This is a genomic window from Clostridium aminobutyricum (genome assembly GCF_017255415.1).
Taxonomy (GTDB): domain Bacteria; phylum Bacillota; class Clostridia; order Peptostreptococcales; family Anaerovoracaceae; genus Aminipila; species Aminipila aminobutyrica.
Genome location: NZ_JAFJZZ010000002.1, coordinates 230507 through 288177, shown reverse-complemented (window position 1 = coordinate 288177; position 57671 = coordinate 230507). Strand labels below are relative to the sequence as shown.

General features: G+C 41.0%; 54 protein-coding genes (1 of these 54 cut by a window edge). 45 read left to right on the top strand and 9 right to left on the bottom strand.

Going from position 1 to position 57671, the window contains the following annotated elements:
- The 6 genes from JYB65_RS07590 to JYB65_RS07565 form a co-directional block, all read left to right on the top strand.
- On the top strand, positions 1–850 hold the 3' portion of the coding sequence (locus JYB65_RS07590; protein ID WP_206582051.1) for an ABC transporter permease. The gene continues 320 nt to the left of window position 1, outside the view; only the last 850 of its 1170 coding nucleotides appear in the window; its start codon lies off the left edge, out of view; it ends in the stop codon at positions 848–850.
- A complete protein-coding gene (locus JYB65_RS07585) occupies positions 843–2021 on the top strand; it encodes an ABC transporter permease (protein ID WP_206582050.1) in 1179 nt (392 codons plus the stop codon). The genes JYB65_RS07590 and JYB65_RS07585 overlap by 8 nt, the downstream gene beginning before the upstream one ends.
- A 305-nt stretch (positions 2022–2326) precedes the next feature.
- Positions 2327–2611 carry a DUF6110 family protein gene (locus JYB65_RS07580; RefSeq protein ID WP_206582049.1) on the top strand — a complete coding sequence of 95 codons (285 nt, stop codon included), beginning with the start codon at positions 2327–2329 and terminating at the stop codon, positions 2609–2611.
- A 47-nt stretch (positions 2612–2658) separates the two neighbouring features.
- Positions 2659–4734, top strand: a complete 2076-nt coding sequence (locus JYB65_RS07575) for a heavy metal translocating P-type ATPase (RefSeq protein WP_206582048.1) — start codon at positions 2659–2661, stop codon at positions 4732–4734.
- A 278-nt stretch (positions 4735–5012) separates the two neighbouring features.
- A complete protein-coding gene (locus JYB65_RS07570) occupies positions 5013–6146 on the top strand; it encodes a GGDEF domain-containing protein (protein WP_206582047.1) in 1134 nt (377 codons plus the stop codon).
- A 518-nt stretch (positions 6147–6664) separates the two neighbouring features.
- Entirely contained in the window at positions 6665–8683 is a 2019-nt protein-coding gene (locus JYB65_RS07565; protein WP_206582046.1) for a methyl-accepting chemotaxis protein, read from the top strand.
- Positions 8684–8763: 80 nt separating this feature from the next.
- Here JYB65_RS07565 and lysA read toward each other — a convergent pair whose 3' ends face one another.
- On the bottom strand, positions 8764–10059 hold the full coding sequence (gene lysA, locus JYB65_RS07560) for a diaminopimelate decarboxylase (RefSeq protein WP_206582045.1): 1296 nt from the start codon (positions 10057–10059) through the stop codon (positions 8764–8766).
- 357 nt (positions 10060–10416) lie between these two features.
- Between lysA and JYB65_RS07555 the strand changes: the two genes are divergently transcribed.
- From JYB65_RS07555 to JYB65_RS07535, 5 genes are all read left to right on the top strand, one after another.
- Complete coding sequence (locus JYB65_RS07555) at positions 10417–11622, top strand: M20 metallopeptidase family protein (RefSeq protein ID WP_206582044.1); 1206 nt, start codon at positions 10417–10419, stop codon at positions 11620–11622.
- Between the two features lie 204 nt (positions 11623–11826).
- The gene (locus JYB65_RS07550; protein ID WP_206582043.1) at positions 11827–13833 is read left to right on the top strand and encodes a methyl-accepting chemotaxis protein; all 2007 of its coding nucleotides are present in this window, start codon (positions 11827–11829) and stop codon (positions 13831–13833) included.
- 354 nt (positions 13834–14187) lie between these two features.
- Positions 14188–16191 carry a methyl-accepting chemotaxis protein gene (locus JYB65_RS07545; protein ID WP_206582042.1) on the top strand — a complete coding sequence of 668 codons (2004 nt, stop codon included), beginning with the start codon at positions 14188–14190 and terminating at the stop codon, positions 16189–16191.
- 96 nt (positions 16192–16287) lie between these two features.
- Positions 16288–17256, top strand: coding sequence for a molybdopterin-binding protein (locus tag JYB65_RS07540; protein ID WP_206582041.1), 969 nt, complete (start codon positions 16288–16290; stop codon positions 17254–17256).
- A gap of 40 nt (positions 17257–17296) precedes the next feature.
- The gene (locus JYB65_RS07535; RefSeq protein WP_206582040.1) at positions 17297–17848 is read left to right on the top strand and encodes a flavodoxin family protein; all 552 of its coding nucleotides are present in this window, start codon (positions 17297–17299) and stop codon (positions 17846–17848) included.
- 130 nt (positions 17849–17978) lie between these two features.
- Here JYB65_RS07535 and JYB65_RS07530 read toward each other — a convergent pair whose 3' ends face one another.
- The 3 genes from JYB65_RS07530 to JYB65_RS07520 all read right to left on the bottom strand — a co-directional run bounded on the left by JYB65_RS07530 (position 17979) and on the right by JYB65_RS07520 (position 21875).
- Positions 17979–20300 (bottom strand): heavy metal translocating P-type ATPase, encoded by a 2322-nt coding sequence (locus JYB65_RS07530; protein ID WP_206582039.1) that lies wholly within the window; start codon positions 20298–20300, stop codon positions 17979–17981.
- A gap of 54 nt (positions 20301–20354) precedes the next feature.
- A complete protein-coding gene (locus tag JYB65_RS07525; RefSeq protein ID WP_206582038.1) occupies positions 20355–20729 on the bottom strand; it encodes an ArsR/SmtB family transcription factor in 375 nt (124 codons plus the stop codon).
- Between the two features lie 243 nt (positions 20730–20972).
- Positions 20973–21875, bottom strand: coding sequence for a LysR family transcriptional regulator (locus tag JYB65_RS07520; protein WP_206582037.1), 903 nt, complete (start codon positions 21873–21875; stop codon positions 20973–20975).
- Positions 21876–22143: 268 nt separating this feature from the next.
- Here JYB65_RS07520 and rsxC point away from each other — a divergent pair, with 268 nt between their 5' ends.
- Genes rsxC through JYB65_RS07490 form a run of 6 tightly spaced genes read left to right on the top strand, consistent with a single transcriptional unit; the run spans position 22144 to position 27096 of the window.
- Entirely contained in the window at positions 22144–23460 is a 1317-nt protein-coding gene (gene rsxC / locus JYB65_RS07515; protein ID WP_206582036.1) for an electron transport complex subunit RsxC, read from the top strand.
- Entirely contained in the window at positions 23460–24416 is a 957-nt protein-coding gene (locus tag JYB65_RS07510; protein ID WP_206582035.1) for an RnfABCDGE type electron transport complex subunit D, read from the top strand. Before rsxC ends, JYB65_RS07510 begins: the two co-directional genes overlap by 1 nt.
- Positions 24406–24969, top strand: coding sequence for an RnfABCDGE type electron transport complex subunit G (locus JYB65_RS07505; RefSeq protein ID WP_206582034.1), 564 nt, complete (start codon positions 24406–24408; stop codon positions 24967–24969). The genes JYB65_RS07510 and JYB65_RS07505 overlap by 11 nt, the downstream gene beginning before the upstream one ends.
- The gene (gene rsxE, locus JYB65_RS07500; RefSeq protein WP_206582033.1) at positions 24969–25640 is read left to right on the top strand and encodes an electron transport complex subunit RsxE; all 672 of its coding nucleotides are present in this window, start codon (positions 24969–24971) and stop codon (positions 25638–25640) included. Before JYB65_RS07505 ends, rsxE begins: the two co-directional genes overlap by 1 nt.
- A complete protein-coding gene (locus tag JYB65_RS07495) occupies positions 25640–26230 on the top strand; it encodes an electron transport complex protein RnfA (RefSeq protein ID WP_206582032.1) in 591 nt (196 codons plus the stop codon). Before rsxE ends, JYB65_RS07495 begins: the two co-directional genes overlap by 1 nt.
- A 17-nt stretch (positions 26231–26247) precedes the next feature.
- Positions 26248–27096 carry an RnfABCDGE type electron transport complex subunit B gene (locus tag JYB65_RS07490; protein WP_206582031.1) on the top strand — a complete coding sequence of 283 codons (849 nt, stop codon included), beginning with the start codon at positions 26248–26250 and terminating at the stop codon, positions 27094–27096.
- A gap of 133 nt (positions 27097–27229) precedes the next feature.
- Here the strand turns inward: JYB65_RS07490 and JYB65_RS07485 are convergent, their stop codons facing one another.
- Both JYB65_RS07485 and JYB65_RS07480 read right to left on the bottom strand, forming a co-directional pair.
- Entirely contained in the window at positions 27230–27757 is a 528-nt protein-coding gene (locus JYB65_RS07485) for a Gx transporter family protein (protein ID WP_206582030.1), read from the bottom strand.
- Positions 27741–28103, bottom strand: coding sequence for a NusG domain II-containing protein (locus tag JYB65_RS07480; protein WP_206582029.1), 363 nt, complete (start codon positions 28101–28103; stop codon positions 27741–27743). The genes JYB65_RS07485 and JYB65_RS07480 overlap by 17 nt, the downstream gene beginning before the upstream one ends.
- Positions 28104–28133: 30 nt before the next feature.
- Between JYB65_RS07480 and JYB65_RS07475 the strand changes: the two genes are divergently transcribed.
- Complete coding sequence (locus tag JYB65_RS07475) at positions 28134–29150, top strand: FAD:protein FMN transferase (protein ID WP_206582028.1); 1017 nt, start codon at positions 28134–28136, stop codon at positions 29148–29150.
- 91 nt (positions 29151–29241) lie between these two features.
- On the opposite strand, the gene JYB65_RS07470 is transcribed toward JYB65_RS07475, so the two are convergent.
- The gene (locus JYB65_RS07470; RefSeq protein ID WP_206582027.1) at positions 29242–29628 is read right to left on the bottom strand and encodes a transcriptional regulator GutM; all 387 of its coding nucleotides are present in this window, start codon (positions 29626–29628) and stop codon (positions 29242–29244) included.
- 703 nt (positions 29629–30331) lie between these two features.
- Between JYB65_RS07470 and JYB65_RS07465 the strand changes: the two genes are divergently transcribed.
- From JYB65_RS07465 to JYB65_RS07405, 13 genes are all read left to right on the top strand, one after another.
- Positions 30332–31801 (top strand): sodium:solute symporter family protein, encoded by a 1470-nt coding sequence (locus JYB65_RS07465; protein ID WP_206582026.1) that lies wholly within the window; start codon positions 30332–30334, stop codon positions 31799–31801.
- Between the two features lie 406 nt (positions 31802–32207).
- Positions 32208–32582: a GntR family transcriptional regulator gene (locus JYB65_RS07460; RefSeq protein ID WP_206582025.1), complete on the top strand. Its 375-nt coding sequence runs from the start codon at positions 32208–32210 to the stop codon at positions 32580–32582.
- Positions 32583–32586: 4 nt separating this feature from the next.
- Positions 32587–33441, top strand: a complete 855-nt coding sequence (locus JYB65_RS07455) for an ABC transporter ATP-binding protein (RefSeq protein ID WP_206582024.1) — start codon at positions 32587–32589, stop codon at positions 33439–33441.
- 4 nt (positions 33442–33445) lie between these two features.
- Complete coding sequence (locus JYB65_RS07450) at positions 33446–34093, top strand: ABC-2 transporter permease (protein ID WP_206582023.1); 648 nt, start codon at positions 33446–33448, stop codon at positions 34091–34093.
- A 292-nt stretch (positions 34094–34385) separates the two neighbouring features.
- Positions 34386–35912 (top strand): BCCT family transporter, encoded by a 1527-nt coding sequence (locus JYB65_RS07445; RefSeq protein ID WP_206582022.1) that lies wholly within the window; start codon positions 34386–34388, stop codon positions 35910–35912.
- Positions 35913–36030: 118 nt separating this feature from the next.
- Positions 36031–36993: an agmatinase gene (gene speB / locus JYB65_RS07440; protein WP_245156621.1), complete on the top strand. Its 963-nt coding sequence runs from the start codon at positions 36031–36033 to the stop codon at positions 36991–36993.
- A 274-nt stretch (positions 36994–37267) separates the two neighbouring features.
- A complete protein-coding gene (locus JYB65_RS07435; protein WP_206582021.1) occupies positions 37268–38695 on the top strand; it encodes a sigma-54 interaction domain-containing protein in 1428 nt (475 codons plus the stop codon).
- 75 nt (positions 38696–38770) lie between these two features.
- Positions 38771–38917, top strand: coding sequence for a hypothetical protein (locus tag JYB65_RS07430; RefSeq protein ID WP_206582020.1), 147 nt, complete (start codon positions 38771–38773; stop codon positions 38915–38917).
- Positions 38918–39041: 124 nt separating this feature from the next.
- A complete protein-coding gene (locus JYB65_RS07425) occupies positions 39042–40469 on the top strand; it encodes an amino acid permease (RefSeq protein ID WP_206582019.1) in 1428 nt (475 codons plus the stop codon).
- A gap of 10 nt (positions 40470–40479) precedes the next feature.
- Positions 40480–41394, top strand: a complete 915-nt coding sequence (locus JYB65_RS07420; RefSeq protein WP_245156620.1) for a ribonuclease Z — start codon at positions 40480–40482, stop codon at positions 41392–41394.
- Between the two features lie 164 nt (positions 41395–41558).
- Positions 41559–42956, top strand: a complete 1398-nt coding sequence (locus tag JYB65_RS07415; RefSeq protein WP_206582018.1) for a Na+/H+ antiporter NhaC family protein — start codon at positions 41559–41561, stop codon at positions 42954–42956.
- A 103-nt stretch (positions 42957–43059) separates the two neighbouring features.
- Positions 43060–43479, top strand: a complete 420-nt coding sequence (locus JYB65_RS07410; protein WP_206582017.1) for a hypothetical protein — start codon at positions 43060–43062, stop codon at positions 43477–43479.
- Positions 43480–43727: 248 nt separating this feature from the next.
- Positions 43728–43907, top strand: coding sequence for a DUF1540 domain-containing protein (locus tag JYB65_RS07405; RefSeq protein ID WP_206582016.1), 180 nt, complete (start codon positions 43728–43730; stop codon positions 43905–43907).
- A 49-nt stretch (positions 43908–43956) separates the two neighbouring features.
- On the opposite strand, the gene JYB65_RS07400 is transcribed toward JYB65_RS07405, so the two are convergent.
- Positions 43957–45048 carry a patatin-like phospholipase family protein gene (locus JYB65_RS07400; protein ID WP_206582015.1) on the bottom strand — a complete coding sequence of 364 codons (1092 nt, stop codon included), beginning with the start codon at positions 45046–45048 and terminating at the stop codon, positions 43957–43959.
- A gap of 611 nt (positions 45049–45659) precedes the next feature.
- Here JYB65_RS07400 and JYB65_RS07395 point away from each other — a divergent pair.
- The 8 genes from JYB65_RS07395 (at position 45660) to JYB65_RS07360 (ending at position 53436) form a co-directional block, all read left to right on the top strand.
- Positions 45660–46652: an ABC transporter substrate-binding protein gene (locus JYB65_RS07395; RefSeq protein ID WP_206582014.1), complete on the top strand. Its 993-nt coding sequence runs from the start codon at positions 45660–45662 to the stop codon at positions 46650–46652.
- 51 nt (positions 46653–46703) lie between these two features.
- Positions 46704–47603, top strand: a complete 900-nt coding sequence (locus tag JYB65_RS07390; protein ID WP_206582013.1) for an ABC transporter permease — start codon at positions 46704–46706, stop codon at positions 47601–47603.
- A gap of 4 nt (positions 47604–47607) precedes the next feature.
- Entirely contained in the window at positions 47608–48381 is a 774-nt protein-coding gene (locus JYB65_RS07385) for an ABC transporter ATP-binding protein (protein WP_206582012.1), read from the top strand.
- Between the two features lie 138 nt (positions 48382–48519).
- Positions 48520–48783: a GlsB/YeaQ/YmgE family stress response membrane protein gene (locus JYB65_RS07380; protein WP_206582011.1), complete on the top strand. Its 264-nt coding sequence runs from the start codon at positions 48520–48522 to the stop codon at positions 48781–48783.
- Between the two features lie 165 nt (positions 48784–48948).
- Complete coding sequence (locus tag JYB65_RS07375) at positions 48949–50490, top strand: putative DNA modification/repair radical SAM protein (RefSeq protein WP_206582218.1); 1542 nt, start codon at positions 48949–48951, stop codon at positions 50488–50490.
- On the top strand, positions 50474–51202 hold the full coding sequence (locus JYB65_RS07370) for a TIGR03915 family putative DNA repair protein (RefSeq protein WP_206582010.1): 729 nt from the start codon (positions 50474–50476) through the stop codon (positions 51200–51202). Before JYB65_RS07375 ends, JYB65_RS07370 begins: the two co-directional genes overlap by 17 nt.
- 200 nt (positions 51203–51402) lie before the next feature.
- Positions 51403–52158: an NAD-dependent protein deacylase gene (locus JYB65_RS07365; protein WP_206582009.1), complete on the top strand. Its 756-nt coding sequence runs from the start codon at positions 51403–51405 to the stop codon at positions 52156–52158.
- 297 nt (positions 52159–52455) lie between these two features.
- Positions 52456–53436, top strand: a complete 981-nt coding sequence (locus JYB65_RS07360) for a copper amine oxidase N-terminal domain-containing protein (protein ID WP_206582008.1) — start codon at positions 52456–52458, stop codon at positions 53434–53436.
- A gap of 262 nt (positions 53437–53698) precedes the next feature.
- Here JYB65_RS07360 and JYB65_RS07355 read toward each other — a convergent pair whose 3' ends face one another.
- Positions 53699–54112 (bottom strand): helix-turn-helix domain-containing protein, encoded by a 414-nt coding sequence (locus JYB65_RS07355; RefSeq protein ID WP_206582007.1) that lies wholly within the window; start codon positions 54110–54112, stop codon positions 53699–53701.
- Positions 54113–54276: 164 nt separating this feature from the next.
- Here JYB65_RS07355 and JYB65_RS07350 point away from each other — a divergent pair, with 164 nt between their 5' ends.
- The 6 genes from JYB65_RS07350 (at position 54277) to JYB65_RS07325 (ending at position 57524) form a co-directional block, all read left to right on the top strand.
- Entirely contained in the window at positions 54277–54528 is a 252-nt protein-coding gene (locus JYB65_RS07350; RefSeq protein ID WP_245156632.1) for a DUF739 family protein, read from the top strand.
- Positions 54525–54950 carry a hypothetical protein gene (locus tag JYB65_RS07345; protein ID WP_206582005.1) on the top strand — a complete coding sequence of 142 codons (426 nt, stop codon included), beginning with the start codon at positions 54525–54527 and terminating at the stop codon, positions 54948–54950. Before JYB65_RS07350 ends, JYB65_RS07345 begins: the two co-directional genes overlap by 4 nt.
- Before the next feature lie 149 nt (positions 54951–55099).
- Positions 55100–55543, top strand: a complete 444-nt coding sequence (locus JYB65_RS07340) for a phage tail terminator family protein (RefSeq protein WP_206582004.1) — start codon at positions 55100–55102, stop codon at positions 55541–55543.
- 1 nt (position 55544) lies between these two features.
- Entirely contained in the window at positions 55545–56633 is a 1089-nt protein-coding gene (locus JYB65_RS07335; RefSeq protein WP_206582003.1) for a phage tail sheath C-terminal domain-containing protein, read from the top strand.
- Between the two features lie 11 nt (positions 56634–56644).
- Positions 56645–57067: a phage tail tube protein gene (locus JYB65_RS07330; RefSeq protein WP_206582002.1), complete on the top strand. Its 423-nt coding sequence runs from the start codon at positions 56645–56647 to the stop codon at positions 57065–57067.
- A 76-nt stretch (positions 57068–57143) separates the two neighbouring features.
- Positions 57144–57524 carry a hypothetical protein gene (locus tag JYB65_RS07325; RefSeq protein WP_206582001.1) on the top strand — a complete coding sequence of 127 codons (381 nt, stop codon included), beginning with the start codon at positions 57144–57146 and terminating at the stop codon, positions 57522–57524.
- Positions 57525–57671: the final 147 nt, after the last annotated feature.

Here is a 57671-nt window from a genome sequence, read left to right as displayed (position 1 = left end):
CTTTTATCAGGATATGCGTGCCGGCAAAGCTCCTAACATTCTTACCGTATACGACGGCTCTGCCCTTTCGGTGGTCACTACCTCCAAAACAGCCATGTCAGAAATTCTACTGACGACAAAAGCGGCTTATATGATGAGTATTTTTGAGGGCAAGCTATCCGCTGTTCCGGAACAAGTGATGAATTTGGTCACTCCTATAAACGTAAATTATAAATTCCTTTACAACTCTACAAAGAGTTTTCGAAATTATCTCCTGATCGGGATGCTCGCCTCCGTTATACAAGTGGGGATTGCCATGCAAGGAGCCGAGAGAGGATATGAGAATCAGACGAAGCCCGGAACATACTTAAATCAGCTTAAGGTAATAGGAGGGTGGTCAGTGATGAGTGCACTCTCGATCATACTATGTTTAGGTGTTCAGTATTTATTTTTTGATATGCCATATAGAAGCACCATTGTGGGAGGCCTTTTAATGACCTTCTTGTTTGCGATGTGTATTTTAAATATTGGCTATATCGTTGGCAATATTGTTCCGGATCGAGTTTTTGCCATCCAGATTTCCGCTATTTTAGTGCTGCCGGCGAGTATAGTGGGCGGATACACCTATCCGATAGAAGGAATGCCTCATGCTTTTCAAGCATTAGCAAAGCTAATACCTTACTATTATTATGGAAACGACATCCGAAGCCTTTGCTTAAAGGAATTGGGAATTCACCATATAGCGGGAACCCTTCAATTTTTTTCGGTATTTATTCTAGCAGAACTGATCCTTATTCTGGCCATTATGTTATTTAAGAACTGGTGGAGAGCAACCTACAAAAATGGAGTGGGGGTGACTCCAATTGTTTGAGAAATTTAAGAGTATGACGCTTGCTGAAAAAAAGGAAAAATTCATGCAGATCAAACCTTATTTGATTGTATTAGTGATCCCGATAGCCTTTACGCTTCTGCTGGGAGAGATGTTCAGTCCCATATTTGTGGAAAACATTCCGATTGCCATGTATGATATGGATCAGTCCGCAGCTTCTCGAAAGGTAGTAGCGCAATTCTATGATTCACCGGTTTTAAGTATAACAGAAGATTTTTCTTCTGTAGAAGAGATAAAAGAAAAGCTGCTTCTAGGTGAAATTCACGGAGCGATCTTGCTTCCGAAGGATTTCGGAAAAGACTTAAATGGGAAAAAAGGTGCAAAGGCAGTAGTTTTTATGGACAATACAAACTTCATGTATGGAAACAATGTGATGAGTGCTGTCAATACTATTTTTGAGACGGTAAATGCCGGCGTGCAGATGAAATATTTGGAGGGGAGCTCATTGGTGCCTTACCAAGCAGAACAGAGTGTATATACATTGAATCTCGTGGATAGAGTACTATATAATCCGCAAGTCGGTTATTTTTACTATTTGTTTCCTGGTCTTCTTTCTATATTTGTTCAGCAGGCTTTTTTAGCAGCGAGTGTTCCGATTTTAGTAGAAGAAAAAAACAGACTTCGCTACCTGCCTATGGAGCTCAGCCGGGAAGTGATAAAGGTCAAGATGGATTTAACGATCCGCCGCTTTTTGCTGATAACAGGATTCAGTATCATAAGCACGCTGGCGTGCATAAAAATTGCGATGGCGATAACGGGTTTTCCTATGAGAGGCAATATCCTCGTGCTGATTTTGTTTCAGATCGTATTTTTAGGGGCCGTAACGGGAATGGCACTGGTCATTGCTTCCTTGTTTGAGCAAGTAGCACATGCTGTTCAATTTACCATGTTTTTAACGATACCGACGTTTCTCGCCTGCGGGTTTGCATGGCCTGAATATATGATGGCACCGGGATTTGCAGCTGTGATGAAAGCCGTATGGCCGTTATATTATTACATAATACCGGTGAAAGATATCATGCTGAAGGGGGCAGATTTGGCACTTCTAATGCCTTATCTGACAGGAGGTATTATCTTTGCAGCGTTCTGGATTCCGATCGGGTTACTTCTTTTCGGAAGGAAAATAAAGCTTATCCGAATGCTTCATCAATAAAACAGCAAGTCCCAAGCGTTTTGCCAGAATTCAAGATCCGGTAAGGGAGCAGGCATTCGAAATAGGACCAAAGCAATTGAGACTACGATAAAAGGCTTGACAAAACTAGAATATAGTGGTAAAATTTTGCAAAAGTTAGCAAGAGCTAACTTTTGCAGTGACGATTGGTGCATGTTTACCAATTTATTTTTTGCCAATCGGTTAGCGTAAGCTGACGAGATGAAGAAGAAAAAATGAATAAGATATTCAATGGATAAAAGAGCGCTGTAAACAGCACAATAAATGATAGTAGGAGGATATAGAAGATGTTGGATTGTTTTAAAGAATTAGATTTAAAAAAAGCGGGTATTTTTGCAACAGGAGTTATGTTTGGAACTGCCGGAATAAAGATCCTTTTTAGCAAGGATGCGAAAAAATTATATACAAGTTGTGCCGCAGCAACATTGAGAGCAAAAAAATGCGTACTGGAAACTGTGACTGCTATTCAAGAAAATGCAGAGGATATCGTTGCAGAAGCGAAAGCGATCAATGAAGAAAGGGAAGCGCAGGAATTGCAGGAAAATAAAGTAGAAGGGGCTACAGAACAATAGCTGAGACACTCACAGCATGATCTGAGGGTGCTTAAAACGGAGGAATTATGAAGTTTATCATAAAGCATCAAATCAAAGGGAGATTCCGGATTCACCTTCTGCAAAATAAAATGTCCTATGAGGAGGCCGATATCCTTTCCTATTATTTAAACGGTATAAAGACGGTAACTTCAGTAAAAGTATACGAGAGGACGGTGGATGTCGCTATTCATTTTGTCGGAGACAGCGGGATACTGCTGGAAGCTCTGGCCGCGTTCCGATATGAAGATGTTAAAATGCCCGAAGGATCACTTGAGACATCAGGAAGAGAATTGAACGCATTTTATCAAGATAAGTTGATGGATAAGATTATCAATCACATAGTGATCAAAGCCTTTCTTCCGTATCAGGTCCGCATTCTGTATACCGGAGTCAAATCAGCCGGTTACATCTGGAAGGGAATTCGGAGTCTGGCGCGTATGAAATTGGAAGTATCGGCACTGGATGCGGCGGCCATCACGGTATCGATTTTAAGAAGGGATACTCATACGGCAGGTTCCATTATGTTTTTGCTTGGAATAGGAGAAATATTAGAGGAATGGACTCACAAAAAAACCGTCAATGATCTCGCGAGAAGTATGTCACTGAATGTGAGTAAAGTATGGCTTATAAAAGAGGAACGGGAGCGACTGGTATCCGTGTCCGATATTGTTCCCGGTGATCGGGTTGTAGTACATGCAGGGAACGTGATTCCTTTTGACGGTCTTGTTGAAGCCGGAATAGGTACTGTTAATCAGGCCTCTCTTACAGGAGAGTCTGTCCCGGTAGAAAAAGAAGCAGGGGGATATGTGTATGCAGGTACAATCGTAGAAGAAGGTCAATTTACGATAATCGTTAAGGAAACGTTCGGCTCCACAAGGTACAAACGGATTGTGACGATGATAGAAGAAACGGAAAAACTGAAATCGGCATTGGAGGGAAAGGCGGAACATTTAGCGGATAGATTAGTATCTTATACACTTTTAGGAACCGTGCTGACCTATTTAATCACGGGGAATATGACAAAAGCCTTATCGGTATTGATGGTCGACTTTTCCTGTGCATTAAAGCTTTGCATGCCGATTGCGGTGTTGTCTGCCATTAAAGAAGCCAGAGTATATGATATAACGGTTAAAGGGGGCAAATCATTAGAAGCTGTAGCTCAGGCAACCACCATTGTTTTTGACAAGACAGGGACCCTTACAAAGGCAAAACCTACAGTCGCAGAGGTGGTTACGTTCGGCGACCGGGATAAGGATGAAATGCTCCGAGTAGCAGCCTGTTTAGAGGAACACTTCCCGCATCCTATGGCAAGAGCCGTAGTGAAAGCGGCAAAGGATAAGGAGCTAACGCATGATGAAATGCATTCCAAAGTAGATTACATCGTTGCCCATGGCATTTCCTCCTACATTGAAGATAAAAAAGTAATTATCGGAAGTTACCATTTTGTTTTTGATGATGAAAAATGCAAAACCCAAGCTTCGGAACAAGACAAGTTCCAGCAATTGCCGGAAGAGTATTCCCACTTATATCTGGCGATTGAAAATGAATTGGCCGCTGTCATATGCATTGAAGATCCGTTAAGAAAAGAGGCGGAAGCCGTTATCAATTCTTTAAGGAAGCTGGGGATCAATAAGGTTGTCATGATGACCGGCGATAATGAGAAGACCGCAAAAGCCATCGCCGATAAAATCGGTGTAGATGAGTATTATTCCGAGGTTCTGCCGGAGGATAAGGCAAAATACATCGAACGGGAAAAGGCGTCAGGAAACAAGGTTGTCATGATCGGCGACGGAATTAATGATTCTCCTGCGTTATCCGCTGCAGATGCGGGAATTGCCATCAGTGACGGAGCTGAAATCGCCAGGGAAATTGCAGATGTTATAATCGGTGCCGATAATTTGTACGATATAGTTACGTTGAAGCTGATCAGCAATTGTTTGATGAAGAGGATCGGAGAGAACTACCGCTTTATTGTAGGATTTAATACGGGGTTGCTGCTCTTAGGTATAAGCGGTTTCATCCCGCCTTCCACTTCTGCGTTATTGCATAATGCATCGACTTTGGGAATCAGCTTACACAGTATGCAAAAATTATTAGCGTAGCTTTCTAAAAAACCCGGTGCTCCGTACCTCGGATTCCGAAGTCACCGTAAACGAATAAAAAAATATATGAAAAAATAAAATCCCATCGGCAGAGCGTATCTGAAGATGGGATTTTATAATGCTTAGCCAATTATAATCTTTCCTTCCGGATAGAAAGTGCAAAAAAATGCAGCACAACAAAACAAGGAAAATAGGCATATACTTTTTAATGGCAATCATGTAATATATAAGAATTAAACAATGGAATTAGATGACAAATCTACGCTGGGAGTTTATATATGGAAGAATTTTTATATGCTCAAATAAATATTGTAGGTTTCATCATATTAGCTATTCTCCTTACCAACCAGAAGAAATCGGTTGGAATCACAATCCAGCAAGAACTGTTTAACACCTTGATTATTGCTGCCATGTATATTCTTGTATTAGATTCCGGCATGTGGCTGATAGATGGAAAAACCTTTTCCTTCGCAAGGGAGCTGAATTTTTTGATTTCCACAGCCTACTATTTTTTGTGTGGGTTTATTTCTTTTATTTGGCTGCTCTATTCCGATTGCAAATTGAACAATACCATTCGGCATTTGCGTAATCGGTTGCTGGTCTATTTCGTTCCTTTATTGATTGATATTGTCGTAATCGCCTACAATTTAGGGAGCGGTCTGATTTTTTCTATCGACGCCCATAATGTCTATCACAGAGGGGAATGGGTTATTATTCCTGTCATTCTTTCCTTTTCCTATCTCATCTGTTCCTTTGTACTGTCTGTGCACAAAGGGTACAGCAGTAAAATAGCCGGTGACAAAAGGCAGGCTTACCTCATGGCTTTTTTTGCCCTTCCTCCTGTTATAGGGATCATGGTGCAATCGATATTTTCTGAAGTTTCTCTGATTTGGATTAGCACGGTTATTTCTCTTTTAATGATATTCGTTAATATTCAGAACCAACAAATCAATACGGACTCGCTGACCGGCTTAAATAATCGGCTTCAATTTGATAAATATTTGTACTTTAAAACAAGGGATACGGATTATAAAGATGTCATTGCGCTGATTATGATAGATGTGGATAAATTTAAGCAAATTAATGATTCATACGGGCACCTGGCCGGAGATAAGGCGTTGATTTGCGTTGCAGACATCCTAAAAAAATCTTGTAAAAATAAAAATGTATTTCTGTCCCGATACGGCGGAGATGAATTTGCTGTCGTCTATCAAACAAGACAATTGTCTAACGTACAAAAATTAATAGAATTACTCCATCAAAATACCCATACCTTTAATCGGACCAATTCCGAAGTATTTTCAGTTTCCTTAAGCATCGGATATGCTGTATGGGAACGCAACTCCTCAATAGATAGGCTGATCGCTCAGGCAGACCATAATATGTATCAAGCAAAGCGTCGAAAAGCATAACGCGGAGCACCAAACAAAAGACATATTGATTACAACAAAATGAGAATAAGAAGCAAACAAATACAATTTATTAAGAGAAAATAAGTTTAAAGTTCATGAAGTTTTAACAAAGAACTACATAAGGCCGATAGACATGCTGTTGAGGAAAAATAGGAAGAAATAGATTAGATAGGAATAGCTGTAAATTAACAAAAATGAACGAAAATTCTGCATATTCAATGGGATATTGTTCGTAAAAAGAAAAAGGCAATAGAATTACGGCGTAAAAAATTGAAATTAAAACGTTGGCAGACATTCTCGGCAGGGTCAAAACTAGTAAATTATGGCAACAAAATTGTTAATATTATGTCGAAATCTGCTAGACAAATTTAATGGAATAAAGTAGAATATGGACAAAAGCATACGGTTGTATATCTAAGATTCTCATATGACATGGTGACAATGTATATTTGAGGAACATTCTTCCAGTAGTGATTATTTAGAGGCTAATGTGTTTGTTGAGAAAGGAAAAGAAGGTTATGAGAAGGAGTATTTTATTTAAGATTCTGGTGGGTGTAATCATTCCAGTAATTTTATGCCTATGTATCTTGCTGTTTACGTTGTTTAGCTTTGTAAAGGTGGACATACAGACAACAACAAAAGATGAATTGACGGCAAATTCAAAGCAGGCGGCGTATCAGGTGGAGAACTTCTTTACCGAATACATAATGATAACCAAAGCGGTGGCGGCACAGCCAAAATTTGAAAACTTCTTTAATGCAACGACCCCAGGTACTCCTATCTTACAGGCTCCTGGATTTGAAGATATGAAAGGAAGCTTAATAAGAGCGGCAGAGCTTGATTCCGATAATATACTTGCTTGCTGGATTGCGGACTTTGACTCCAGTCAGCTTACTCAATCCGACGATTATACGTCCGGCCCGGATTGGGATGTAACCACAAGGGGATGGTATAAGACCATCACAGCAGAAAATAGAACGATCTTGACTCCACCTTATGTGGATACTGCTTCCGGTGAAATGATTGTCAGTGCAATTTCCCCGGTGTATGATCCTGCGACAAGCCAAATGGTTGGTGTAGTCGGAATGGATTTAAAGATCACCAGACTTGCAAAGATCATGGCAGATTACAAACTGGGTGATACCGGATTCTTTATATTTATTGCCGGTGACGGTTCAGTCGTTTATGATAAAAACGAAGACAACATCTTGAAAAATGTTGCAGAGATCGGCCTGTCAAGTACAGCGACGGATGCCTACACCAATCAAAAAGAAGGATATCTGGAATTTACATCACAATATAAGGACCAAACAATTAATTCTTATGGGTACTACAGCCTAATTGGTGATACGGGTTGGAGTGTATTATCTGCCTTACCTGAAAAAGAATTTTATGAAGGTTTCAGTCATTTAACAACGCTGGCTGTCATTATTGCACTTATCAGTATTGCTATTTTGACCGCGGTAATCGTAGTAATTTCAATAGGAATTATCAGACCGCTTAAGCGATTGGCACATGCAGCGAATCAGATCGCTGATGGAGATCTAGAGGTTGAAGTCGATACAAAATACTTGGATGAAACCGGTCAGGTTGCACAAGGCCTTGGCAGAACAGTGGTAAGACTAAAAGACTATATTAAATACATCAATGAGATTTCCTTCGTATTGGATGAAATTGCAGAAGGTAATATCGTATTTGAATTACAGCAGGATTATACCGGTGAATTTGCAAAGATTAAGGTAGCCTTGCTTAAGATTCAAAATACATTCTCACAGACATTATCGGAGATTGCAGTAGCAGCAGATCAGGTGGCTACCGGTTCCGATCAATTGGCAAGCGGTGCACAGGAATTATCACAGGGTGCAATGCAGCAGGCAAGTTCTGTTGAAGAATTGTCCGCAACCATTACTGAAATTTCTCATGATATTGCGAAGAATGCGGATAATGCAAAATTGGCAAATCAAATTTCCGTTGAATCTGCAACGGAGGTAGAGCGCGGAAATCAGCAGATGAAGCACATGATCGCCGCTATGGAAGAAATCAAGACAGCTTCTAATCAAATCAGCAATATTATTAAAGCGATTGATGACATTGCATTCCAGACCAATATCCTTGCGTTGAATGCAGCAGTAGAAGCGGCCAGAGCAGGGGCAGCAGGGAAAGGCTTTGCCGTAGTAGCAGATGAAGTTCGAAACCTTGCAGGAAAGAGTGCGGAAGCAGCAAAGAATACAACGGACTTAATTGAAACGGCTATTGCAGCAGTTGAAAATGGAACAAAGATTGTAGGGGAAACCGCACAATCCTTGAGCAAGATCGTAGAAAGTGCGAAACAGTCCAATGTTGTTATCAATGAGATTTCTGATGCAACAGGAAATCAATCTGCATCGATCACTCAAGTAACCGTAGGGGTTGACCAAATTTCTTCGGTTGTTCAGACGAACTCAGCAACTGCAGAAGAAACAGCAGCAGCAAGTGAAGAGCTTTCAAGCCAGGCCAACTTGCTCAAGGAGTTAATCGGACAATTCAAATTAAAGTAAGTAAATTTATACCCAATAAAAAAAGGCGCTTCCATAGGAAGCGCCTTTTGCTTGGCATCATTCAGATAAAGGGAACAACGCTATTTCAAAGATTCCGGAACAAGTTCATTTTGAAGCATATGTTCATAGGACTGTCTTTTTACGATTAGTTCATCACAACCTTCTTTCACGAGAACAACAGCCGGAATCGCATTCTTATTGTAATTGGAGGCCATGGAAAAACCATAAGCACCGGTGGAGAAAATGGCAAAGATATCTCCGCTTGCCGGCTCTGCTATGTCGATATCTCTGATTAGTATATCGCCGGATTCACAGCACTTACCGCAAATCGTCACCTTATCGTTTTTAGGCTGGTCGGCCTTGTTCGCTACGATACCGGCATATACCGCTTGATATAAAGCGGGACGAATGTTGTCCGTCATTCCCCCATCGATGGACACATATTTACGAACTCCTTCGATATCTTTAATACTGCCGATGGTATACAGGCTTAACCCGGCTTCTGCTACGATGCTTCTGCCCGGTTCAATTACTACAGCAGGTCGTTTAATTCCTAAATGAGAAAAGAATTCTTCAATTCGATGCATCATAGGATCTAAAAAATATTCAAACGGTTTTCTTTCTTCACTGGTGTAGGTCACGCCAAATCCGCCGCCGATATTGAGCTCGGTCACATCGTAGTGAAAGCGCTCTTTCACAGAATTGATTAAGAATAGCACGATTTCCAAGGCCTGCAAATGTGAAGTGTTGTCAAAAAGCTGAGAGCCCACATGGAAGTGGAATCCTAAAAAATCCACATATTCGGATTGAATAGCGGCTTCTACCGCAGGAAAGATCACATGCTCATCAAGCGGGATTCCAAATTTGGAGTCTTTCTTGCCCGTAACGATATAATCATGGGAGTCGGATTTTACGCCCGGTGTGATCCTATATAAAACCTGAACCTTTTTCCCCTTTTCTTTGCATATGGATTCAATTAATGATAATTCCTGCAATCCGTCGATAATAATTCTGCCGATGCCGTAATCGATGGCCATCGCCAATTCATCGGCTTGTTTGTTATTTCCGTTGAATTCTATTTTTTCCGGTGGGAATTTTGCTTGTATAGCGGTATATAATTCTCCTCCGGACACAACGTCGATACACATTCCTTCTCTAGCCGCCAATTTACACATGGCGATTGTGCAAAAAGCTTTTGCCGCATAAGCTACGCGGGTATTCTCATATCGCTCTATGAAACATTTTTTTAATTCATTAAATCGGTTTACTATATCGGTTTCGGAAAATACATATAAGGGTGTGCCGTATTTTTGGGCCAATTCGACCGTATCACACCCGTCAAAATATAAGATTCCATTCTTTACTTCGTTAATCATGTTGTTTTCTCCATTCTTGATTTCTTCTTTTCTTTAGTATTTTTTAGAATTTGTAATGATATCCCTAAAATGTGTGAACATTTTCTTTTTACTCAATATAATTGTAGTAATGTCCTTTGATTGTTGGATGTTTTATGAACCTAGATTCATATATAAAGCAAAAATTATGCCAATTAGTATAAAAAAGAACTATTTCGCTGCAAATCGGTAAAATAAGAGACTCTAGTTGAAAGTATTTTAAAGCTTCAAGAAGAATTTGTCAAATAGGTACGAAGTTCGGGAAATTTAGTTCTGATTTCGGGAAGAAATTTTTAATATGCCAGGAAGACATAAGGCATAATTGAAAGGAAAGATAAAATGACTCCTATAGAAAGAAAAATAGAAGAAATCCTTGAGGAAATCATCTGCATCAGAAGGGATTTTCATACGAATCCAGAATTATCGGAGTATGAAGTAAGAACCGCACAAAAAATCAGTGAATACCTGACTGCGTGGGAAATCCCTCATCAAACCGGCGTGGCGGGCAATGGCATTGTGGCGTTGCTGCAAGGAAAAAAAGTGCAGGATGAAGCAAAACGTTTCCAAACGATAGGAATACGGGCAGACATGGATGCGCTGCCGATACAGGAAGCGGTAGATGTTCCGTTTCGATCCGTCAAATCCGGAGTGATGCACGCCTGCGGACATGATATCCATACAGCGATTCTTTTAGGGACAGCCCGGATTTTTAAAGAATTGGAAGAAGATTTAACGGGAAATGTGAAATTCTTCTTTCAACCATCTGAGGAAACCGTCGGCGGTGCAGAACGAATGATTCAAGAAGGCTGTATGGAGAACCCAAAAGTCGATGTCGTAATCGGACTGCATGTGGCGCCCGAAATACCGGTTGGCTGTATTGAATTTTGCAAAGGGAAGATGAATGCCGCTTCTACGGAATTCAAAATTTGGGTAGAGGGTATCGAATGCCACGGAGCACATCCGGAGACAGGAATAGATCCGATTGTTGCGGCTTCTCATATCGTATGCGCGCTGCAAAGTATTGTAAGCAGAAATACTTCTCCGACCCAGCCTACCGTGATTACCGTTGCACAATTTCATGCAGGAAAGAAGAACAATATCATCCCGAAAGAAGCGGTTTTATCCGGGATTATCCGAACCTTAAATATGAAAAGCAGAACCTTTTTGAAAAAAAGAGTAGAAGAACTGGCGGTTCTATGTGCCGAATCTTTCGGAGCGAAAGCTCGTGTTCAATTTACAGATAGTTACCCCGTGTTGATTAATGATGAAGAAATTGAATCAATTCTGGAAAAGGCGGCGAGACAATTTTTGCCGAAAAATAAAATTTTGCATTGCTCTGAACCAAGCATGGGCGCCGATGATTTTTCCTATTTCTCTAGAGTTGCAAAGACTGTTTATTTTAATATAGGGACACTGTCCGAAGGAGAGTCGGTTCCTCAGAGAGTTCACAGTGCGCATTTTAACCCGGATGAACAATGCATTGAAGTGGGGATGACAATGGAAATACTGGGAACATTGGAACTTCTTAGCCAGAAAAAGAAATAGAGTTAAAAATTCAATATTATTTCCAATAAGGAAAGTATTGTAAAAATAATCTAAAACTTTAAAATATTCTGTCAAATAATAGACTCCTTTGAAGCTTTATGGTAAAATATGTGTCATATATTAAAGCCCAACTATTTCATGCTAATTCTATATTAGAACTTTTATGGCAGTTTTAATGGGATTACTAAAGAAAGGAAGACACTTATGAGAAAGAGTATTTTATGGAAAATCCTAGTAGGAATAATAGTCCCGGTAGTCTTGTGCTTGTGCATCTTACTGGCCACGCTATTTAACTTGATTAAATCGGATATAGAGATAACAACGCAAGATCAATTGACTGCCAATTCACAGAAAGCAGCCTATCAGGTGGAAAATTTCTTTACCCAGTATACCCAAATCGCAGAAGCTGTAGCATCACAACCAGACTTTGAAAGCTTCTTTAAGAATACAACCAAGGGCATTTACATATTAGAGGCTCCCGGCTATGCTGACATAAAGGTAGGTATGGATAATGCAGCGGCTCTTGATACAGATACTATACTGGCATGTTGGGTGGCTGATTTTGATTCCAGCCAGCTTACGCAGTCGGATAATTTTACAGCTAAGCCGGAATGGGATGTTACCTCAAGGCCTTGGTATATTAAGATGGTTAAGGAAAATGGTACGATTTTGACAGCCCCATACATTGACACGGCATCGGGTGGATTGGTAGTAACTGCGGCAGCACCGGTGTATGATAGCACTACCAATCAAATGATAGGTGCTGTAGGGCTTGACATCACGTTAGAAAAGCTAAATTCTATCATGGCCTCTTACAAATTGGGGAAAACAGGATCTTTTATCTTTCTTTCGGATGATGGTTCTGTTGTTTACGATAAGAATAACGACAACATTATGAAGAACGTGTACGAGGTAGGACTTTCGAGTGAAGCGACTGAGGCCTATAACAGCAGTAAAGAAGGATATTTGGAATACACGCGCGATAATGCTAAATTGTATGGGTATTATAACTTAATCGGAAATACTGGTTGGAGTGTATTGTCTTCCTTGCCGGAAAAAGAGTTTTATGAAGACTATAATGGTCTAAAGAAATTGGCAACTAGTATTTCTGCAGTAATACTAGCTCTGTTAATAGTCGTAATCGTATTTATTTCTAAGGGAATTATCAAGCCGCTTCAAAAATTAGCCCATACAGCAAATCAAATCGCGGATGGAGATTTAGATGTTAAACTTGATACAAAACATATGGATGAAACAGGGCAAGTTGCACAAGGTCTTGGCAGAACAGTGGTAAGACTAAAAGACTATATTAAATATATAAATGAGATTTCTTTCGTATTGGATGAAATTGCAGAAGGTAATATCGTATTCGAATTGCAGCATGATTATACAGGTGAATTCGCAAAGATTCAGGTAGCCTTGCTGAAGATTCAAAATACATTCTCACAGACATTATCAGAGATTGCAGTAGCAGCAGATCAGGTAGCTACCGGTTCCGATCAATTGGCAAGCGGTGCACAGGGATTATCACAGGGTGCAATGCAGCAGGCAAGCTCTGTTGAAGAATTATCAGCAGCTATTGCTGAAATTTCTCATGATATTGCGAAGAATGCGGATAATGCAAAATTAGCAAATCAAATTTCCGTTGAATCTGCAGCCGAGGTAGAGCACGGAAATCAGCAGATGAAGCATATGATTGCCGCTATGGAAGAAATTAAGACCGCTTCTAATCAAATCAGCAATATTATTAAAGCAATTGATGACATTGCATTCCAGACTAATATCCTGGCGTTGAATGCAGCGGTAGAAGCGGCTAGAGCAGGGACAGCAGGGAAAGGCTTTGCCGTAGTAGCAGATGAAGTGCGAAATCTTGCAGGAAAGAGTGCGGAAGCCGCAAAGAATACAACGGACTTAATTGAAACGGCTATTGCAGCAGTTGAAAACGGAACAAAGATTGTGGGAGAGACTGCACAATCCTTGAGCAAGATCGTAGAAAGTGCAAAACAGTCCAATGCTGTTATCAATGAGATTTCTGATGCAACAGGAAATCAATCGGAATCTATTACTCAAGTAACCGTAGGGGTTGACCAAATTTCTTTTGTTGTTCAGACGAACTCAGCAACTGCAGAAGAAACAGCAGCAGCAAGTGAAGAGCTTTCAAGCCAGGCCAACTTGCTCAAGGAGCTAATCGGACACTTCAAATTAAAGTAAGTAAATTATACCAATAAACAAAGGCGCTTCCATGGAAGCGCCTTTGTTTCATCACGTCCCTCTTTCATGAGCACAACAGCTAAATAAATCCCAGCGAATGGGTACGAAGTTTTGAAATATCCTGTAAGAATGCTAGACACAATTGGAATTATATAGTAAAATGAAACACAATTATTCCTATAAAATTTTCTCATATTATCCTGAAAATAAGTTGATTTATACGAGAGGATTCTTTCTATAAATGTAAAAATTATACGAATACGCTAGGTAGATAATAACTTACAAAATTAGTATGAAGTTAGTGTAAAACATGTAAGAAATTAGTGTATGGCTTATAATGAAAGGAAAATACTTATGAGAAAGAGTATCTTATTGAAAATTTTAGTAGGAGTAATTACCCCTGTAGTTCTATGCCTGTGCATATTGCTGGTTACGCTGTTTAGCCTTATTAAATCGGACATAGAAAGTACTACAAAAAATGAACTGACTGCAAATTCAAAGCAGGCAGCGTTTCAAGTTGAAAACTTTTTTACCCAATATACAAAAGCAACTGAAACGGCGGCCGCCATTCCTATTTTTGAGGAGTTTTTTCAAACTCTTCAGCTGGGAACACCTATACAGCAGGCTTCCGGGTATGCGCAGATCGATGTGATCATGCGAAATATCGCGGCATTCGATTCGGAAAACAGCGTTGCCTGGGTTTCTGATTTTGATTCCAGCCAATATGCACGATCGGATGGATTAATTTCATCTCCGGATTGGGTCATTACCACAAGAGATTGGTATAAGCAAATCGTGGAGGAGAATAAGACAATCGTGACAGCACCATATCTTGATTCCGCTACAGGCCTCATGGGTGTAAGTATTATCTCGCCGGTGTATGATAGTCTGAGCGGCCAGATGATCGGTATTTTCGGTTTGGATATACAGCTCACGCAGCTGGGAAAAATTATGGCGGACTATAAACTGGGGGATACCGGATTCTTTTTATTCATTGCCGATGACGGCTCCATTGTTTATGATAAGGATCACGAAAACGTCATGAAGAACCTGACGGAAATCGGATTGTCAAGTACGGCAACCGATGCCTACGCCAGTCAGAAAGAAGGGTACATAGAATATTCCAGAGGCGAAGAACATATCTATGGATACTATAGTTTGATCGGAACAACCGGTTGGAGCATATTATCTTCCCTGCCGGAAAAGGAATTTTATGAAGGCTATAACCATTTAGCGACGTTGGCAGTAATCATTGCTATGATCAGTATAGCGGTTTTATCTGCAGTGATTGTGCTTATTTCAACCGGAATCATCAAACCGCTTAAGAGGTTAGCCCATGCAGCGAATCAGATCGCGGATGGTGATCTAAACGTAAAAGTCGATACCAGGTATATGGATGAAACTGGTCAGGTTGCCCAGGGCCTTGACAGAACGGTATTAAGGCTAAAAGACTATATGAAATACATAGATGAGGTTTCCTACGTATTGGATGAAATGGCCGAAGGCAATATCATCTTTGAGTTGAAACAGGACTATGTAGGGGAATTTGCAAAGATTAAGGTGGCACTGCTTAAAATTCAGAGTACCTTTACGCAGACCTTATCAGAGATTGCAGTGGCGGCAGATCAGGTGGCTAACGGTTCCGATCAATTGGCGAGCGGTGCACAGGAGATGTCACAAGGCGCGATGCAGCAGGCAAGCTCCATTGAAGAACTGTCTGCAACCATCACTGAAATCTCACATGATATTTCAAAAAATGCAGCTAATGCAAAACTGGCTGATCAGATTTCTGCTGAATCTGAAACGGAAGTGGATCACGGAAATCAGCAGATGAAACATATGATTGCAGCAATGGAAGAAATTAAGAATTCTTCTAAACAGATCAGCAATATTATAAAAGCAATCGATGACATCGCATTCCAAACGAACATTCTTGCATTGAATGCAGCGGTAGAAGCTGCCAGAGCAGGAGCAGCGGGCAAGGGCTTCGCAGTAGTAGCAGATGAAGTTCGGAACCTCGCCGGAAAGAGTGCGGAAGCCGCTAAAAATACAACCGGTTTGATCGAAACGGCAATAGCAGCCGTTGAAAATGGAACAACGATCGTGGATGAAACGGCACAATCGCTAAACAGAATTGTAGAAAGTGCAAGACAATCCAAAACGGTTATTAGTGAGATATCGGATGCAACAGGAAATCAATCCGCCTCCATTACTCAAGTAACGATCGGAGTCGAGCAAATCTCCTCCGTTGTACAGACAAACTCCGCAACCGCGGAAGAAACGGCAGCAGCAAGCGAAGAGCTGTCAAGTCAGGCCAACTTATTGAAGGAGTTAATTGGGCAGTTTAGATTAAAATAAGTAAAGCATTATACCGATAAAAAAGGCGCTTCTACGGAAGTGCCTTTTCAGGCGGATTTAGTATAATTAAGTACATTAACGTTAAAGGAGAATAGGATGAAACTTTTTAAAATAGATACCATACAGGAAGTAAAAGAAAAACTGGATTTTTATTTTGGACAAGCTTCCGGAAGCTGCGGTGAATCAGGTGGAACAGAAGAACTCCCCTTGTTTCAAGCAATGAATCGATACTTGGCAGAGGAGATTGCCGTGGAGGAAAATCTTTCTTTCGGGCGAAAAGGGTATGACAAAGGGCATCGGATAACTGCTAAAGAGATCGGCGTGCTCGCCGCTTTAGGGCATTCAACCGTGCAAGTCTATATTCAACCGATCATATCCATTATAACGGCAGGAGAGGAAGTTGTCAGTATATTTGAGGAACCGGGACCTAAACAGGTTCGGGATATCAATTCTTACCTATTGATGGCGCTGCTTGAAAAGACAGGGGCAAAGGTCGGGGGTATTTCTTTAGTACGAAATGTTCATGATGAACTTAAAAAGACCATGAAGGATGCACTCGATAGAAGCGATATGGTGATTATATGCGGTAAAATAACGGAAGACAAGAAAACCATATCATCGATCATAAACTCACTTGGAGAGCCTGGAGTGATTACACGCGCAATTGCCATGGAACCTGTAAAAGAGTGTATAATCGGTGTGATGAAGGATGAACATTGCTGCTGTTGCAGTCGATCTAAATTAGCTGTTGGCATATCTGGGAACCCGATGGAGGCCATATTGTCTTATCAGACCATCATCGATTATTTTATTAAAAAGTACTATTTTAAATCGGTAGATGCGGAGAAAGCAATTACTGCCAAAATAGCCAAAAATATATCGAGTAAAAAGGGAAAAGAAACCTTTTGCTTCATCACATTAAAACAAGAAGGTTCAGACTGGATTGCGGAACCGATCGATACAACGCTAAGTGGCGTGGAGCAGCTTTTTACTGCAGACGGTTACGTGAATCTAAGGGATACGTCGATTGAAACCGGAGAATCGGTGAAGGTGTTCCAACTGTAAGGATAAGAACAAAAGCAAAATAGGAAAGGTTGAATCCAAAATGAAAAAGAGAATTTTAGTTTTAACGGGAAGTCCTCGCAAAGGTGGAAACACTGAATTACTGGCAGAGGCCTTTATTAAAGGTGCAGAGGCTGCCGGGCATACCGTTATGAAATATGAAACAGCCGTGAAACATATTGGCGGATGCGAAGCCTGTAACAGCTGTTACACCCAAGAGGGCCAAGCCTGTGTATTTAAAGATGACTTTAACATGCTGGCTCCTATGATGGAGAACTGTGATGTTATTGTAATCGCAACACCCCTGTACTGGTTTACGTTCCCCGCACAACTGAAAGCCGCTCTGGACAAAATGTATTCCTTGCTTATCGGCGGCATACAGAGCAATATCAAAGAAAGTATGTTGCTTGCGTGCGCAGGAGGCGCAGAGGAATCGGATTTTGATGGATTGGTGAAAACCTATGAACTGATCGCAGCCTACCAAAATTGGACAGACTTAGCGCATTTACTTGTTCCATCCGTTCATGAAAAAGGGGATATTTTGAATACGCATGCACTTAAAAAAGCCGAGGAGCTTGGATTATCATTAAAATAAGCAAGATTGCATTAAGTGAATACGTATCGCCATTTAATTTGTTTTACTTGAAAAGACCGATAGTCCATACTATCGGTCTTTTTTTTAGGCTAGCTTTTGTCTTGGATTGAGGTAGCAGATATTTTGCTATTTAATTTGATAACGATTTTGAGTATAAAATCCGAATGGAATTTAATACACAAAGCATGGCAACTCCGGAGTCTGCGAATACGGCCATCCACATGGAGGCTAACCCCAAAAGGCCGAGAACCATGACGAGTCCTTTGATCAGTAATGCGAAAACTACATTTTGCATGGCGATGCGAGTCGTTATTTTTGCAATCGCTATCGACTCCGGAACGGCTTCCATGCTGGACGTCATGAACACAATGTCAGCAGCTTCAATGGCGGCATCTGCGCCGCTTCCCATTGCAGCACCCACATCAGCACCGGCTAAAACCGGTGTATCGTTGATCCCGTCTCCGACAAACATAACTGCGCCGTGAGCAGCTCTGATTTCTTTAAGGATACGAAGCTTCTCATCCGGCAAAAGCTTTGCATAAACTTCTTCAATGCCTGTTTTGGCAGCGACCAGATCGGCACTTTCTTTCGAATCACCGGTCAGCATCACAGTCTTGATACCTAACTTCTTAAGCTTGGATATTGCCGAGGCCGAGTCTGATTTAATCGTATCAGAAATGGTCAGTGCTCCGATGAATTCGTGGTTCAGTGCAATTAAGATCTCACTTCCGCCTGCCGTAGGAGGAAACCCTTCGATATCTACGCCGTTTTCGGTTAGAAGCTTTCTATTCCCGCATAGAACTTCTCCAGCCGATAAAGTTGCTTTCAGCCCTTTTCCGGCAGTCTCTTCTACAGAAGACGGACGCTCTAAAGAAATTTGCTGACTGTTCGCCGCATTGACAATGCTCACGGCTATCGGATGTGTGGAATTTAACTCACAGCTTGCTGCAAGGAACAACAAATAATTTTCTACTGCTTTATTTGTCAGCCCTCTCGTATCAGAGACGTTCCCTGTCTGTGTTGGGGAGATCGCGTCTAAAATCTGCTGAGGAGGTGTTGTAAACAATGTTCCGGTACAGGTCATTTTCTGAACGGTAAATTCTCCTTTGGTCAGCGTTCCGGTTTTATCCATGACGATTGCTTTCACATTCTTTATGGCCTCCAGAGACAATCCACCCTTAAAAAGAATTCCTTTTTTGGAGCCTGCCCCTATACCGGAAAAGAAGGCGAGGGGGACACTGAGCACCAAGGCGCAAGGGCAACTGATAACGAGGAAAGTCAAGGCCGTATAAATCCAATAATGCCAATCTCCCGTGATCAAAGAAGGGAGGATGGCCGTCAATGCCGCCAAAACCACCACAAAAGGAGTGTATATTCTGGCAAACCGGGTAATAAAACGATCGATTTTAGGTTTGCTCGCAGCTGCATTTTCTACCGAATCCAGGATTTGCGTGACCATGGATTCTTCTAAAGACTTTTCTACTTTTATCTTTAAGGCTCCGGAAGTATTGATACAACCTGAAATAACTCTTTCTCCTGCAAATGCTCTGACCGGGACCGGCTCTCCTGTTATAGGTGCCGTGTCGATACGACTTTCTCCCTCTATAACAATGCCGTCCAAGGGAATGCGGTCGCCAGGCCGAACTAAAATGATATCTCCTTTTTTCGCTTTTTCAGCCGGAATGGTTTGAACATCGGAATTCACCATCAGATTGACGACCTCTGGGCGCAGATCAATTGCAGCCATGATTTGACCTCTGCTTTTTTCAACTGCCCGTTCTTCAAAATACTCGCCTATTCGGAAAAATAGCATAACTCCCACCGCTTCCGGATATTGCTGTATGGCAAAAGCTCCCAAGGTGGCAATGCTCATCAAGAAGTTTTCATCAAAAACCTGACCTCTTGCAATATTTTTACCGGCAGTCAGAAGAATGCTTCCTCCAAGGATAAGATAAGCGACGACGAACAGAATCAGAGAAACTATACTGTAATCGGACTCTATAAAAATTCCAAAAACAAATAAGAGGGTCCCCGATAAAATAGTGTGAAGTTCAGAAACTTTAAAAGGAGTCTTCTCGTGTTTTTCAGAATGATGGTGAATTGAATGCATGGAATCATGCGGCTCTGTTTCAGCATGATGATGCTCATGCTCGCCGCTGCATTTTTCTTCTTCAGAATGGTGATGATCCCCGTGATCACAGCCGCAGCTTTCTTCTTCTGCCGCCGCCGGTTTTCGAACTCGCTCCTTAATGATAACATCGGGTTCAATAGCGGAAGCGATTTTTTGTATTTGAGCCAAATAATCGTCTGGATTTTCTGCAGTAATTCTTAACTGCTTGGTGGTGAAGGTTAGAGTTACTTCGTCAACACCGGACAGCTCAGATACTTTTTTCTCAATTTTTGCGGCGCAATTTGCGCAGCATAGATTCTCAAGAAGATAAACTTTATTCATAACTAGCCTCCAATCGTTTAACTATAAGGTATCTGTAAGGGATAACGTTTGTTTTCATTTTGGGCAATTAATATGGAAAGTCCGATCCACGATATCGTGAACCAGAGACGCTTCTTCCGTTTTTGCTAACGTATAATAAGTTTCCTTACCGACCCGGCGGCTTACGATAAGACCGGACTGCTTAAGCAAACGCAAGTGGTGTGAAACGGCAGGAGAACTCATGTCAATCGCTGCGGCAATATTAAGGACACAGTCTTCACTATGGCAGAGCAACCATAAAATTTTCAAACGAGTACTGTCGCTGATTAGCTGGAACGTACTGGCAACTTTTTCAAAGGTCAATTGATCCGGCCTATTTTCAATAAAATTTAATGTATTTGTTTTGTGGTGATGAGGCAGTACAATAATTGCTTGCTTTTTTTCTGTCATAAATGTCTCCTTATATATCCATTATTTATTCATATTTATATAGTACCCATTGATTAAACGATTAAACAATTAAATAATCATTTAATTGTTTTGATTATATTTGTGATTTGTTTTCTTGTCAATCGTATAAATAAAAATATGCTCCTTCTTGCAGTAGATAGTTTTTATTTAAACTGTCTACGCAAGGGAGCATATTACATGACGTCGAAGACTCTATTATATTCAATAAGTTGTATAGAACTCCTAATCCCAGAACGATTCAACTTTTGGCTGGTTTCCCGTTTCAATCGTTGAAGCATATGTAATAAATGCTTTCATGGCATTGGAGATATAGGCATTTTTTCGCCAGAGTATATTCACGTTTGCGTTGATAGGCTCTGCGAGCGGAACATGACAAATGTTTGCACTGGAATCAAAACTTTCCTGATACGTGATAGTGACTCCATAATTATTCTCAACAATGTATTTTATAGTTGAAATTTGGCTTGCTTCCATGATAATATTTAAGGGTCTGTTTTTAAAATGTGCTGTAATAGACGTATAATGGTAGGAACCTTTCGGGAAAATGACAAAAGGTTGTTCGGAAATCATTTCCTTTGTGGCAAAATCTACCTGTGACAACGGATTTTTTGGACTGACGGCAAGTCCGAATTTGGTTCGGAAAAGCAGTCTGGAATCGCATTGCGGATAAGTGGCATCATCCATTGCGCCGATCAAGAAATCCAAGCCGCCCTCGTTTAATTTCTTTAATCCCGCAATCGTACCGATTTCAAACATTTGAAGGCGAATATTCGGGTGTGAAAGTTCAAAGCTTGGGAAAAACTTTTTAAACATAAAGGTCCCCAAAACAGCAGGAATTCCAACTTTTAAGACAATATGGGTTTTATCGCCGATATCGAGCGCCTCTTTATGAAAATTATCATATGCCTCGACAAATTCTTTTGCTTTCATCAGGAACGCAGCCCCGTCATCCGTAAGGGATATGCGATTGTTTACTCGATTAAACAATTGATAGCCAAGCTCATTTTCAAGCTCCTTTATGGCAGCAGTAATCGAAGGCTGAGAAACATGCACCGCCTCAGAGGCTTTTGTTATATTATTGTATTTACATACTTCTTGAAAGTATCTTAAATGGTTAATGTTCATTCATTTCCCTCTCCAACATTATTCTAGAAAGTTTTGCCATAACTTTTATCACTATATCATAGTTTACTTGCAATTTCAATAGTTTAACCAACATCTATAAAAAAAAACTATAATTTTATAGATGTTTTTTATTGGAGAATCAAAGCGAATTGTGATACCCTAGTAGACGCAGAGTAGAGTAAAATGTTAAAAAGTGTTGTTGCGGCAATGCGTGTTTGTTGCGCCTAAACAACACTAGTTAAATTTGTAGGAAGGAAGGAAGAGTAATATGGCTCAACAGAAAAAGCATTTACAGAGCATCCATGTACAGCACAGCAAGCATACATCTGGATGCGAGACTGAAGTAATGCCTATTCCTGATTTTGTTTATATTTCTATGTCCCAACACATTGGTGCACCATGCAAACCACTGGTTGCCAAAGGCGATTACGTTAAAGTTGGCCAGCCTTTAGGTGATACGGATGCATTTGTAAGCGCTCCCATTCACGCAAGTGTTTCAGGTACTGTGGTAGGTATAGAAAGTATTCGTTCTGCTTCTGGCGGCGATGATATCATTGTTGTGATTGAAGCAGATAAAAAACAGGAATTATGGGAAGGAATTCAGGTTCCTCAGATCAACAGCAGAGAGGAATTTGTAAAAGCGGTGAGAGATAGCGGTCTTGTTGGATTAGGAGGCGCAGCATTCCCTACACACATTAAGTACAACCCAAAGAACTTAAATGAAGTAGATACACTTATTGTAAATGGAGCTGAGTGCGAACCGTTTATCACCTCCGACCATAGACTTATGCTTGAGGATACTCAGGATATTATCGACGGTATGATGCTGGTTATGAAATATCTTGAACTTAAGAAGGGTTATATTGGCGTAGAAGATAATAAGCCGGATGCAATCGAAGCATTAAGAAAAGTGATTGCAGAAAAAGGAAATCCAGATATTGAGGTTGTTCCTTTACAATCCCGATACCCTCAGGGAGCAGAAAGAGTTATGGTGTATGAAATTACTGGCAAAACGTTGGATGCCGGTGTTCTTCCTGCCGACCTTGGAATTATACTTTCAAATATTACGTCTGTTGCATTTCTTGGACAATATTTCAAGAGCGGCATTCCACTTGTGAGCAAGAGAATGACTGTTGACGGAAACGCAGTAGCACGTCCAACTAATATAAAATGTCCTATCGGAACAAAAATTGCGGATGTAATGGCGTTCTGCGGTGGATATAAAGAAGAACCGAAGAAGATCTTGATGGGTGGTCCTATGATGGGCAGAGCCATCTTCACAGATCAGCTTCCGGTTATAAAAAATAACAATGCGATTCTTGCTTTCTCAGGAAAACAATCCTTGGTGGAAGAAGAAACTGCTTGTATCAACTGTGGCAGATGTCACAAGGCCTGTCCATTTAACTTAATCCCGACAGCACTTTCTGCAGCGATGGAAAGAAAAGATGCAGAAGCATTAGATCGACTCAAAGTGATGCAGTGTATGGAGTGCGGAAGTTGTGCATACATTTGCCCAGCTAGAAGACCTTTAGGATTTAACAATAAACTTGGAAAAGCAGTGTTAAAGGAGGCGGCGAGTAAATAATGGAAAATAGAGCCTATGACAATTTAATCGTATCATCGGCACCTCATCTTGTCAGCGAGGTTAATACTTCAAGAATCATGGCTACCGTAATTTTAGCGTTAGCGCCATCTTTCCTTGTAAGTGCATTTGTATTTGGATTCAGAGTTGTTACGCTGACTCTTGTTTGTGTCGTTGCTTGCGTAGCTTTCGAGTATCTTTTCAATAAGATTACCAAGAGAAAGCAAACTATCGGAGATTTGAGTGCGGTTTTGACAGGCGTGCTTTTAGCATTTAATGTGCCTTCAAACCTCTCTTACATAATTGCAATTATTGGATGTTTTGTAGCAATCGTTATCGTTAAGGGCCTATTTGGCGGACTTGGTCAGAACGTTGCAAACCCAGCTATTACAGCTAGAATCGTTCTTTTACTATCTTTTACAACTGAAATGACTTCCTGGCCATTACCAAGAACTACATTGGTTACGGACGCAGTAACAGGACCTACTCCGCTTGGAATTTTAAAAGAAGGCGGCGGCGTTCTTCCATCTGACACAGATATCCTTCTAGGATTTATCGGTGGTTCCATGGGTGAAGTCAGCGCGATTGCTTTATTAATCGGCGGACTATTCCTCATTTGGAGAGGAATCATTTCTCCAATCATTCCGGCTGCCTTTATTGGTACAGTAGCTGTCTTAGCAATTGCTGCTGGACAAGATCCAATTTTCCATATTGTTGCCGGAGGCGTCATGATCGGTGCTTTCTTTATGGCAACAGACTATGCGACTTCCCCTATTCTCCCATTAGGAAAAATCATTTTTGGTATCGGTTGTGGTGTATTTACCATGATCATCCGATTATTCGGTTCCTATCCGGAAGGGGTATCGTTTGCTATTCTGCTTATGAATATTTTAACTCCACATATTGATAGCTTCTGTGAAAGAAGATTGTATGGAGGTGAAAAGAAAAATGCAAAATAATTCAACGTTTAATGAACAAATTAAACCTTCATTGGTATTGGTACTGCTTTGTCTTGTTGCAGCCATTGCGCTATCACAGATCTACACCATCACCAAACCCATTATTGAAAAAAATGCAGCAAAAGCTGCAGATGAAGCCAGAGCGGTTGTTCTTGCAGAAGGAGACGCTTTCACTCCGTATGACGGAGAATTGGTAGATGGCGTTACAGAATATTATAGTGCCAATAATGGTGCAGGCGTTGCTGTTACGGCGACAGCAAAAAGCTATGGTGGTTTGATGACAGTGATGGTTGGAATCGATGCAAACGGTAAGATCACCGGCGTGGAAGTAACCAATCATTCCGATACACCGGGCCTTGGTACAAAGGCAATGACAGTAGATTATTTAAGTCAGTATATCGGAAAGACTACAGGCGAAATAGTGACTGAAGACAGCATTAAGAACAATAAAAATTTAGATGCTATCACCGGTGCGACAATTTCCTCAAATGGTGTGTACCATTCTGTTCAGGAAGCCCTAAAGCAGTTTGACGCTGCGGGAGGTGTAAAATAATGAGTAAATTAGGAATTATAACAAAGGGTATTATTAAAGAAAACCCTACATTGGTTCTATTACTTGGTACTTGTCCGACTCTTGCAGTAACGACCAGTGTATTAAACGGACTTGGCATGGGTATTGCCGCTATGGCCGTTTTGATCTGCTCCAATGTAGCAATCTCCATGTTGAAAAACATTATTCCGGATAAGGTTAGAATCCCTTGCTATGTTGTAGTAATCGCCGGATTCGTAACCTGCGTACAGTTCTTGGTCAAGGCATATGCATTGGAATTGGATAAGGCGTTAGGAATATTTATTCCGTTGATCGTAGTAAACTGCGTTATCTTGGGAAGAGCAGAAATGTTCGCAAACAAGAATTCGGTTATCGATTCCGCTTTAGACGGAGTTGGTATGGGTATCGGTTTCACTTGTGCCTTTGGTTTAATGGGCTTCATCAGAGAAGTACTTGGATCAGGTACTGTATTTAATATCCCAATTTTTGGTGATGGGTTCACTCCGATGGCAATCTTCATGCTGGCGCCTGGCGGATTCTTCGCATACAGCATCTTGGTGGCAGGAATCAACTTTATCTCCAAAGGTAAAGCGATTAAGAAGAAGGAATTCGGATGTGCAGGTTGCGCGATGTGCGGAACTTGCCAATCAGCAAATAAAGGAGGTTGTGAATAATGAAAGAAATTATTATGATCATGATGTCCGTTGCTCTTGTAAACAACTTTGTATTGTCACAGTTCTTAGGAATTTGCCCTTTCTTAGGGGTATCCAAGAAGCTTGACTCTGCTGTGGGTATGGGTATTGCGGTAACTTTCGTTATGGTTCTTGCAACAGCCTGCACTTGGCCGGTTCAGATACTTTTATTGGATAAGTTCGGCATCGGATATTTACAGACAGTAACATTTATCCTTATCATTGCCGCATTAGTACAGTTCCTGGAAATGTTTTTAAAGAAGTTTATACCAGCTCTTTATAAAGGACTTGGCGTATACCTTCCGCTTATCACAACAAACTGTGCGGTTCTTGGTGTAACTATCATGAATATTGATGATGGTTTCAACTTCATCGAAGCTATTGCAAATTCATTTGCGGCTGGAGTTGGTTTCTTACTTGCAATGGTACTATTCTGTGGAATGAGACTAAAGATGGAAGTTGCGAATACTCCGAAAGCATTTCAGGGTGTTCCGCTTACACTGATCGGCGCCTCCATTCTATCCCTTTCATTCATGGGATTCAGTGGTGTCGTTGAAGGCATATTCGGTTAGAAAGGGGGAGGAATAATATGATACCAGTAATACTATTAGTAGTAATGGGCCTGATTTTAGGTATTCTTTTAACCATTGCGGCAAGAATATTTTTCGTTCCCGTTGATGAGACCATAGCTCAGATTCGTGAAGTGCTTCCGGGTGCCAATTGCGGTGCCTGCGGATTTGCAGGATGCGATGACTATGCAGCAGCGTTAGGCGACGATCATTCCCTAAGCCCAAGTTTATGTCCTGTAGGCGGACCTGAGGTTGCAGCAACTGTTGCAGGCATTCTTGGTGTGGAAGCCGGTTCCATGGAACCTATAGTTGCTTTTGTAAAGTGTCAGGGAAATATTAATAATACAAAACTGATCATGGATTATCAAGGCGTGCAGACTTGTGCCTCCGCTAAGAGCTTCTTTGGCGGCAATAAGGCTTGCTCCCATGCTTGTATGGGACTTGGTGATTGTGTGAATGTTTGTGAATTTAACGCAATCAAGATCTGTGATGGCATCGCGGTAGTGGATCGAGATAACTGCGTTGGCTGTGGTATGTGCGAAAAGGCATGCCCGAACGATGTTATCATGCTGGGTGAAAAAAGAAAGCTTGTTTATGTGGCTTGCAACTCTACAGATCCGGGGGCAAAAACAAGAAAAATTTGTTCCGTTGGTTGTATTGGTTGTAAGAAGTGTCAAAAGGTTTGTAAGTTTGATGCGATCACTGTTGAAAATAATCTTGCAAAGATTGATCTTGATAAATGCAAGAACTGCGGTCTTTGCGTAAAAGAATGTCCTACTAACGCAATCGTAAACTTAAGAGTGAAGAAAGCGGTAGCGAAGCCGGTTGAAGCAGCACCTCAAGTACAGGCTGCTGCAGTAGCAGAATAAGAAAGCGAAAAAGTTAGACATATTAAAGCTGACGCAATATGCGTCAGCTTTTTTAAATGAACTTGCTCAATTTGTAGATCAAAGCAGCGGTAAACGCATGCAAGGAACCCGCGAATTTTCGATTGGCAGAGTTCTACTGCATAAACCGTCTTAAACGGCGAAGTATAAAATGGGAGATGATCCCTATTAGAATCCCTGTTATCATACCCGAGAAGAGCAGAACCGGAAAATAGAAAAATATTTTTAAATTGGATATCATGGCAGCGGCTATTAATAATTGTCCGACGTTATGAGTGACTCCACCTGCCATGCTTACACCAACGATACTAAACCGGTTTGTCTTTTTAAGAAGCAGCATGACGGCAAAGCTTAACAGCGCCCCTGCGAGAGAATACATGGCACCGAAAAGCCCATTAAACAGAAGCCCGGCTACCAAAATTCGTATGACATTAATGGATAGTGCATACGAACGCCCCAATGTATACAAGGCGATGATGACGACTAGATTGGCAATACCCAGCTTGATGCCCGGTATACCGAAAGAAAAAGGCAAGATGGCCTCGATGTAGGAAAAAATTAAACCTAGAGAGGCTAGTATCGCACTGGTGGCGAGCTTGCGAGTCCTTTCTGCAGCCGCAGAGTGTTTAGTTGGATATGGCATCGTATTCACTCTCCTTCCCTTCAATTTGAACAACAACCCGGTTGGGAAGACAAATGATGCTTTGTGAACTATTGGATATAGCACCGGCGTGAACGCAAATCTGATTCTTACAATCAGAAGAGTCCATGGAAACGGAGCCGTTTTTTATAACGACCACGTTGGTATGGATACCGTTTTTGACCGTGACGGTTTTATTCTTGTTCAACGCATACGACCCATATTCTTTTCCATCTACGGTTATGAGTACGGTGCTGCCTTGATGCGAGCCGAAACCGGCTACATAGGAAGCGCATAAACCCAGTATTATGAATACTATTGCTAGTATGATATCAGCTTTTTTAATCATAGAAAAATCCCAAACTATAAAGAGGTATATATGAAAAACCACAAATTAAAAGTCATAGCCTTATTGCTATGCACGGCTTTAATTATAACACAAACCGCTTGTGGAGAAAAGCAAATGGAGCCTGTTTCTGATACAGGATTTTATTTGAACACGTCTTGCACTATTAGCATTTACGATAAAAGCACCGATGAAGCAAAAGATTTAATCAGCAAGTCTTTCGCTCTGTGCGAAGAATATGAAGGCATACTGAGTAAAACGATAGAAGGCAGTGACATCTATAAAATCAATCATGCGAAGGGCGAGCCGGTTGAGGTACAGGAAGAGACGCTGGAAGTTATAAAAAAGAGCATTGATTATGGAGCTCTTTCCGAAGGTAAATTCGATATAACGGTAGGTAAACTATCCGGTCTATGGAATTTCACCGGAGAGAATCCGAGGGTGCCTGCCGCTGCGGATATTGATACCGCAAAGGCGACGATCGATTATAGGCAGATTAACATTGAAGACAATAAGGTATCTCTTGACAATCCGGAGACGGAGCTGGATTTGGGCGGGATCGCCAAGGGCTATATTGCAGATAAAGTAAGCGAATATCTGGTTGGACAAGGGGTAGAAAGTGCCATCGTGAATTTAGGCGGAAACATCGTTGCAATCGGTGAGAAAACAAGCGGAGACGCCTGGAACATCGGGATAGAAAAGCCTTATTCCGATAGAAGTGACATTGTAGGTTCGGTAAAAGTAAAGAATAAGACAGTTGTCACCTCCGGAATCTATGAACGCTATTTTGAACAGGATGGCATCAACTACCATCATATTTTAGATGTGAAAACAGGATATCCGGCACAAACAGATGTAGAAGCAGTATCTATAGTAGGAGACTTTGGAAAATCAGCGGATTGTGATGCCCTGACCACCATTTGCTTAATTTTGGGGGTAGAAAAAGGAATGGCCTTAGTGGAGAGCCTGGATGGCATAGAAGCTTCTTTTGTCGATACAAATGGAGAGGTTCATTATACCAGCGGTATGGAATTTATTCCTGTAGAATAAAGGAAACCCCATAGAGCTAAATGGATTTATATAAAACAAAAAAATAGAAGAGGAAGAAGGATTGTCTCAAACTAGTTTGAGACAATCCTTTTTATTTATTATTTGTATGATTGCTGTATTTCTTGAAATTGGTAATCAGGTTTTGAATAGCGAGCGTTGATCTACCATCCAGATTCATGGATGTGGGATCCAATGCCAGCAGATTTTCGCTGATCAGATAGTCGAGGGAATGGATCTTCGACAAAGTGACGATTCCGCTTGCCTTGAGCAGCCTTGCATTCAATACGGTTCCGTCTGGATTGACAGCGGCAAAGGCGATGTATCTGGTTCGCAGAAAACCTGCATCTCTTCCGGAATAGATTTTGCCGGAGGGCTGGAGCATAGTGAATATATTCTTGATGTGCACGGATTGGATAAAATTGAAAATACTCATGATAGTCCATAAAAAGCCTGTGATGATAACAATGTTCCAAAACATAATGGAATTCTCCTTTCAAATGGCATACGAATATTTATTAGGGATGCTGCAATATATTAGTGCAAAAAATATGCCGAAAACCCGTGCTGCATACGAATAACCAAAAAGCCGCTTTTGATATGCGGCTTTTTTGCTATAGAACCTGTTCATTTAATTATTCTCAACGTTTCATAGGATTAATAGAGACTAACTTTGACACAACATAAACAAAGAGATGGCACATGGTGACACGCATGTGGCACGAAAGTGGCACTGCTAATGACATGGTATGGCACAAATATTGGACCCTTATGAGAAGGGAAAAGACTGAATATCAGAATTTTTCGTTAAAAGTTTAGATGAAATACTGAAAAGTAAAATTGGACAGAAATGGCTTAACAACAGGGAAAAGCTCGAAAAACAGATAAACCATAGCTGCTTCAATTCGCCCAGTGAAAAGTTGTTTAAAAGAATCTTGGCACAGATTTTGCTCTTTTAGTTGGCAAAGCGGTGATCGTAAAATTTTCATCGCAGTCAGATGAATGGAGCTAGAGACTAAGGAGGAAAGGAGGAAAAGAAATGCCTAGGGTGAACAAACACTGAAAATGCCAGATACCTTCGGTGCGCCCCGTATGGTCATAAGAGCATAGAAACTCTGATTTGGAACAGCTGTAGGTGTTACCGGCGGTTGTTTACTAAAAAAAATGGAGGAAAAAATAGCGGTATGGAAACAGGAATAATAACTGTCGTATTACTGTACCAAATATTGGTAATAGTAGTTATCGGAATCATAGTAAAAAATAAAGAAAAAAAAGAAGGGTCTTCTCATAGCGAAGCAGGTTTCGCTTTGGCGGGAAGAAATATGGGCGCCATTGTTTTGCCTATAACAATGGCTTTCACTGTTTTAGGTACAGCCCATATACTTGGCGTATTCGAACTCACCTATAATATGGGTGCCATCGCAATATGGTTTAGTTTAGCCCATACAGTTCTTCTGATTGTAGCTTGTGTCGGAACCGGGCGATGGGTTCGAAGAATGGGAATTACAACAGTACCGGAAGCATTGACAGGCATGTACGGAAAAGGCATCAGCATTGCGGTAGCCTGCATAATGGCCGGTAATATTTGGGGAATTTTAACGATTGAAACACAGGGGATCGGTATTGTAATCTCAACAATGACCGGCTGGGATATTGCGAAAGGCGCAGTGGTCGGAGGTATTCTCGGCGTGTTCTATGTGGTTATCGCAGGAATGAAAGAAGTCGGACTGATTAATGTAGTGAATGCAGTCATTAAATATGTGGCACTTATTTTAGCGGTTTTCTTTGTCGCTCTCAAATTACCGGGGCAGAATTTTGACACGATAAAGGCCTATTATGACGCGGATCCTTCTCAGAACTTTATGCTGAATGTATTTGGTAATGCAGACTTATTTATCACTTTTGCAGTGGGAAATATAATCGCTGTTACGTTCTGTCAGGGAATCAATCAGATGTTGATGCAGGTCTGTATGGCGGCTAAAGATGAAAAAACTATTAAAAATGCACTATGGATTGCTGCACCGGTAAACGGTATGTTCGGTGTGTTCGCAGTAACCCTTGGATTGACGGCAAAAGCACTGCCGGAGTATTCGGTTGTAGGAGCTAAAATGGCTGTCACTACAATGCTCGTTGATCTGCTGCCTACATGGCTTTCCGCAGCGCTTCTGGCAGCCTTTGTAGCAGCCATTCTATCTGCATTTTCCATGACATGCTTAACTCCTGCTACTATATTTGCTGTGGATATTTACAAAGACTTATTTAATAAGAATGCAAGTGAGAAGCAGGTTTCGAATGTTATCCGAATCGGAATTGTCGTATTGGTAGCATTTGCAATCGCTGTCGCTGCGTATCTGCCGCCTATTCTGGGAGCAATCAATTGGCTGTTTGCTTGGTTGGTGCCGGTGTTCTGGATATTTGTACTGGGCTTATTCTGGAAGAGGAGTACAAAGGTAGCCGGATTAACGCTCGCAGTGTCTTGGATATTAAACATTTTATGGTCGTTCAGTCCGCTGCCTAAAGCCATCGGAGGCTTGATCGGAGAGCTTCCAAACGCTTACATCACTTTACTATCAGCTCTGTTGATTTTGATCGTCGGCAACCTGATAGTCAAAGGCGAACCGGGATATTTCAAAACAATTGAAACCCAAAATTAGCATCACAAATAATTGATACAGGAGGTTGGATATGTTTATTCAATTGTTCATACATACATTTGTCATTATTATGGTAATGGTAGCAGTTGGCCAGGCCATTGCTTCTATTGTCGAGCGCAGTCACAAACACAAAAAGGAGGTTTAGTAATGGATTCAGCAACCTTATTTTGGGCCTATGGCGTAATGGGTATTATGGTACTCTTCGGCGTATGTGCGGCGATCGGATTTTTAAAAAATTCGCAGAAATAACAATAAAAAAATCTGCTCTGTCATCAAGGCAGATTTTTTTATTGCAAAAGAAACGAGTCTATCGGTCATTCAAAAAAATTATTGTTCTTTTTAATTGACAAAAAGAATAAATTGTATATAATGAATATATACAATATTGCAATTGGAAGGTAGACGTATGAACTTAATTATAAGCAATTCAAGGAATCAGCCCATTTATGAGCAGATTGTGGAACAAATAAAAAACATGATTATCACAAAGGAGCTGAAAGAAGGGGATAGCCTTCCGTCGATGCGCCTTTTAGCCAAAGAATTGCATATCAGCGTCATTACAACCAAACGCGCTTATGAAGAATTGGAACGGGAAGGGTTTATCGCTTCGCAGACTGGAAGAGGCAGTTTTGTAAAGCCGCAAAATGTACAGCAAATAAGAGAAGTGTATTTAAAAGAAATCGAGAAAAAGATGGATGATTTGATAAGCCTTGCAAAATTGAGCGGAATAGAGTTATCTGAGCTTATTGATATGCTGGCACTTTTATATAAAGGGGAGTAGTGAGATGGAGTATTCAATAATAGTGAATAATATAACAAAACGATATAACGAATTTGCATTAGAAGAGGTAAGTCTAAAGCTTCCGAAAGGGAGCATCATGGGATTGATCGGAGAAAACGGTGCGGGGAAAACGACGTTGATTAAATTAATTCTTGGGTTGCAAAAGGGGGAGAGCGGAGAAATCTCCTTGTGGGGATACGACAGCAATACACTGCCGAACCACGTACGGGAGAATATCGGGGTAGTTTTGGATGAAAGCTGTTTTCCGGAAAATTTGAACGCACATCAAATTTCGAAAGTCATGAAATCCATCTATGGGAATTGGGACGAAAATAATTTCAAAAAATATGCAGAGTATTTCGATTTAAGCCCGAAGAAAGCTGTCAAACAATATTCAAAAGGAATGAAGATGAAACTATCCATAGCGGTGGCCCTGTCTCACCATGCGAAGCTGTTGATCTTGGATGAAGCAACTTCCGGGCTTGATCCGGTGGTAAGGGAAGAACTTTTGGACGTATTTCTTGATTTTATCCAAGACGAAGAAAACTCCATTTTGATTTCTTCCCATATTACAAGTGACTTAGAGAAAGCTTGTGATTACATCAGCGTTATCAATGACGGAAAGATCATTCTGAGTGATGTGAAAGATGACATATTGGATCGTTACGGAATGTTGAAATGCTCTGAGGAGGAATTTCAGGCAATTCCTAAGGATGTAGTAGTTGGATTCAAGAGAAGCAGTTTCGGCATGTGTGCATTAGTGGACAGAAATAAACTGGCAGGGCGAAATGCAGGGCATAGATATGTCATCGATAAAGTAAGTCTTGAAGATGTATTGCTGTACAGTGTAAGGGGGTAATGAAGTGAATGGATTGATTATAAAAGATTTTCTGAATCTGAAAAAACAAGCGGTGCCGATTGGAGCATTTCTCATACTCTATTTTGTAATAAGTGCCCTGTCAGGGGACAGCACCTTTTTCGCAGGAGTGCTCATGATGAGTTTTGCCATTCTTCCAATCACCGCTTTGGCTTATGATGATCGGGCGAATTGGAATAAGTATGCGTTGACGATGCCAATATCCAGACAGATGCTGGTTGTCAGCAAATATTTAATGGCATTGATTCTGTTAGGGATAGGGGGACTGACTATCCTTTTGTTTAATACCTTTTTTGGGAATTATAACTTACACGAAGGCTTGCTGGCAACCTGTACCATGATGTTTATAGGCGTTTTGATTTTCAGCATCTCATTACCGTTAAATTATAAGTTCGGAACCGAAAAGAGCCGCTATATATTGATCGGTGTGTGCGTGTTACCCGCTGTTTTCGTATCAATGCTCGGTATCGGTGTGACCACGGAACCAAGTGATGAAATGGTTGGAATATTGGATTTACTTGAGATCTTACTAGAGAGCAATTGGTTCATTGCCGCGGAGCTGTTGCTGAGCGCGATCGTATTTTTCGTTTCGATGATGGCATCTGTAAGGATTATTCAGAAAAAAGAATTTTAATAATTTATTGAAATACGGAGAGGGTGATTCATTCTTTCCGTATTTTATTCATTCTTGAAAGTGCAATTATTCATTCTTGAATAACTGCACTTTCTTTTAGTTTTGCTGCTTTGTGGGAAATATAACAGCAAGAGGAGTCCAAAAGATTCAAATATGAATTTATTTTATCAACTGGGGAAAACGAATGAGGGGTAGAATCCCTATTTATAGCCGTTTCAGCGATTGGCATACAATTTGCTTTATATAATGCCATAGTATCACGCGTGAAAAAATCATTATTAAAGGAGGACTTATGGAACAGGTAAAACAAAAAAACCTTGTAGACTGGCCAATCACGATTGTCAGTGTAGGAGCCGTGTTTATATTCGTGGCTTTTATGGCAATTAAGCCGGAGGCGACTTTGAAGGTAGTAGACGTTATTTTTAATTATACCACTGCAATCGTCGGTGTACCGATTCTTTGGTTTGTATTCTTAGGTCTCTTTGTCTGTCTGTATTTGGCATTCAGCAAATATGGCTCCATTAAATTAGGAGAAGGAGACACGCAATTTTCCCTTTATAGCTACATCGCTATGATGATTTGTGCAGCTTTAGCTTGTACCGCTGTTTATTATTCCTTCGTTGAATGGTCTTTTTATTACGCCGTTCCTGCTTTTGGGATTGAGCCGTATTCTGTGCAAGCCGCGGAATACAGCATGGCCTATACTTTTTTCCACTGGGGACTCAGTGTACAGGTGATCTTTGTATTAACAGCAGTTGCAATGGCATATGCCGTATACGTAAGAAAAGTTCCTGTGCTTAGAGTAAGTGCTGTATGCGAAGCAATGATGGGCAATTTTAAATACAAGAAGCCTATCGGCAAGGTGATTGATGTCATCACAATTTTCAGTATTACAGGCGGATTAGGCGTATCCCTTGGATTAGGCGTTCCGTTGATTTCCGCAGGGATTTCAGATATCACAGGTATTCCGGAAGGTTTCGGGCTAAATGTAGTGATTGTTCTTGCGATTTCAGCACTGTTTTCATTGAGTTCGGTTATTGGAATTGAAAAGGGCATGAGAAGGTTGAGCGACGGAACGATCTATTTGGCAATGGCCGTTATTGCTATCATCTTTATAGCAGGACCGAGTGAATTTATCGTAAAAAATATCAGTAACAGCTTGGGTATCATGTTCTCGAACTATGTGCAGATGAGTACATGGACCGATCCAATCGGACAGTCCGGTTTCCCTGAAGCAAATACGATCTTCCTCTTCACGCTTGCGTTAAACTATGCGGCTATGATGGGTGTCTTCATTACGAAGATTTCAAAGGGAAGAACTATCCGGGAACTGGTGCTGGCTTGTCTGCTTGGAATCAGCGTAGGAACTTGGGTGATGTTTGCGGTAAACGGAGGCTATGGACTAAATCTGGAAATGACAGGACAGGTTCTCTTGACGCAGGCTGCTACCACACAAGAGGGTATCTTCCAGATCTTACATACGCTGCCGGGCGGAATCCTCATTCCGATTGTATTCACCGTCCTAATGGTCGGATTCCTAGCAACTTCCTTGGATTCGGCAGCTTTCTCGTTATCGGCTGTAGCCTCAAGACAGCTGGACGAAAACGGCAATACGAATCCGATGTTCCGATTGTTTTGGTGTGTGATGCTGGCAGCTGTGCCGCTAAGCATCATGTTTTCGAACGCACCGTTCAGCGCACTTAAAACCATCTGTATCTTCCTGTCCGTGCCGTTCTTAGTAATTATCATCGGTATGAACGTTGGCCTATTCAAATGGCTCAGGGAAGCAGATAGAGCAGAAAAAGCAGCACAGGAATAGGGCAAGATTTGGTTTATTAATTTTATGAAAGACGAGAAAATTTGAACATTTTCTAGCCTAGATAGAGACTGTCCGGCAGGAACTGCCGGACAGAACATGAACAAAAAGGAGATTTAAAATGAGTAACACAATGAAGTATCAACCGCCAAGTGCATCCGCTTCTCCAAGATTTGCGGGAATCAAAACATTCATGAGGCTGCCTCACGTGAAGACTACAGAAGATGTTGATTTTGCCATCGTAGGGATCCCGTTTGACACGGGATGCTGCTATAAAAATGGGGCGAGATTCGGCCCGGATGCGATAAGGATTTCTTCTACGTTAATGAGAAACTATAGTATGAATCTGGATATCAACATTTTTGATTATTTGTCAGGCGTGGATTATGGGGACTTAGATATCACACCGGGCTACATATTGGAATCCTATAAGCAAATTGAAGAAGGCCTCCAGCCCATCATTGATGCCGGTGTCGTTCCTTTTGCCATGGGGGGAGATCATTCCATTACGTTGGCAGAGCTTAGAGCCGTAGCGAAAAAGCATGGGCCTGTTGCCTTGGTACATTTTGATTCACACTTAGATACGTGGGATCAGTATTGGGGTCAGAAGTATGCGCACGGAACGCCTTTTAGAAGGGCCTGCGAGGAAGGATTGATCGACACGGAACATTCTATTCAAGTCGGCATCCGAGGTTCGCAATATGGACCGGAAGATGTGCAGGGCTCTATTGATCTGGGGTTTGACGTGTTAACGGCGAATGAACTCCATAAAATCGGGATAGAGGAAGGTGTGAAGAGGATTCAGAAAAGAGTCGGTGAGGCGAAAACCTTTTTAACCTTTGATATTGATTTTGTCGATCCATCCATGGCTCCGGGAACGGGAACTATCGAAGTGGGCGGTTTTGACGGATATGAGACGATGACGTTGATTCAAGGCTTACGGGACGTAAATCTCGTTGCCACGGACTTTGTTGAAGTGCTTCCTACGATCGATCCGTCCGGCAAAACCGCTTATATGTGTGCCAATGTGATGCACGAAGTGATTTCTATTTTGGCCCTCCAAAAGAAAGCCGGAAAAAGGTAAATAAAATAGTTTGTACCATCAACATAAGATATTCTATATAGGAACAAGGGGCTATCTCAAAATAGTTTAAAATTTTTTTAGGCAGCCAGTAACTCAGGATTCGTTACTGGCTGCCTAAATTTTAAACGTTTGGGACAGCCCTTTGTTATCATCAGAATAAAAAATATAGAAGCAGTCATATTCATTTCTTTCATACTGGGTTACAATAAGCATATAGCATAATAGGGAGACTCTTTATAAAACATAGCAAGTAAAAATGGGACAATGAGGTCAGATGATGAAAACAGATGGTGTGAAAGTACAACTGGATAATGAACAGATTTCCAGAGAATTGGCAAGTGAGATAGATAATATTCTGGATGCGATACATGATGACCTGCTCATTGCAGATGGCAAGGGTATAGTCCTTCGAGTAAGTCCTACTTTTGAACAAGTATATGGGCTTGAAAAAGAAGATGCCATCGGCATGAGTGTTTTTGACCTGGAACAACTGGGGTATTTTAAGCCTTCCAGTACAGCCATTGTGCTCAAGTCCGGTGAAAAAGTAACGATGCGGCAAAAAAATAACCGAAACAGAGATATTGTTGTTTCAGCGACACCTGTAAAGGCAGAAAACGGAGATATCAAATTTGTCATCAGCTATTCCCGCGACGTAACGGATTTACTGCATCTTCAAGAGCAGTACGCCGTTTTAGAAAATAAGGTGGAGAAATATGAAGAGGAACTGGGAAAACTTCGAAGTGAAACCCTTGAGGTAGATGGAATTGTGGCCAAAAGTCATGCCATGCAAAATGTACTCGGTGTCATTAATCGGATTTCTCCATTTGATGCCAATGTTCTTATTTATGGAGAATCAGGAGTAGGCAAGAGTCTGCTGGCTAAGATCATTCACAAGAAGAGTAAACGTTTCGAAGGACCTTTTATAGAAATTAATTGCGGAGCCATACCGGAAAACTTGCTGGAATCGGAGTTGTTTGGATATGAGAGAGGCTCCTTTACAGGAGCCAATAAAGAAGGCAAAGTAGGCCTCATTGAGCTGGCGCAAAACGGTACGCTATTTTTGGATGAGATATCGGAGTTGCCGATCAATCTTCAAGTAAAGGTATTAAAAGTCATCCAGGATAAGCTGATAACCAGAGTGGGCGGAATGAAAGAAATAAAAGTAGATTTTAGGCTCGTGGTGGCTTCCAACAAAGATCTGAAGCAGCTGATGAAGGAAAAGCTATTTAGAAATGATTTATATTATCGTTTAAACGTAATTTCTATTGATATTCCTCCGCTTCGAGCACGAAAAGAAGATATCGTTCCGATGATTGGCTATTTCACAGAAAAATTAAATAAGAAATATGGTATGAAAAAAATTATATCCAAAGAGGTTTTCGACTTGCTTCTTAAATACGAATGGCCTGGCAATATCCGAGAGTTGGAGAACGTTATTGAACGGCTGCTGCTGACGAGCGAAGATAATCTGGTTCAACTGGATTCGCTGCCGGATCATATTAATACAAGAACTTTGCTATCCGACGGAGATGAGTTGACACGGCCGCTGAATGAGACTTTAGAGCTGATAGAGAAAGCGATCATCACAAAAGCCTATACCGAGTGCGGCACGACGATTGGTGTTGCTGAGCTTCTGGGGATCAGTCAGCCGACAGCGGTTCGTAAAATACAAAAGTACATCAGTAAAACGAGTCCTCAGTAGTAACTGAATAAATCTTTTCATTTGCATCAATACTAAACCTACAGAGTATATTTGATGATGTAAAGGAGAGAACTAATGGATAACAATAAGAACAGAATGAAAGACAGAGAAAAAAGCAATCCGGAACTGAGGAAAATCGACCCGAAGGGAAACGCAGATTGCGGAATTGTAAAGGGCGAGAAAATCAGTGTGCATGACGGAAAGCATGAAAAAAGCAAATAAAAAATCGCAGAATCTTTCGATTCTCCTAATGGATTTCTAAAATAAAGGAATACTAAGCAATGAGGTTCTTGTAACCACAGCACTTGATTGTTTAGCAGGTAGAAATTTATCGAAGGAGAAGATTATGCAAAAGACACAAAAAGGACTGTCGGCATGGCAGCTTACAATGATGGCTTTAGGAACGGTAATAGGCGGCTCCTTTTTTCTGGGTTCATCAGTAGCAATACATGCTGCCGGTCCTTCTATTATAATATCCTATATTCTAGGCGGAATTCTCGTTTATTTTATTCTTATGGCCCTGTCAGAAATGACCGTAGCCAATCCGGATGCCGGATCGTTTCGTACGTTTGCGGCACAGGCATTTGGCCCCGGCACCGGCTTTGTGGTAGGGTGGGTATATTGGACCGGGATGGTTTTGGCCATGTCCAGTGAAGCGACGGCAGTCTCTATATTTGTAAGGGAATGGATACCCAATCTGTCCATCGCCATGCTTGGCAGTGCGATTATTATTGGTGTAACGTTACTGAATCTATTGGGAGCCGATAAACTGAGCAAACTGGAAAGCGGCCTTGCAGCCATTAAACTGTTCGCGATCGTTGGTTTCATCGTAATTGCACTTTCTCTTATTTTTGGAATCTTTTTTACGGATACTCCGGTGGGAACCGGGGCAATCACAAACGAGCCGTTTATGGCCGAAGGTATCAAAGGAATCGCAGGAAGTATGCTGATCGTTATTTTCGCGTATGCAGGATTCGAAGTAATCGGATTGGCAGCTTCGGAAACCGCAAATCCGAAACAAACGGTTCCGAAAGCCATTATCAATACAGTGGTTTGTTTAGTTGGTTTTTATATTCTTTCGATGGTGGTGCTCCTTCCGCTGATTCCCACTGCTGATATCAATGAAAACGTCAGCCCAATGGTAGCGGCCTTGGATCGATGGGGCATGAGATGGGCAGGAACAGCGATTACAATTGTATTGATTACGGCTATTTTATCCACGATGCTTGCAGCTATGTTTGGAATCGGAAGAATGATGCGTTCGTTAGCAGACGAAGGACTTGCACCTAGCTGGTTGAAGGATAAAACGGATGTGCCCTACCGAGGAATACTCTTTTCCGGCTTGGCCATGCTCTTAGGTTTGGGGTTGGGATTTTTATTCCCAAGAATCTACTTGTTCTTAATTAGTTCCGGTGGTTTTGCCCTGTTGTTTACGTATGCCATTATTATGGCGACACATCTGCGTTTTCGAAAGAAGTTCGGCTGCCCTCCTGAAGGCTGCCAGATGCCCGGATACCCGTTTACTTCTTGGCTGGCGTTAATCAGTATGGTCGTCGTGATTTTGAGCATGCCGCTTATTCCGGGACAAACGTCGGGCCTTGTAATGGGTGTGTTGATGACCGGGGCCTATACGGTAATTTATGGCGTGATGAAATATGCATCCGGTACGAAGAAAAGCCGGATTCCTGAAAAGGGTATCAACAGAAAAGCCTATAATCAAGGACTCTCCGTAGAATTCTCAGAAGAGCTGGCAAAAAAAGAGGAGAAAAAATGAGTGTAAAGAAATGGGAAGAAAGGACATGGTAGCGGTTTGTCTGCCCGGTACCGGGGGAATGCTACCGACTGAAAACCGATGGCTTAGCTGCTGCTGGATCGAGTATCAGGGAAAGGCCCTATTAATCGACTGCGGAGAAGGGACCCAGATCGCATTAAGAAAATCCGGATGCAAGCTCAGCCATTTGGATTTGCTTTTATTTACTCATTTTCATGCGGATCATATTGCAGGCTTACCAGGGCTGCTGCTGACGCTTGGTAACAGCGGGAAGCGGACGCCGCTTACCATCGCAGGACCGATGGGGTTAAAGAAGGTGGTAGATGCTTTGTCTGTGATTGCGCCTATAGTCCCCTATCCATTGGTTATAAATGAATTGGAAGAGAAGGACAAAAATTTTGAACATAATGGATTGCAGTTTTCTTTCTTGCCACTGAAGCATGGGATTCCTTGCTTTGGTTACAGTATTATATTAAAACGAAAACCGATTTTTAATCCCGATAAGGCGGCTGCTTTGAAAATACCTAAGAGCAGCTATAAAACACTTCATGAAGGCAAGACTATATGCTTGGAAGATAGGAGGATCATCCGGCCCGAAATGGTTCTAGATGGAGAGCGACAACCGATAAAAATATGTTATTTTACCGATACGATCAAGCTAGACGCCATGAGGGAATTTGCATGGGGAGCTGATCTGCTCATCAGTGAAGGAATGCATGCAGAGGAAGAACAACAAGGATTAATGGCTCAGAGGGGGCACATGCTCTTTTCCGATAGTGCGACACTGGCAAAAGAAGCGGGAGTAAAGAAACTATGGCTTACCCATTACAGCCCGGCTTTAACAAATCCGGAGCAGTTTATCGATAAAGCACAACATATATTTTTTGAAACTGCAGCCGGCTTTGACGGAATACGGGAAAACTTCTAAATTGTTATAAAGGAATAATCGCATTCCTATATAAAATCATAGGGCCAGAAAATTTTACCATTATCTGTTGAATATTAAAAAAATATAAAGTAAGCTAAAAAGGGTAGAGGAAATGCACAGATTAAAAGAACATTTTAAAATTAATGAATCAAATGAGGGATAATGTGGATATAAAAATTGCACTTATCTTTTCGGCAATAACACTTATTTGTGTGCTGATCAAAGAGAGTTTTATAGGAATTGTACTGCTATTTACTTATTTTTATTTTGTTTTAGTTTGCTTACATAGAAAATATAAAATAAAAGAAATTCTATTCCTATCATGGAATGCCGTTAAAAGTGCACTGGTAGTTCTTAAAGTACTAGGTCTAATAGGTGCAATAATTGGAATATGGCTGGCGTCCGGCACAATTCCGGCTGCTGTATATTATTCTTTAGATTATGTCAGTTCAAATTATTTTCCATTGCTCTGCTTTATTCTTTGCGGAGGGATTTCGTTCTTGATCGGAACAAGTTTCGGTACTTGCAGTATTCTTGGAGTTCCCTTGATGCTGATCGCCACAGCCGGAAATGCAAACATCGGCATTATTTCAGGCGCTATTATATCCGGAGCGTATTTCGGAGACAGGATGTCGTTGATGTCCAGCAGTGCTGCGCTGGTCGCCAATGTGTCCAAAAGCAGTTTAATGAAAAATATGAGGAATATGGCTAAGTCGGGACTTATTGCAACCATACTGACGGTAGGTTTTTTCTGCTATATGTCCAAGTATACCGCGTTGGATACTATTGATTCTCAAATACAAACACAATTAGAAAAAGCATTTCATGTTTCCTATATTTTGCTGATTCCAGCGGCTTTGCTTCTTGTCATGGCATTGGCAGGTATTCGTATGAATGTTGCAATGATGATTAGTATCGTCTCCGCTTTATTTCTGGCCATATTCAAACAAGATCATGCGGTAGCAGAAGTAGCGAAAACGCTTGTGTTCGGTTATCAAATGGAAGAAAAAACGAACCCGCTCTATACCATTATTCAAGGCGGCGGAATCCTATCAATGGGAAAGGCAGGCTTGGTCGTTCTTGTTTCCTCCGCGTTGGTGGGCTTGCTGACGGAACTAAAAGTAATGCATTCTATAAAAAACCATATAGAGAGTAAAACGTATACGCGGCAAGGACTCTTTTTCATGACTTCTGTAGTTGCGAGTCTTGTCGGCATGATTGGCTGCAATCAGTCCATCGCTATTATAATGACGGCAGACATGATGAAGGGAGCCTATCAACAATATCATTGGAGAAAAGATGATGATTTAAAAATGGATACAGAAGATTTTATCCATCAACAGCTTGCCATTGACCTTGAAAATTCTGCGGTTTTGATTGCCGGCTTGATTCCATGGAGTATTGCTTCCATGGTGCCGGCCAGTACCATCGGGGTTACGCCTTTTGTCTTTATACCGTTTGCATTTTTTTTGTATGCCGTACCGATATGTTATTTCACTCAACTTGCTGTCAGTGAAAAATATAAAAAGATAAAAAATAACAGATTTGATTCTACGGCTTAAGTATGGCAGCGCTGATTTATATGATGAAACGTTATCACTATTAAAGGCCATCTCTCATACTATGCATTAGATTAAAAATATTGAAATTCAAATGGAGGAAGATATGCAAAATCAGAATGGTATGAAAGATTTGGATCGAGCCACTAATAATCTAATACAAGCAAATGTAAACGGCAACCTTACTTACCCAGAGGTATATTATAGAGTTCAGCCTTTCGTCATGTGTATATGTGATCAAATGGACTCCTATGGAATGATAAGCCAAGATATGCTGGAACAAGCCACTGAAACGATCTATAACAATGTATGGTTGATGCATCCTGACTTAATGGAATATGCGGATCCGTATAATGCCATGAAATCGGATGTAGAAACACAACAGCGTAATAACGATTATTATAGAGACAGAGGCCGTAATTTTTCGCCCGGATATGGCGGATTTAGACGCAGAGGTTTATTCCAAGATTTCATTTATTTATTATTGTTGAATGAAGTGTTCCGAAGAGGGAGAACTATTTATTAATGGTTTTATTTGTTAATAAAAAATACGTATAATGGTAAAACAGAGCGAATCGATTAGACGAATTCGCTCTGTTTTATTATGTAGAAAATATCGCTTGTGATAATATCAAAAAATGCGACATGTAAGATAAAAGCGCCTCAAAGAGGACTTTTCTATTGGAAAAACAAAAGAAAAATTAATTTCCAATCATTATATTGAAAGGAACGGAAAAACTAATAGAGAAGTGAGATTGAAAGGAGGTACGAGCAATGGATAATGGAAAGAAAATGCCGGTTAAATGCAGTGTAACAAACTGTCACTATAACAAAAGCGAAATGTGTAATGCAGAAAAATTGGAAGTAAATGCTATGGGTGATGGTAGGGCACACACAAGTGCAGGAACAAGTTGTGCTACGTTTGCAAATAAGGAAGAGTCTAGAGCGTTTTAAGTAAAAGGTAAAGGCAGAAGTAATGCATGAATGCATTACTCCTGCTTTTTTATTGTAAGTATTTAGCAATATAACTGGCTGCAAGCAGCTCTTTTGAAAACAATTTGGCTGCTTTCTTGGATAAGAAATGCCCGTCGATTAAACTGCTCGGCGACTCTTGTGAAAAATCACTCTCATTAAGCTTTTGAGCTATAAATAAGGAAATCGTTTTTTTACTTAAAATAGTATCCAAAGCATTGAGCGTAGCTTTAAAAAGCTCTTTATCGAAGGTCGGTTTTCGCTTGGCAGAAGATTCCTCATATAAAGTGAGCGCTTTTTTAAGCCTTTTATTCAGCATTTTTTGGCTGTAAATCAAAGAAGGATCCAGTTCAAATATTTCTGCCACGGCTTCTGCTTCCTTCAAGCCGCGCTTGGCGAATTCTCCTTTAATAAAGGTGTATTTAATTCCGGCAAATACATCAAAAGCTTTCATCGTGTCCAAATAGCCTAATCGGATGATCCGCCGAATATTTTTCGGATGAAATACTGTAAAAGCCCCCAAATCCCAAGCGGAAGAGATTACTTTTAGGAAGGGCGCCGCGTTGAAAGCTTCTTGATCAATATAACCAAAAGCGTCTAAGTTGACGGCAATCACATTCTTTGCGCCTTTTTCCAATACCATCTTTACAGGCATAATGTCTAAATAGCCTCCATCAATGAATTTTTTGTCATCGATCTCATGCGGATTTATGATGGGAAAACAAGCGGCACTGGCTAAAATGTAATCGTTTAATTTCCCTATTGGAATATCCTCAATAAAAACACGGTGAGGCGTTAGATTAGGCAGTTCAACCGCCACCGTGCCATATTCAATAGGACTGTTACGGACATCCTGCTCTCGTAGTTTCTCTTCTAATAGTTGTTTCAATACGCCTTCTTCTTCCAGTTTCGTGATGGTGCTTTCCCTCATGTCATGCCAAAGCGCCAAGGCTTCTTCAAAACTCCCTTGTGCGATCATTGCGCCATTCACCGCACCGATAGAAGCGCCGGTGACCATATCGATTTCAATTCCCAGTTCATTCAATGCTTGCCAGACACCTATTTCATAAGCACCTCTGGAGCCGCCTCCGCCAAGAACTAATGCAGTTTTGCCCTCTTCCATGATACCCTCCGTTTTTCTATTTGATTCAGCATGATATGCGAATAGTATTCCCCATATCTTATGGTCTCATCGATCTATTATTCATAAGCATATTTTAAAACAATTTATTATATCATACAAGCAGTGTCGCAGGATGATTCAATGAATGTTTCCTTATTTTATAAAGCTTTTAAAAGTTTATTCTATAAATTTGTTGACATACAACAAAAAAAATGCTAGTATTTGTTCATATAAATATAAACCGTAGACGAGGGAGTAAAGCTGTTCAACGATTTTTCAGCGAGTTCGGGTAGGTGGAAGCCGGATAAATGTCAGTCTCAGCAAATGGGCCTCTGAGGGCGACGTGAAACGTTCCAAATGGAACTTAGTAGCGAAGACGTGAAGCCGACGTAATGGGCTAAGGGTGTGATGGCACTCGCAGAGAGGATGCGCTTGACGCGTCAAACGAGGTGGTACCGCAGGTGATAACACTTGTCCTTGTAAAGAGGATAGGTGTTTTTTTGTTTGCAGGGAACACTATAAACATCACACAACAGAAAGCTGATAGGGATGAGAGTCAGGATCAGCATAAAACGTAATAGGGAACGTCATCAGACAGAAAGGAAGAAAAAATGAAGAAGAGAAGTTTATCAATTTTATTAGTTTTATTGCTTGCAATGACCGTAGTATTGGCAGGCTGCGGTAAAAGTGAAACGACAGAGGGGGAGGCCGATGTGCCGACAATCGGTATTGTTCAAATTGTAGAGCATCCTTCCCTTGACACGATTCGTGAGAGCATCCTCTCGCAATTAGAAGAAGAAGGTTTTGTAGACGGGAAAACCGTTAAGATTGATTACAAAAATGCGCAAAACGATCCGAATAACCTAAAAACAATTTGCCAGTCTTTCACTGCGAACGGTTATGATATGATTATTGCCATTGCCACGCCATCTGCACAGGCGGCTCTTGGAGAGACAACAAAAACACCAATCATATTTTCTGCCGTTACAGATCCAATTGCAGCCGGATTAGTGAAGAGTCTTGAGCAACCGGGAGGAAATGTAACCGGTACGTCCGATGCCGTATCTGCAACAAAAATTTTAGATCTTGCCCTTCAGATTACGCCGAATATTAAGACCATCGGAGCACTTTATTCCGCAGGGGAAGTAAACTCCGTATCAGTAGTGGCGGAATTAAAGAAATATGCTGCTGAAAAAGGCATCAAGGTGGAAGAAGCGACTATCATGAATAGCAGTGAAATTCAGCAGGCAGCCCAATCCTTAGCCGGAAAAGTAGATGCGGTATTCTCACCGATTGATAATACCGTTGCATCCGCAATGCCGAATGTCGTTCAGGTGTTAAATCAGGCAAAAACTCCGTTCTATGTTGCTGCGGACTCCATGGTTGCAGACGGCGGACTGGCAACGGACGGTGTAAACTATGTTGAACTTGGTAAGGCAACCGGAGTGATGGCTGCAAAAGTTCTGAACGGCGAGGAGCCTGGAAGCATGCCGGTACAGATTATGTCCGATACACAGGTTTATATCAACAAGAACACCGCAAAGGCAATTGGCGTTGAAATACCAAAGGATATTTTAGACAAGGCAACGATCCTTGGAGAATAAGATTACTTCTGGTTAAACAAAATAAGACAGGAACACTAACAGGAGAATAACATGTTATTAAATTCTATGGAAGTCATAGGAACACTGTCGCAAGGGATGATTTATGCTATCCTTGCGCTGGGTGTCTTTCTATCATTTCGAACATTGAATATACCGGATTTAACAGTAGATGGCAGCGTCGTAACAGGCGCTGCTGTTTCTGCTGTAGTTTGCAGTTTAAACGGTAACCCGCTATTGGGATTGTTTCTCGCTTTTATTGCCGGGTGCATGGCAGGATCGGTTACCGCATTATTAAATACGAAATTAAAAATACAGCCGCTTTTAGCCGGAATACTAGTCATGCTCGCGCTTTATTCGGTGAATCTACATATCATGGGAAAGCCGAATATTTCACTGACGATGAACAATACAATTTATAAGTCAGCGGCAAAGGTCTTGCCGGAAACATACTCCGCTATTATGGTCGGATTTGTTTTTTTAGTCCTTATTATTATTGCATTTTACTTCTTTTTAAAGACAAGACTGGGGTTTGCTCTTCGTGCCACCGGTGACAATGAGGACATGGTTCGCTCCTATGCGATTGACAGTGAGAAGATGAAGATATTGGGGCTAGCCCTTTCCAATGGATTTGTTGGACTGGCGGGAGGACTCTTGGCGCAATATCAATCCTTTGCAGATACGACGATGGGAACCGGTATGGTGGTAATCGGCCTTGCTTCGGTAATCTTGGGAGAGGCTATTTTCGGAACAAAATCACTGTTCCGCCGATTGATTGCCGTATCCCTTGGCGCTATTCTATATCGATTTGCTATTACGTATGCTTTTCACTTGGGACTGCCGGTCAACGATTTAAAATTGGTGTCCGCGGTTATCGTAATCGGTGCGCTTGCGATCGGTACATTCAGTGAGAGTTTTCCATTTAAACTGGTGATTGGGAAGAAGGAGGTTTAGGTCGATGCTACGGATTGAAAATATATACAAAACCTTCGGACGCGGCTCCGTAAACGAAAAAGTGGCCATTGACGGAATCAACCTTCATCTGAAGCCGGGTGATTTTGTGACGATCATTGGCAGCAATGGTGCGGGGAAGTCTACCATGATGAATTGTATCGCAGGGGTTTTTCCTGTGGATACGGGGAAGATTATCTTAGACGGAAACGATATCACCAAACAGCGGGAGTATAAACGCTCCAAGATGATCGGGCGGGTGTTCCAAGATCCTCTTAAAGGAACGGCTTTCGACATGACCATAGAGGAAAATCTGTCCATTGCAGCGAACAAAAATAATTTCCGAGGCCTTCAAAAAGGGATCACCAAAAAAGACCGGGAGCTGTTTCGAGAAAAACTATCACTTTTGGGTATGGGACTTGAAGACCGAATGAAACAAAAAGCAAGGCTGCTTTCCGGAGGACAGCGGCAGGCGCTGACCTTGTTTATGGCGGTGATCGCCAATCCGAAATTATTGCTGCTTGACGAGCATACAGCGGCCCTTGACCCCAGTGCGGCAGCGAAGGTGTTAGAACTGACCGATTACTTTTCCAAAGAAGAAAATCTTTGCACCTTGATGATTACCCATAACATGAAAGCCGCTTTAGAACATGGAAACCGAACGATTCTGATGAAGTCAGGCCGAGTGGTGATGGACATCAGCGGTGAAGCACGTGAAAAGATGACCGTAGAAAGACTGATTGAACAGTTCGAAATTGATAACGACAGGATGCTGCTGTAAAGCTTGCAATAGCCAGTAGATATTGCGAGTGAAACCAGTGAAAAAATACAAAAAAGGCCATTGAATTTTAAAGCATTACATTATGATGCATGAGAAATCGCTTCTTGTAAATACTAATACTAAAAGGAGGTGGTAATTATGGGTATCATAGGCTGGATTATTATCGGCGCAGCTGCAGGTTGGATTGCAAGTATGTTTACTGGTAACAATAAACAGATGGGAGCTTTCAAGAATATCATAGTTGGTATCATTGGAGGATTCATCGGTGGACTACTCATGAATTTAGCCGGTGGCGTTGGTATGACAGGCTTCAATTTATGGAGCTTGGCGGTAGCGTGTGTCGGAGCAATTATACTATTACTGATCGTTAATGCTTTCAACAGAAAAGCACACTACAATTAATAAATATTTTTAAAATCAAGAGCCACCGTGATGAATTCATTGCGGTGGTTCTTTTCTTTTAAGAAATGTAGTTGAACGTAAGTTCTAGATATGATAAAATAGAACAAAAGTTCGAATTAATGGGGGTATTTTAAATAGATAAGGAGGTAATGTGTGGACAACATAATGGAAAAGCTGAAAATTTTAGCGGATAGTGCAAAATACGATGTGTCCTGTTCCAGCAGCGGTGCAGAACGAAAAAATACAGGCAAGTTGGGAAATGTGTTTGCCTCCGGTATTTGTCATTCTTGGTCTGCCGATGGACGGTGCATTTCTTTGTTAAAGGTGTTATTCACCAATAAATGTGTCTACGACTGCCAATACTGTGTCAATAGAAGAAGTGTCGAAACCGAGCGGGCCAGTTTTGAACCACAAGAATTGGCAGATTTAACGATGGAATTTTACAGGAGAAATTATATTGAGGGGCTGTTTCTCAGTTCAGCGGTTGAAGTTTCTCCGGATTATACTGCTGAACGGATTTTGAAATGCCTTACCATGTTACGCTATGAGTATGGTTTTGCCGGGTACATTCATGCAAAAATTATCCCTGGTGTATCCAAGGAGCTGCTTCATGCAATCGGCATGGTGGCCGATCGGTTAAGTGTCAATATTGAATTGCCGACGGAGGAAAGCCTTCAGCGGCTGGCTCCTCAAAAGAAGCCAAGGGCTATTTTCGTACCGATGAAACAAATTACAAACACTTTGATTGAGCAGAAATCCTTAAAGGGACCGGGAACGATGTTTAAAGGGCAAAATTTGAATTCTAATTTAAATTACCTGGAGCCGGAGGGCAAAAATATCACCATGGGAGACGGGAGTCTAGCCGATCTAACTCAAGGTCCTTATGGAAAGCTGCAGAGGTCCGACGGAAATACATTAATCCGTGAAACACCATTTAAATACAAGGAAAAGTTTGCGCCTGCGGGGCAGACGACACAAATGATCATAGGAGCGGGTACGGAGACAGACCGACAGATTGTCAAGACCTCCGAAAGCTTATATCGAACCTTCAAGATGAAGCGGGTCTATTTTAGTGCTTATATTCCCGTCAGTGATTCTCCTTTGCTTCCATCGGTGTTTAACGCACCGCCGCTGAGAAGAGAGCATCGCCTTTATCAAGCCGATTGGCTGCTGCGGTTTTATGGATTTCAGGCAGAGGAAATGTTCAACGACGAAAATCCGAATCTGGATTTAGAATTAGATCCTAAGATCACTTGGGCCCTTCGAAATATAGAACGTTTTCCTGTAGAAGTGAATAAAGCTTCTATGGAAGAATTGCTTCGCATCCCCGGCGTAGGCACTATTTCGGCGCTTAGAATTGTAAGGCAGAGAAAAGTGGCTGCCGTAAAGTATGAGGATTTAAAAAAGATGGGTGTTGTGCTGAAAAGAGCCAGTTATTTTTTAACTTGCTCCGGCAAGTATTATGGAGGGAAGGACTTAATTCCGGAATATATCAGAGGCAAGGCGTTAGAGGCAGAAAACATCAGAAATAATTTATTGCCTATAGACGATGAAGTACAGATTTCAATGTTTACTCCCGGAATTTTTACACCCGGACTATCGACACAATCACCAAAAAAAGGCTTGGATTCGACACAAGGGAGACTTTCCGGAAATAAGATTTTACCAAACATAAAGGCGGGCGAGCAGCATGGACTACTTATATGACGGTACTTTTGAAGGTTTCTTGACCTGTGTATATTTTCATTATTATGAGGAAAAAGCTTCCGGTATCTTTCCGAAAGACTGTTACCAATCCAATATATTGTCGGAGTGCAGGGAACTGGAAACTGATTGGGAAAAAGCAAATAAGGTCTACGAGGCGATTCGCGATAAAATATCCCCTCTTGATTTGCAAAGAATCTATCGAGTCTTTCTATCTTCGGTAGATCAGAAAGAAATCAAAATGTTACATTATATTCGGCTGGGTTTTAAAGAAGGGGCGAAAGTAAGTTTGCTGCATGGAAATCCGATTACGTTTGACATACAGCAGGCAGAAAAAAAGGTGACCGTTGAAGTCCACCGGCTTTATGGGCTGATTCGATTTTCCGTTTTAGAAGGGGAAATCCTTTATTCGCCGATAGAGCCTGACCATGATATCCTGGAACTGATAGCAGAGCATTTTTCAGACCGGTATAAAAGCGATCCCTTTATTATCCACGACAAGCGAAGGGATAAGGCGCTTATTGCAAAGGACGGAAAATGGTATCTCTCTGAGTTTTATGAGGAACAAGTGCCTGAACTTTCAAAAGATGAAAAAAAGTACAGAGCCTTATGGAAAAAATACTTTGAAACCATTGCCATCAAGGAGAGGACCAATCCGAGATGTCAAAAAACATTCATGCCTGTTAGATACTGGAAATATCTGATAGAAATTTAGCTTATCCCGTAAAAAAGGACAACATTTACGCATTTTTGCCAATGGAAAGGATGTTGCATTTAAAAATTTTGTGGTATAATGAACGCGATTGATTGCCGTAAAGAAGCATTCATGGAATCACATACGACGTAGCTTGTGTAGTATACTTAAAGACGCATTCTTACAAAAGAGTTGGAATTTTACCGGGGGGTAAGATCAAGATGGATAAGCTGAAGCAAATCATTGAAGAAAGTAATAATATTGTTTTTTTTGGAGGAGCCGGCGTTTCTACAGAAAGCAACATACCCGATTTCCGTTCGGAAAGCGGGCTATATCATGCTGTCCAGAAATATGGGCAGTCACCGGAAACCATGCTTTCTCACAGCTTTTTTCAGAATCACACGGAGACTTTTTATGATTATTACAAAAATAATTTAATTTACCCGGAGGCAAAGCCAAATAAAGCACACTTGGCATTGGCAAAGCTCGAACGGGAAGGTAAACTCAAGGCGATTGTTACTCAAAATATCGATGGACTTCATCAGCTTGCAGGCAGTAAAGTGGTTTATGAACTGCATGGTTCTGTTCTGCGAAATAATTGCATGCGCTGCGGGGAGTTTTATGATTTGGGTTATATTATGAATCCGGAGAATTGCAAGGAAACGGATGGCATACGGGGTCTTATTCCTATTTGCAAAAAATGCGGCGGAATGGTTAAACCGGATGTCGTATTATATGAGGAACCCTTGAATGATGAAGTAGTACAGCAGGCGGTCCAGGCGATTTCAAAGGCGGATACCTTGATCGTAGGAGGGACATCGCTGGTGGTATATCCTGCAGCAGGACTGGTGAATTATTTTAGAGGAAAGAATCTGGTACTGATCAATAAATCCAAAACCCAATACAACGGGAAAGCGAATTTAGTCATTAATGACCCGATCGGCGAAGTCCTGGGCGCGGTTTGTGAAATTGAATAAAAGAATCCATAGTAATATGGCTGATAATGAAGATAAGAGGTTCGATAAAGAGCCTCTTTTTTAATGGGAAATATGGCCCGGTTTCCTGTTAAATAATAAAAAAAAGCGCAGAGTGGTGAAGTCACATTTTTCGTCTCATGAATTTAGATGTAAATAAATGACCTGGTTTTTTAATTTTTTGATGGTATCATTTGGGATAAGTATGCTATGATAAATAGGGAAAAATGAAAAAAATGGCATGAAACTGTCATAAAAGATAGAATAATCACATCATCTGATTAAGGTAGGAGTATACAAATGAAGAGAATAGCGGCAGGATTTCTAGCGGGAATCACACTTACTATTATTACATGGACTATGCCATTCGGCGGGATACTTGAGACCTATGCTCAAACTACATATAATGAAATAGCTGCGGAAAATATTACTGAAAAAATCGATGAATACGTTGAACCGTATTTAGGAACAGACACGTTGAACAATTATGAAAACGGCAGGGCTGTTCAATGCCATGCCTTTGTAAACTATGTTTGGAAGAACGTCTTTGGATACGATATTTATAGCAGCAAATGCACGACTACCGAAAAAAGCAGTGATTATGAGGAATTGGGAGAATACATCAATGAATTCGCAAGACCGGGAGACATATTGCGCGTAGACGGAAAACATTCGATGGTGATTACCGCTTTTGATGAAAACAGCGTATCCGGGTACGACTGGCTGTACAATAAGAAGGAGCGAGCCTGCACCTATACTTGGGAAGGTGTGAAGGAATGGGGCGATGGTACGCAGACGTACTGGCTTTATCAAATCAACGATGATGTATATAATGCCTTCGGAACAAGTGATGAAAATCCGAATCGAGGGGAGATAGACAGGACGGCGCCTTTGTATGGTTCCATCGCGGTTCAAATAAATAATCCGGTGATGACAAACAACGGACAATATCAAAACATTGATTCTGCGGGAACAACCCCGATCATTTTAAATGGAAGAACGGTATTGCCGGTTCGCTCTATTATTGAGGCTATGGGAGGACAGGTTGTATGGAATGATGCAATTCGCACGGCTACGATAACCTATAAAGAGAAAACGATTTCGCTTACGATAGACAGCTCAACCATGCTGGTAGACGGAATGCCTATCGAGATGGATGTGGCCCCGGTTATTTATAATGACCGTACCTTCCTGCCGATTCGACCGATCATGGAAAGCTTAAACGGGCAAGTCAAATGGTATGATACTATTCAGGTTGTGGCAATAACCTATGAAAAATAGAGCTTCTATAAGCTTAGAGCAAGACAAATAGTAAATTATTTTTCAGAATGGATAAATCTGTATGCGCATATAAGGAAAATTTATCTAATTATAATATAAAATGGTAGTGCACCCACATGTGATAAGAAGGGGGAACTATTACCATGAAGAAAAAATATGAAGTATTAAACGACCGATATTATGCACTATATTACATAAAAACAGATACAATAATTTACAATATTACTTTCAAAGGTAGCGGTAGAGTAATCCAACTAGTTCTTTAACTTATTGAAGCCTTATCTGTGGGTGTTTGGGCTTCCTGTTCGGCCCCGTCTAAAAATTCTTTTAATTTTCTATATTCGATGAGCCCTTTTGCATATTGTATAATTTTTTCTTGCTCGTCTGTTGTACATCCATGAAAGAGCTCATTGAGCTGTTTTTCCGTTTCAGATATTTCAACCGTCCCGGAAGGTTCCCTTTGCTGTAAAGGTACCTCTTCTCCCAACATAAGGTAGATCGGTGTAGTATGGAGGGCTTCTGCCAGAGGAATTAATTTATCAATCCCCATATTCATGATATCAGCAGATTCATATCGATATATCGTGGCGGGGGAAACGCCTATTCGTTCTGCTACAGCTTCTGCAGAAAGTCCCAGTTCTTTTCTTCTATTTTTAATTCTTTCGCTAATTTGCATTTAAACGCCCCTTTCTTTTATTAAAGTAAAATTAACACAATACTTGCATATTTGCAATAGAAAAAACAATAAACTTACGATTACGCGAAAAAAGTATTGACGAAATGCGGATATGCGAGTAAGATTTAAGAAAACTATCAAAAACGCGAGGAGGGGGTAAGGTGATGATCGTTGATGTAAAGAAGTTGAAGGAAAAAATCGTACAAAGTAACTATACGAATGACTCATTTGCCAAAGAAATTGGAATGGATCAAAGCACTCTTTACCGCAAACTGAAAGCGAATGGAGACACTTTCATGGTGCGGGAGGTCTATACGATTATTGAAGTATTGCAGCTAGATCAATCGGAGGTTGGCAAAATTTTTTTCTCTGAAAACTCGCATTTACGCGAGAATCAAAAGGGGTTGAATCAATGATGACAAAGAATGAACTAAGCCAACTATATTATCTGAACAGAGAAATAGAGCAATTGAAAATAAGACAACGGGAGTTAAAGACGATAGCAGAGGGAACAACAACTCGAATTACGGGCTTGCCTTTTGGGACAGGCATATCCGATAAGATAGGAAACTATGCATCGGACCTGGCAGATTTGGATACCCTTATTGCCATCAGTCTTCAAAAGTGCTGGCAGGAGATCAAACGGTTAAATCAATTCATCAATACCATTGACGACAGTCAGTTGCGGCAAATTTTTTCCCTCCGGTATATCAATGGGCTGACGTGGCAGCAAATCGCTTTTGCTATTGGAGAAAGTGATGAAAGCTATCCCAGAAGAAAACACAATACTTTTTTAAAAGCCGCCGAAAATGCCGAAAGCAGTGTGATAATATCGTAAGTGTAGAAGATTCACAAGGGGGGTGTTATGGTATGACAGAACCTTAAATTTTTAAAACGAGAAATGATTGTGGATGCGGGAATGATTTCTTGTTTTAATCTTTTATTACCTAATATGGTTAGTCGCCGCATCAGAAGAAGGGGAGATTCATGCTAACATTATTAGAAATTGATGTAGCCATTAGTGATAAGATCAGAGCTGCATTGCAGGGAACCGCACTGGAAAATGTGCCGCTGCAGCTCGAATACGATTCGGATACCGTCATACGGCCGAGTATCAAAGTGGCTATAGAAAGCGCAAAGACTACAAAATTAAACTCAAATTCCATTGATAAAACTCTAACTGCTAGAGTTTATTTTTTTGCCGCAAATATGTTTCAATACAAAGCGGATTTTAGTGAGATGCAAGCAATACTGGAAAGCAGTTTGTTGGATGGAATTGTTGTGGGAGAGGTATACATTCCCATTACAAGCCTGAATTCGGAAGTGGTTGATGGAACATTAAAATTGAGTCTGGATTTGTATATCGTTGAGCTATTACCAGACACCGACCCAAGTGAATGGATGGAAAATCTAGAATACAAGGAGAGATAATATGATTAAATTACCAAACATTGAAGTGACTTTTAAGCAGCTCGCTACTTCTTTGATTGAACGAAGCGAAAGAGGAGTTGCCATTTTAATTGTGAAAGATGACACAGACAAAACATTCAATTATAAAGAGTATAGCTCCATCACAGCAACAGAAAAGGACAGCGCACTGTATACAGCAGCGAATCTTCAGTATATCAAGGATATTTTTAAATTTGCATTAAATAAGGTATCTGTTGTTCGAGTAGATAAGACCGGTGGCAGCATTGCCGATGCCTTGAACACAGTGGAAGGAAATGTGAAGTCCGGTTGGATTACAATTGCAGACGGCGTAACAGAAGATTGGTCCACTTTATCAAGCTGGATCAAGTCCAAGGAATTAGAAAGAAAAACCTATAAGGCCGTTGTTTATAAGGCTGTAGCAGCAGACTGCAAGCACGTAGTCAACTTCTACAATGATAAGGTGACTTTTGCAGATGCCAGAGGAGAGGTTACGGGTGAAAAATATTGTCCGTCTCTGATTGGTATCTTAGCAAGCTGCAACGTGAAGAAAGGCTGCACTTATTTTGCTTGCTCTAACTTAACAAAAGTAACGGAGGTAGCGGACAATGAGGCTGCCGTTGCAGCCGGAAAGTTTGTTTTGATCAATGATATTGATACAGTTAAGGTGGCCCTTGGTATCAACTCTATGACAACGACAGACGGAAGTACTGCAACAGAGGATATGAAGTACATCGATATTGTGGAAGCAATGGATTTGATTCAGGACGATATTACCAGCGTATTTAAGATTGAATACCTTGGCGGTTATAAAAACAACTACAACAATCAGATTCTGTTAATCAGCGCCATCAATTCCTATTTTAAGAAGCTTGCAGACGATAATATTTTAGACAGCAGCTATGAGAATAAGGCGGATGTAGATGTAGAAGCCCAGAGACTGGCTTGGATTGGAGTCGGAAAAATAGAAGCAGAAACATGGACCGATCAGCAGGTAAAGAACAACGCATTTAAGAGAACCGTTTTCTTAGGTGGGGATATTAAGATTCTTGGCGCAATGGAAAATCTTGCGTTTGAGATCAGCTTAGCATAGGAGGAACGAACATGGTTAATCAGAATAGAATTTTAAGTGGAAGTAACGGAAACGTATGGTTAAACGGTAAACTATTAGCTCAGGTGAAGAGCATTGAAGCAAAGATCACCGGAAATTTTGAAGAGGTGAACTGCGTCGGAGATTATGCAACTCATCATGTTTTCACCGGATGGGCAGGTGAAGGTACCTTAACTATGAATAAAGTAGATAGTACAGTGCTTGCTTTAATGAAGGAAGCCTTTAAGAAAGGAAACATGCCGGAGATTAAGATTATCACTCAGTTGGAGGATAAGACTACTGGTAAATCTGAGAGAGCATCCATCAGTAATGTTGTGATTACTGAATTTATGCTTGCAAAATTTGAAGGCAAGGCTGTTGTGGCAGAAGAAGTACCATTTAAGTTTAGTGATTATGAAGTCTTAGAAACAATCTAGACTTCCGCCTATATTTTGTAAAGGCTCTAATGGCCGGTAGGAATTCCGTTAGAGCCTTATTCCTTGGAGGGTAACGATGAAAAAAGCGACATTTAAAGATTTAATCGCGAAGAAGCGACAGAAAGAAGAAGAGCTACACAAGTTTAAGGAAATTGAAGTAAAGTCTTTAGGGAAATCATTAATTTTTAAGAAACCTAGCGATGAGACCATTCTAAGCGTCTTAGATGATATTGGCACAGACCCGGATACAAGAAAGATTACAACGGCCTATAAAAATTTGATTTACAAAACCTGTGAACCATTACAGGACCAGGAGCTTCACAAAGAGCTCGGAATTGTAGATCCGTACGATGTGGTCAATGCCATATTTGAACTCTCCGATATTTTGGCCATCGGTGAAGAATTGTTTGAGTTCTCCGGTATAGGGAGTTTAGGTGAAGAAGTAAAAAACTCATAAAGGAAGATGATTACTTATATGAAATAGTAACCTTCTTCCTGGCAAGAGGCATCCCACTGGATGATTTAATCAATGCAAATCAATATGAAAAAATCATGTACGGGGTTGCAAAAGAAAAATACTGGATGGAAGAAAGCCAGAAATATC

Coding starts and splice junctions, on each gene's coding strand:
- lysA (WP_206582045.1), bottom strand. CDS start 10,059: ATGATTAACGAAGTAAAGAATGGAATCTTATATTTTGACGGGTGTGAT.
- JYB65_RS07485 (WP_206582030.1), bottom strand. CDS start 27,757: ATGCCATATCCAACTAAACACTCTGCGGCTGCAGAAAGGACTCGCAAG.
- rsxC (WP_206582036.1), top strand. CDS start 22,144: ATGGCTCAACAGAAAAAGCATTTACAGAGCATCCATGTACAGCACAGC.
- JYB65_RS07565 (WP_206582046.1), top strand. CDS start 6,665: ATGAGAAGGAGTATTTTATTTAAGATTCTGGTGGGTGTAATCATTCCA.
- JYB65_RS07355 (WP_206582007.1), bottom strand. CDS start 54,112: ATGCAAATTAGCGAAAGAATTAAAAATAGAAGAAAAGAACTGGGACTT.
- JYB65_RS07535 (WP_206582040.1), top strand. CDS start 17,297: ATGAAAAAGAGAATTTTAGTTTTAACGGGAAGTCCTCGCAAAGGTGGA.
- JYB65_RS07570 (WP_206582047.1), top strand. CDS start 5,013: ATGGAAGAATTTTTATATGCTCAAATAAATATTGTAGGTTTCATCATA.
- JYB65_RS07345 (WP_206582005.1), top strand. CDS start 54,525: ATGATGACAAAGAATGAACTAAGCCAACTATATTATCTGAACAGAGAA.
- JYB65_RS07330 (WP_206582002.1), top strand. CDS start 56,645: ATGGTTAATCAGAATAGAATTTTAAGTGGAAGTAACGGAAACGTATGG.
- JYB65_RS07365 (WP_206582009.1), top strand. CDS start 51,403: ATGGATAAGCTGAAGCAAATCATTGAAGAAAGTAATAATATTGTTTTT.
- JYB65_RS07550 (WP_206582043.1), top strand. CDS start 11,827: ATGAGAAAGAGTATTTTATGGAAAATCCTAGTAGGAATAATAGTCCCG.
- JYB65_RS07530 (WP_206582039.1), bottom strand. CDS start 20,300: ATGAATAAAGTTTATCTTCTTGAGAATCTATGCTGCGCAAATTGCGCC.
- JYB65_RS07465 (WP_206582026.1), top strand. CDS start 30,332: ATGGAAACAGGAATAATAACTGTCGTATTACTGTACCAAATATTGGTA.
- JYB65_RS07380 (WP_206582011.1), top strand. CDS start 48,520: ATGGGTATCATAGGCTGGATTATTATCGGCGCAGCTGCAGGTTGGATT.
- speB (WP_245156621.1), top strand. CDS start 36,031: ATGAGTAACACAATGAAGTATCAACCGCCAAGTGCATCCGCTTCTCCA.
- JYB65_RS07445 (WP_206582022.1), top strand. CDS start 34,386: ATGGAACAGGTAAAACAAAAAAACCTTGTAGACTGGCCAATCACGATT.
- JYB65_RS07495 (WP_206582032.1), top strand. CDS start 25,640: ATGAAAGAAATTATTATGATCATGATGTCCGTTGCTCTTGTAAACAAC.
- JYB65_RS07335 (WP_206582003.1), top strand. CDS start 55,545: ATGATTAAATTACCAAACATTGAAGTGACTTTTAAGCAGCTCGCTACT.
- JYB65_RS07510 (WP_206582035.1), top strand. CDS start 23,460: ATGGAAAATAGAGCCTATGACAATTTAATCGTATCATCGGCACCTCAT.
- JYB65_RS07375 (WP_206582218.1), top strand. CDS start 48,949: ATGGAAAAGCTGAAAATTTTAGCGGATAGTGCAAAATACGATGTGTCC.
- JYB65_RS07395 (WP_206582014.1), top strand. CDS start 45,660: ATGAAGAAGAGAAGTTTATCAATTTTATTAGTTTTATTGCTTGCAATG.
- JYB65_RS07580 (WP_206582049.1), top strand. CDS start 2,327: ATGTTGGATTGTTTTAAAGAATTAGATTTAAAAAAAGCGGGTATTTTT.
- JYB65_RS07575 (WP_206582048.1), top strand. CDS start 2,659: ATGAAGTTTATCATAAAGCATCAAATCAAAGGGAGATTCCGGATTCAC.
- JYB65_RS07455 (WP_206582024.1), top strand. CDS start 32,587: ATGGAGTATTCAATAATAGTGAATAATATAACAAAACGATATAACGAA.
- JYB65_RS07410 (WP_206582017.1), top strand. CDS start 43,060: ATGCAAAATCAGAATGGTATGAAAGATTTGGATCGAGCCACTAATAAT.
- JYB65_RS07425 (WP_206582019.1), top strand. CDS start 39,042: ATGCAAAAGACACAAAAAGGACTGTCGGCATGGCAGCTTACAATGATG.
- JYB65_RS07430 (WP_206582020.1), top strand. CDS start 38,771: ATGGATAACAATAAGAACAGAATGAAAGACAGAGAAAAAAGCAATCCG.
- JYB65_RS07480 (WP_206582029.1), bottom strand. CDS start 28,103: ATGATTAAAAAAGCTGATATCATACTAGCAATAGTATTCATAATACTG.
- JYB65_RS07325 (WP_206582001.1), top strand. CDS start 57,144: ATGAAAAAAGCGACATTTAAAGATTTAATCGCGAAGAAGCGACAGAAA.
- JYB65_RS07350 (WP_245156632.1), top strand. CDS start 54,277: ATGATCGTTGATGTAAAGAAGTTGAAGGAAAAAATCGTACAAAGTAAC.
- JYB65_RS07470 (WP_206582027.1), bottom strand. CDS start 29,628: ATGTTTTGGAACATTGTTATCATCACAGGCTTTTTATGGACTATCATG.
- JYB65_RS07435 (WP_206582021.1), top strand. CDS start 37,268: ATGATGAAAACAGATGGTGTGAAAGTACAACTGGATAATGAACAGATT.
- JYB65_RS07540 (WP_206582041.1), top strand. CDS start 16,288: ATGAAACTTTTTAAAATAGATACCATACAGGAAGTAAAAGAAAAACTG.
- JYB65_RS07405 (WP_206582016.1), top strand. CDS start 43,728: ATGGATAATGGAAAGAAAATGCCGGTTAAATGCAGTGTAACAAACTGT.
- JYB65_RS07390 (WP_206582013.1), top strand. CDS start 46,704: ATGTTATTAAATTCTATGGAAGTCATAGGAACACTGTCGCAAGGGATG.
- JYB65_RS07385 (WP_206582012.1), top strand. CDS start 47,608: ATGCTACGGATTGAAAATATATACAAAACCTTCGGACGCGGCTCCGTA.
- JYB65_RS07520 (WP_206582037.1), bottom strand. CDS start 21,875: ATGAACATTAACCATTTAAGATACTTTCAAGAAGTATGTAAATACAAT.
- JYB65_RS07360 (WP_206582008.1), top strand. CDS start 52,456: ATGAAGAGAATAGCGGCAGGATTTCTAGCGGGAATCACACTTACTATT.
- JYB65_RS07555 (WP_206582044.1), top strand. CDS start 10,417: ATGACTCCTATAGAAAGAAAAATAGAAGAAATCCTTGAGGAAATCATC.
- JYB65_RS07525 (WP_206582038.1), bottom strand. CDS start 20,729: ATGACAGAAAAAAAGCAAGCAATTATTGTACTGCCTCATCACCACAAA.
- JYB65_RS07545 (WP_206582042.1), top strand. CDS start 14,188: ATGAGAAAGAGTATCTTATTGAAAATTTTAGTAGGAGTAATTACCCCT.
- JYB65_RS07460 (WP_206582025.1), top strand. CDS start 32,208: ATGAACTTAATTATAAGCAATTCAAGGAATCAGCCCATTTATGAGCAG.
- JYB65_RS07340 (WP_206582004.1), top strand. CDS start 55,100: ATGCTAACATTATTAGAAATTGATGTAGCCATTAGTGATAAGATCAGA.
- JYB65_RS07370 (WP_206582010.1), top strand. CDS start 50,474: ATGGACTACTTATATGACGGTACTTTTGAAGGTTTCTTGACCTGTGTA.
- JYB65_RS07505 (WP_206582034.1), top strand. CDS start 24,406: ATGCAAAATAATTCAACGTTTAATGAACAAATTAAACCTTCATTGGTA.
- JYB65_RS07490 (WP_206582031.1), top strand. CDS start 26,248: ATGATACCAGTAATACTATTAGTAGTAATGGGCCTGATTTTAGGTATT.
- JYB65_RS07400 (WP_206582015.1), bottom strand. CDS start 45,048: ATGGAAGAGGGCAAAACTGCATTAGTTCTTGGCGGAGGCGGCTCCAGA.
- rsxE (WP_206582033.1), top strand. CDS start 24,969: ATGAGTAAATTAGGAATTATAACAAAGGGTATTATTAAAGAAAACCCT.
- JYB65_RS07475 (WP_206582028.1), top strand. CDS start 28,134: ATGAAAAACCACAAATTAAAAGTCATAGCCTTATTGCTATGCACGGCT.
- JYB65_RS07420 (WP_245156620.1), top strand. CDS start 40,480: ATGGGAAGAAAGGACATGGTAGCGGTTTGTCTGCCCGGTACCGGGGGA.